This is a genomic window from Streptomyces sp. NPDC026394, from assembly GCF_055567735.1.
This window is the reverse complement of the sequence record NZ_JBVHPX010000001.1, coordinates 1-48,555: the sequence shown is the minus strand read 5'-3', so window position 1 is coordinate 48,555 and position 48,555 is coordinate 1. Positions and strand designations below refer to the sequence as shown.

At 72.1% G+C, this 48,555-nt stretch carries 50 protein-coding genes; 24 read left to right on the top strand and 26 right to left on the bottom strand.

Annotation, left to right across the window (positions count from 1 at the left end; genetic code table 11):
- Window positions 1-148 precede the first annotated feature (148 nt).
- The gene (locus ACZ4QV_RS00250; RefSeq protein ID WP_361583023.1) at window positions 149-1,972 is read right to left on the bottom strand and encodes a phosphoenolpyruvate carboxykinase (GTP); all 1,824 of its coding nucleotides are present in this window, start codon (window positions 1,970-1,972) and stop codon (window positions 149-151) included.
- Between the two features lie 243 nt (window positions 1,973-2,215).
- On the opposite strand from ACZ4QV_RS00250, the gene trhA reads away from it, so the two are divergent.
- Window positions 2,216-2,944, top strand: coding sequence for a PAQR family membrane homeostasis protein TrhA (trhA, locus tag ACZ4QV_RS00245; protein WP_361160154.1), 729 nt, complete (start codon window positions 2,216-2,218; stop codon window positions 2,942-2,944).
- On the opposite strand, the gene ACZ4QV_RS00240 is transcribed toward trhA, so the two are convergent.
- Complete coding sequence (locus tag ACZ4QV_RS00240) at window positions 2,918-3,205, bottom strand: hypothetical protein (protein ID WP_361583017.1); 288 nt, start codon at window positions 3,203-3,205, stop codon at window positions 2,918-2,920. The two genes, trhA and ACZ4QV_RS00240, sit on opposite strands and share 27 nt — an antisense overlap.
- 145 nt (window positions 3,206-3,350) lie before the next feature.
- Here ACZ4QV_RS00240 and ACZ4QV_RS00235 point away from each other — a divergent pair, with 145 nt between their 5' ends.
- Window positions 3,351-3,983, top strand: coding sequence for a TetR/AcrR family transcriptional regulator (locus ACZ4QV_RS00235; protein WP_361583014.1), 633 nt, complete (start codon window positions 3,351-3,353; stop codon window positions 3,981-3,983).
- A 130-nt stretch (window positions 3,984-4,113) separates the two neighbouring features.
- Here ACZ4QV_RS00235 and ACZ4QV_RS00230 read toward each other — a convergent pair whose 3' ends face one another.
- From ACZ4QV_RS00230 to ACZ4QV_RS00220, 3 genes are all read right to left on the bottom strand, one after another.
- Window positions 4,114-4,593, bottom strand: a complete 480-nt coding sequence (locus ACZ4QV_RS00230) for a MerR family transcriptional regulator (protein ID WP_361160160.1) — start codon at window positions 4,591-4,593, stop codon at window positions 4,114-4,116.
- Between the two features lie 127 nt (window positions 4,594-4,720).
- Complete coding sequence (locus ACZ4QV_RS00225; protein WP_361160162.1) at window positions 4,721-5,755, bottom strand: MDR family NADP-dependent oxidoreductase; 1,035 nt, start codon at window positions 5,753-5,755, stop codon at window positions 4,721-4,723.
- 109 nt (window positions 5,756-5,864) lie between these two features.
- Window positions 5,865-7,904, bottom strand: a complete 2,040-nt coding sequence (locus ACZ4QV_RS00220) for a thioredoxin domain-containing protein (RefSeq protein ID WP_361160165.1) — start codon at window positions 7,902-7,904, stop codon at window positions 5,865-5,867.
- A 138-nt stretch (window positions 7,905-8,042) separates the two neighbouring features.
- On the opposite strand from ACZ4QV_RS00220, the gene ACZ4QV_RS00215 reads away from it, so the two are divergent.
- Window positions 8,043-8,609: a Uma2 family endonuclease gene (locus ACZ4QV_RS00215; protein ID WP_361638083.1), complete on the top strand. Its 567-nt coding sequence runs from the start codon at window positions 8,043-8,045 to the stop codon at window positions 8,607-8,609.
- A gap of 152 nt (window positions 8,610-8,761) precedes the next feature.
- Here the strand turns inward: ACZ4QV_RS00215 and ACZ4QV_RS00210 are convergent, their stop codons facing one another.
- Window positions 8,762-8,920: a helix-turn-helix transcriptional regulator gene (locus ACZ4QV_RS00210; RefSeq protein ID WP_361638085.1), complete on the bottom strand. Its 159-nt coding sequence runs from the start codon at window positions 8,918-8,920 to the stop codon at window positions 8,762-8,764.
- A gap of 590 nt (window positions 8,921-9,510) precedes the next feature.
- On the opposite strand from ACZ4QV_RS00210, the gene ACZ4QV_RS00205 reads away from it, so the two are divergent.
- Window positions 9,511-12,798, top strand: a complete 3,288-nt coding sequence (locus tag ACZ4QV_RS00205) for a tetratricopeptide repeat protein (RefSeq protein WP_361638087.1) — start codon at window positions 9,511-9,513, stop codon at window positions 12,796-12,798.
- A 165-nt stretch (window positions 12,799-12,963) separates the two neighbouring features.
- On the opposite strand, the gene ACZ4QV_RS00200 is transcribed toward ACZ4QV_RS00205, so the two are convergent.
- Together ACZ4QV_RS00200 and mca are read right to left on the bottom strand one after the other, a co-directional pair.
- Entirely contained in the window at window positions 12,964-13,266 is a 303-nt protein-coding gene (locus ACZ4QV_RS00200) for a flagellar basal body-associated FliL family protein (protein WP_361160178.1), read from the bottom strand.
- Window positions 13,267-13,270: 4 nt separating this feature from the next.
- Entirely contained in the window at window positions 13,271-14,143 is an 873-nt protein-coding gene (gene mca / locus ACZ4QV_RS00195; protein WP_361160181.1) for a mycothiol conjugate amidase Mca, read from the bottom strand.
- Window positions 14,144-14,238: 95 nt separating this feature from the next.
- On the opposite strand from mca, the gene ACZ4QV_RS00190 reads away from it, so the two are divergent.
- Window positions 14,239-14,646: a DUF4307 domain-containing protein gene (locus tag ACZ4QV_RS00190; RefSeq protein ID WP_361160184.1), complete on the top strand. Its 408-nt coding sequence runs from the start codon at window positions 14,239-14,241 to the stop codon at window positions 14,644-14,646.
- Window positions 14,647-15,028: 382 nt separating this feature from the next.
- Window positions 15,029-15,526, top strand: a complete 498-nt coding sequence (greA, locus tag ACZ4QV_RS00185; protein ID WP_361160187.1) for a transcription elongation factor GreA — start codon at window positions 15,029-15,031, stop codon at window positions 15,524-15,526.
- Window positions 15,527-15,625: 99 nt separating this feature from the next.
- Here the strand turns inward: greA and ACZ4QV_RS00180 are convergent, their stop codons facing one another.
- The 3 genes from ACZ4QV_RS00180 to ilvA form a co-directional block, all read right to left on the bottom strand.
- The gene (locus ACZ4QV_RS00180) at window positions 15,626-16,426 is read right to left on the bottom strand and encodes an ABC transporter permease (RefSeq protein WP_361160190.1); all 801 of its coding nucleotides are present in this window, start codon (window positions 16,424-16,426) and stop codon (window positions 15,626-15,628) included.
- A complete protein-coding gene (locus ACZ4QV_RS00175; protein WP_361638089.1) occupies window positions 16,423-17,499 on the bottom strand; it encodes an ATP-binding cassette domain-containing protein in 1,077 nt (358 codons plus the stop codon). Before ACZ4QV_RS00175 ends, ACZ4QV_RS00180 begins: the two co-directional genes overlap by 4 nt.
- A gap of 289 nt (window positions 17,500-17,788) precedes the next feature.
- The gene (gene ilvA / locus ACZ4QV_RS00170) at window positions 17,789-19,006 is read right to left on the bottom strand and encodes a threonine ammonia-lyase (protein WP_361160196.1); all 1,218 of its coding nucleotides are present in this window, start codon (window positions 19,004-19,006) and stop codon (window positions 17,789-17,791) included.
- A 345-nt stretch (window positions 19,007-19,351) separates the two neighbouring features.
- Between ilvA and ACZ4QV_RS00165 the strand changes: the two genes are divergently transcribed.
- The 3 genes from ACZ4QV_RS00165 to ACZ4QV_RS00155 all read left to right on the top strand — a co-directional run bounded on the left by ACZ4QV_RS00165 (window position 19,352) and on the right by ACZ4QV_RS00155 (window position 20,886).
- The gene (locus tag ACZ4QV_RS00165; protein ID WP_031007890.1) at window positions 19,352-19,852 is read left to right on the top strand and encodes a MarR family winged helix-turn-helix transcriptional regulator; all 501 of its coding nucleotides are present in this window, start codon (window positions 19,352-19,354) and stop codon (window positions 19,850-19,852) included.
- 147 nt (window positions 19,853-19,999) lie between these two features.
- Entirely contained in the window at window positions 20,000-20,638 is a 639-nt protein-coding gene (locus tag ACZ4QV_RS00160) for a sigma factor-like helix-turn-helix DNA-binding protein (protein ID WP_361160200.1), read from the top strand.
- The gene (locus ACZ4QV_RS00155) at window positions 20,635-20,886 is read left to right on the top strand and encodes a hypothetical protein (RefSeq protein ID WP_361160203.1); all 252 of its coding nucleotides are present in this window, start codon (window positions 20,635-20,637) and stop codon (window positions 20,884-20,886) included. Before ACZ4QV_RS00160 ends, ACZ4QV_RS00155 begins: the two co-directional genes overlap by 4 nt.
- A gap of 251 nt (window positions 20,887-21,137) precedes the next feature.
- On the opposite strand, the gene ACZ4QV_RS00150 is transcribed toward ACZ4QV_RS00155, so the two are convergent.
- Window positions 21,138-22,298, bottom strand: coding sequence for a cystathionine gamma-synthase (locus tag ACZ4QV_RS00150; RefSeq protein WP_361160206.1), 1,161 nt, complete (start codon window positions 22,296-22,298; stop codon window positions 21,138-21,140).
- Between the two features lie 195 nt (window positions 22,299-22,493).
- On the opposite strand from ACZ4QV_RS00150, the gene ACZ4QV_RS00145 reads away from it, so the two are divergent.
- Together ACZ4QV_RS00145 and msrA are read left to right on the top strand one after the other, a co-directional pair.
- Window positions 22,494-23,600, top strand: a complete 1,107-nt coding sequence (locus tag ACZ4QV_RS00145) for a hypothetical protein (protein ID WP_361160209.1) — start codon at window positions 22,494-22,496, stop codon at window positions 23,598-23,600.
- A gap of 139 nt (window positions 23,601-23,739) precedes the next feature.
- Window positions 23,740-24,405: a peptide-methionine (S)-S-oxide reductase MsrA gene (gene msrA / locus ACZ4QV_RS00140; protein ID WP_361160212.1), complete on the top strand. Its 666-nt coding sequence runs from the start codon at window positions 23,740-23,742 to the stop codon at window positions 24,403-24,405.
- Between the two features lie 169 nt (window positions 24,406-24,574).
- Here the strand turns inward: msrA and ACZ4QV_RS00135 are convergent, their stop codons facing one another.
- Entirely contained in the window at window positions 24,575-25,744 is a 1,170-nt protein-coding gene (locus ACZ4QV_RS00135; protein WP_467762419.1) for a TerD family protein, read from the bottom strand.
- Between the two features lie 386 nt (window positions 25,745-26,130).
- On the opposite strand from ACZ4QV_RS00135, the gene ACZ4QV_RS00130 reads away from it, so the two are divergent.
- Window positions 26,131-26,547 (top strand): hypothetical protein, encoded by a 417-nt coding sequence (locus tag ACZ4QV_RS00130; RefSeq protein WP_361160218.1) that lies wholly within the window; start codon window positions 26,131-26,133, stop codon window positions 26,545-26,547.
- Here the strand turns inward: ACZ4QV_RS00130 and ACZ4QV_RS00125 are convergent.
- Complete coding sequence (locus ACZ4QV_RS00125; RefSeq protein WP_361638097.1) at window positions 26,541-26,897, bottom strand: DUF1330 domain-containing protein; 357 nt, start codon at window positions 26,895-26,897, stop codon at window positions 26,541-26,543. The genes ACZ4QV_RS00130 and ACZ4QV_RS00125 overlap by 7 nt on opposite strands.
- Before the next feature lie 232 nt (window positions 26,898-27,129).
- Entirely contained in the window at window positions 27,130-28,047 is a 918-nt protein-coding gene (locus ACZ4QV_RS00120) for an NAD(P)-dependent oxidoreductase (protein WP_361582988.1), read from the bottom strand.
- A 59-nt stretch (window positions 28,048-28,106) separates the two neighbouring features.
- Here ACZ4QV_RS00120 and ACZ4QV_RS00115 point away from each other — a divergent pair, with 59 nt between their 5' ends.
- Entirely contained in the window at window positions 28,107-28,517 is a 411-nt protein-coding gene (locus ACZ4QV_RS00115; RefSeq protein ID WP_361160227.1) for a MerR family transcriptional regulator, read from the top strand.
- Window positions 28,518-28,563: 46 nt separating this feature from the next.
- On the opposite strand, the gene ACZ4QV_RS00110 is transcribed toward ACZ4QV_RS00115, so the two are convergent.
- The 3 genes from ACZ4QV_RS00110 to ACZ4QV_RS00100 all read right to left on the bottom strand — a co-directional run bounded on the left by ACZ4QV_RS00110 (window position 28,564) and on the right by ACZ4QV_RS00100 (window position 31,828).
- Window positions 28,564-29,892, bottom strand: coding sequence for a DUF2786 domain-containing protein (locus ACZ4QV_RS00110; protein WP_467762418.1), 1,329 nt, complete (start codon window positions 29,890-29,892; stop codon window positions 28,564-28,566).
- A gap of 73 nt (window positions 29,893-29,965) precedes the next feature.
- A complete protein-coding gene (locus ACZ4QV_RS00105) occupies window positions 29,966-31,210 on the bottom strand; it encodes a L,D-transpeptidase (RefSeq protein ID WP_361160233.1) in 1,245 nt (414 codons plus the stop codon).
- 225 nt (window positions 31,211-31,435) lie between these two features.
- On the bottom strand, window positions 31,436-31,828 hold the full coding sequence (locus ACZ4QV_RS00100) for a hypothetical protein (RefSeq protein WP_361618228.1): 393 nt from the start codon (window positions 31,826-31,828) through the stop codon (window positions 31,436-31,438).
- A 115-nt stretch (window positions 31,829-31,943) separates the two neighbouring features.
- Between ACZ4QV_RS00100 and ACZ4QV_RS00095 the strand changes: the two genes are divergently transcribed.
- Window positions 31,944-32,279: a hypothetical protein gene (locus tag ACZ4QV_RS00095; RefSeq protein ID WP_361160237.1), complete on the top strand. Its 336-nt coding sequence runs from the start codon at window positions 31,944-31,946 to the stop codon at window positions 32,277-32,279.
- A 146-nt stretch (window positions 32,280-32,425) separates the two neighbouring features.
- On the opposite strand, the gene hutH is transcribed toward ACZ4QV_RS00095, so the two are convergent.
- From hutH to ACZ4QV_RS00070, 5 genes are all read right to left on the bottom strand, one after another.
- A complete protein-coding gene (gene hutH, locus ACZ4QV_RS00090) occupies window positions 32,426-33,970 on the bottom strand; it encodes a histidine ammonia-lyase (RefSeq protein WP_361160240.1) in 1,545 nt (514 codons plus the stop codon).
- A 149-nt stretch (window positions 33,971-34,119) separates the two neighbouring features.
- The gene (locus ACZ4QV_RS00085) at window positions 34,120-35,274 is read right to left on the bottom strand and encodes a GGDEF domain-containing protein (protein ID WP_361160243.1); all 1,155 of its coding nucleotides are present in this window, start codon (window positions 35,272-35,274) and stop codon (window positions 34,120-34,122) included.
- 107 nt (window positions 35,275-35,381) lie between these two features.
- Window positions 35,382-36,176, bottom strand: coding sequence for an enoyl-CoA hydratase/isomerase family protein (locus ACZ4QV_RS00080; RefSeq protein ID WP_361160246.1), 795 nt, complete (start codon window positions 36,174-36,176; stop codon window positions 35,382-35,384).
- Window positions 36,177-36,264: 88 nt separating this feature from the next.
- On the bottom strand, window positions 36,265-37,476 hold the full coding sequence (locus tag ACZ4QV_RS00075) for an adenylate/guanylate cyclase domain-containing protein (RefSeq protein ID WP_361160248.1): 1,212 nt from the start codon (window positions 37,474-37,476) through the stop codon (window positions 36,265-36,267).
- 424 nt (window positions 37,477-37,900) lie between these two features.
- Window positions 37,901-38,833 (bottom strand): biotin--[acetyl-CoA-carboxylase] ligase, encoded by a 933-nt coding sequence (locus ACZ4QV_RS00070; RefSeq protein WP_361618230.1) that lies wholly within the window; start codon window positions 38,831-38,833, stop codon window positions 37,901-37,903.
- A 141-nt stretch (window positions 38,834-38,974) separates the two neighbouring features.
- Here ACZ4QV_RS00070 and ACZ4QV_RS00065 point away from each other — a divergent pair, with 141 nt between their 5' ends.
- From ACZ4QV_RS00065 to ACZ4QV_RS00035, 7 genes are all read left to right on the top strand, one after another.
- The gene (locus ACZ4QV_RS00065; protein ID WP_361160254.1) at window positions 38,975-40,564 is read left to right on the top strand and encodes an acyl-CoA carboxylase subunit beta; all 1,590 of its coding nucleotides are present in this window, start codon (window positions 38,975-38,977) and stop codon (window positions 40,562-40,564) included.
- 73 nt (window positions 40,565-40,637) lie between these two features.
- Window positions 40,638-40,853 (top strand): acyl-CoA carboxylase subunit epsilon, encoded by a 216-nt coding sequence (locus ACZ4QV_RS00060; protein WP_361160257.1) that lies wholly within the window; start codon window positions 40,638-40,640, stop codon window positions 40,851-40,853.
- Window positions 40,854-40,976: 123 nt separating this feature from the next.
- Window positions 40,977-41,108 carry a morphogenic membrane protein MmpB gene (mmpB, locus tag ACZ4QV_RS00055; RefSeq protein WP_003981923.1) on the top strand — a complete coding sequence of 44 codons (132 nt, stop codon included), beginning with the start codon at window positions 40,977-40,979 and terminating at the stop codon, window positions 41,106-41,108.
- A gap of 298 nt (window positions 41,109-41,406) precedes the next feature.
- A complete protein-coding gene (locus tag ACZ4QV_RS00050) occupies window positions 41,407-42,876 on the top strand; it encodes a peptidoglycan D,D-transpeptidase FtsI family protein (RefSeq protein ID WP_361160260.1) in 1,470 nt (489 codons plus the stop codon).
- A gap of 66 nt (window positions 42,877-42,942) precedes the next feature.
- On the top strand, window positions 42,943-43,563 hold the full coding sequence (locus ACZ4QV_RS00045) for a Maf family protein (protein ID WP_361582977.1): 621 nt from the start codon (window positions 42,943-42,945) through the stop codon (window positions 43,561-43,563).
- Window positions 43,564-43,624: 61 nt separating this feature from the next.
- Window positions 43,625-44,362, top strand: coding sequence for a TetR/AcrR family transcriptional regulator (locus ACZ4QV_RS00040; RefSeq protein ID WP_361160266.1), 738 nt, complete (start codon window positions 43,625-43,627; stop codon window positions 44,360-44,362).
- An 11-nt stretch (window positions 44,363-44,373) separates the two neighbouring features.
- Window positions 44,374-44,661 (top strand): antibiotic biosynthesis monooxygenase, encoded by a 288-nt coding sequence (locus tag ACZ4QV_RS00035; protein ID WP_361160269.1) that lies wholly within the window; start codon window positions 44,374-44,376, stop codon window positions 44,659-44,661.
- A 49-nt stretch (window positions 44,662-44,710) separates the two neighbouring features.
- Here ACZ4QV_RS00035 and ACZ4QV_RS00030 read toward each other — a convergent pair whose 3' ends face one another.
- The gene (locus ACZ4QV_RS00030; RefSeq protein ID WP_361160271.1) at window positions 44,711-44,920 is read right to left on the bottom strand and encodes a DUF2180 family protein; all 210 of its coding nucleotides are present in this window, start codon (window positions 44,918-44,920) and stop codon (window positions 44,711-44,713) included.
- Window positions 44,921-45,215: 295 nt separating this feature from the next.
- The gene (locus tag ACZ4QV_RS00025; RefSeq protein WP_361160274.1) at window positions 45,216-46,070 is read right to left on the bottom strand and encodes a helix-turn-helix domain-containing protein; all 855 of its coding nucleotides are present in this window, start codon (window positions 46,068-46,070) and stop codon (window positions 45,216-45,218) included.
- A gap of 296 nt (window positions 46,071-46,366) precedes the next feature.
- On the opposite strand from ACZ4QV_RS00025, the gene ACZ4QV_RS00020 reads away from it, so the two are divergent.
- Window positions 46,367-47,095, top strand: a complete 729-nt coding sequence (locus ACZ4QV_RS00020; RefSeq protein WP_361638107.1) for an IclR family transcriptional regulator — start codon at window positions 46,367-46,369, stop codon at window positions 47,093-47,095.
- A gap of 49 nt (window positions 47,096-47,144) precedes the next feature.
- Complete coding sequence (locus tag ACZ4QV_RS00015) at window positions 47,145-47,507, top strand: MOSC domain-containing protein (protein ID WP_467762544.1); 363 nt, start codon at window positions 47,145-47,147, stop codon at window positions 47,505-47,507.
- Here ACZ4QV_RS00015 and ACZ4QV_RS00010 read toward each other — a convergent pair.
- Window positions 47,479-47,988: a hypothetical protein gene (locus ACZ4QV_RS00010; RefSeq protein ID WP_467762417.1), complete on the bottom strand. Its 510-nt coding sequence runs from the start codon at window positions 47,986-47,988 to the stop codon at window positions 47,479-47,481. The two genes, ACZ4QV_RS00015 and ACZ4QV_RS00010, sit on opposite strands and share 29 nt — an antisense overlap.
- 474 nt (window positions 47,989-48,462) lie before the next feature.
- Here ACZ4QV_RS00010 and ACZ4QV_RS00005 point away from each other — a divergent pair.
- Window positions 48,463-48,555: biotin carboxylase N-terminal domain-containing protein (locus tag ACZ4QV_RS00005; RefSeq protein ID WP_351219746.1), on the top strand; the 93-nt coding region annotated here is incomplete at its 3' end.

The window sequence follows — 48,555 nt, the reverse complement described above, 5'->3', positions numbered from 1 at the left end:
CTCTCCCCCCCCCCCCAACCGCCCCCACCCCCCCGGGGGGGGGGGGGGGCGCCCCCCCCCCCCCCGCCGCGGGGGGGGGGGCGTGGCGCCCCCCCCCCCCCCCCCCCCCTCGACCGTGGGGCCCGGTCCGTACCGGGCCGTTCCCGTACTAGCCCAGTCGGCGTACGAGCGCGTGGTACTCGTCCCACAGCTCCTTCGGCGTGTGGTCGCCGAAGGTGTTCAGGTGGTCGGGGATGAGTGCCGCCTCCTCGCGCCACACGTCCTTGTCGACGGAGAGCAGGAAGTCCAGTCCGGCGTCGTCCAGGCCGAGGCCGTCGGTGTCCAGCGACTCCTTCGTCGGCAGCACACCGATGGGCGTCTCGACGCCCTCGGCCTTGCCGTCCAGGCGCTCGACGATCCACTTGAGCACCCGGCTGTTCTCGCCGAAGCCCGGCCACACGAAGCGGCCCGACTCGTCCTTGCGGAACCAGTTGACGTAGTAGATCTTCGGCAGCTTGGCCTGGTCCTTGTCGGCGCCGACCTTGATCCAGTGGCCCATGTAGTCGCCCATGTTGTAGCCGCAGAACGGCAGCATGGCGAACGGGTCGCGGCGCAGCTCGCCGACCTTGCCCTCGGCGGCGGCGGTCTTCTCGCTCGCCACGTTCGCGCCGAGGAAGACACCGTGCTGCCAGGTCAGCGACTCGGTCACCAGCGGTACGGCGCTGGCGCGGCGGCCGCCGAAGAGGATCGCCGAGATCGGCACGCCCTTGGGGTCCTCCCACTCGGGCGCGATGATCGGGCACTGGCCGGCCGGAACGGTGAAGCGGGCGTTGGGGTGGGCCGCCGGGGTGCCGGACTCCGGCGTCCAGTCGTTGCCCTTCCAGTCGGTCAGGTGGGCGGGCAGCTCCTCGGTCATGCCCTCCCACCACACGTCGCCGTCGTCGGTCAGTGCGACGTTGGTGAAGACCGAGTTGCCCCACATGGTCTTCATGGCGTTGGCGTTGGTGTGCTCACCGGTGCCGGGCGCGACGCCGAAGAAGCCGGCCTCGGGGTTGATCGCGTACAGCCGGCCGTCCTCACCGAACCGCATCCAGGCGATGTCGTCGCCGATGGTCTCGACCGTCCAGCCGGAGATCGTGGGCTCCAGCATCGCGAGGTTGGTCTTGCCGCAGGCGCTCGGGAAGGCCGCGGCGACGTACTTGGCCTCACCCTGCGGCGGGGTGAGCTTGAGGATGAGCATGTGCTCGGCCAGCCAGCCCTCGTCGCGCGCCATGACGGAGGCGATGCGCAGCGCGTAACACTTCTTGCCCAGCAGGGCGTTGCCGCCGTAGCCGGAGCCGAACGACCAGATCTCGCGGTCCTCGGGGAAGTGCGAGATGTACTTCGTGGAGTTGCACGGCCACGGCACGTCGGCCTCGCCTTCGGCGAGCGGGGCGCCGAGGGTGTGCACGGCCTTGACGAAGAAGCCGTCCTCGCCCAGCTCGTCCAGGACGGCCTGGCCCATCCGGGTCATGGTGCGCATCGAGACGGCGACGTACGCCGAGTCGGTGATCTCCACGCCGAGCGCGGAGAGCGGCGAGCCGAGCGGGCCCATGCAGAACGGGACGACGTACATCGTCCGGCCGCGCATCGCGCCACGGAAGACGCCCTGCTCACCGGTGAAGATGTCGCGCATCTCCGCCGGGGCCTTCCAGTGGTTGGTCGGACCGGCGTCCTCCTCCTTCTCGGAGCAGATGAAGGTGCGGTCCTCGACCCGGGCGACGTCCGAGGGGTCGGAAGCGGCGTAGTAGGAGTTGGGGCGCTTGACCGGGTCCAGCTTCGTGAAGGTGCCCTTCGCGACGAGCTCCTCGCACAGGCGCTCGTACTCCGCCTCCGAGCCGTCGCACCACACGACGCGGTCCGGCTCGGTGACGGCTGCGATCTCGTCGACCCAGGAGATCAGTTCCTGGTGGTTGGTCGGTACGGGGGAGGGAGCCGCGTTGTCGCGCGCCACGATCGCTCCTAGATGAGGGTTTTGGACGGACCACTGTCCGCGTACACGCCGGCAGAGCCCGCTTCTGAAGATGCCTGCCCCTTGGGGGCTGCGACCCGGATGCTTCGCGACCGCTCATCCGGTGCCGACCGCACTCATTTGATCATCCGATCCTCATGGGCATCTGTCCAGAGGGGGTTCTCGTGACCGTCACCACTTCCGGACCGATCTGTAACCTACGGTTGCGTAGGTAGCATTGCGGCCATGACTTCCGCGCCCGACGCCGCCGAAAGCCGCTCTTCCTCCGTCACCAGCGCGGCCGCCGACGCAGTATCCGCGGTCGCCGCGAAGGCCGCGCCGCTCAAGCCCAAGCTGCGGGGCTGGCTGCACGCGGGGATGTTTCCCGCCGCCCTCGTCTCCGGTGTGGTGCTCACGGCCCTGGCCGACAGCACCCGCGGCCGGATCGCCTGCGCCGTCTACACCCTCTCCGCGTGCCTGCTCTTCGGGATCAGCGCCCTGTACCACCGTGGAAATTGGGGTCCGCGCACCGAAGCCGTGCTACGGCGACTGGATCACGCCAATATTTTCCTGATCATCGCGGGCACCTACACCCCGCTGACCATGCTGCTCGTCCCCGGCGGCCGGGGCCAGGCGCTCCTGTGGGCCGTCTGGGCGGCCGCCCTCGCCGGCATCGCCTTCCGCGTCTTCTGGGTGGGCGCGCCGCGCTGGCTCTACACCCCCTGCTACATCGCGATGGGCTGGGCGGCCGTCTTCTTCCTGCCCGACTTCCTGCACAAGGGCGGCGTCGCCGTCCTCGTCCTCGTCATCGTCGGCGGCGTCCTCTACAGCGCGGGCGGCATCATCTACGGCATCAAGCGCCCCAACCCCTCACCGCGGTGGTTCGGTTTCCACGAGGTCTTCCACTCCCTCACGCTGGCGGCGTTCGCGGTGCACTACGTCGGCATCTCACTGGTGGCCTATTCGCACGCCTGAGGTGCCCGGCGCGGCACCCGCGCCACCGGGAACACCGGGAACACCCGCACCGCCGTCCTTCGCGCCGGCCTCCCCGCTCCGCCGGCGCGCGCCCCCCGCGCCCGTACGTGGCCGCGGCCTCGACGCCGCGGCCACCTGCCACGTCAGGGCCGCCACTCCGGCCAGCACCAGAGCGACCACCGCGGTCGTGCCGCCGACGAGGAACCCTCCGACGCACAGCGCTGCCGCGAACACGGCGAACACATCAATCGCAGTACGCATACCCGCCACACCCCCTCCAAGCATCACTGACGGTGACCTTGCCCTCGCTGAAGCGTTACACACACCACTGACAGACAAGGGCATATCAAGGAACACCGACGACCGACACCCTCCTGCGTGCGGAAGCGGCCCGCACCGCCGGACAATGGCGCTCATGGCCTCCGCACAGAAGACCGCCGCTCAGCCCGGCACTCCCAAGATCGGGCTGCGGGAACGGAAGAAGATCCAGACCCGGCAGGCGATCCGCCGGGCCGCCTACCGGCTCTTCGCGGAGCAGGGGTACGAGGCGGCCTCCGTCGACCGGATCGCCGAGGCCGCCGACGTCTCCCCCAGCACGGTCTTCCGCTACTTCCCCACCCGGGAGGACATCGTCCTCACCGACGAGTACCCCCCGCTCCTGGAGGCGGAGCTGCGGGCCAGGCCCGCCGACGAGCCGATGGCCGAGTCGATGCGGCACGTGGCCGTCGAGGCACTGCGGCGGCTCCCGGCCGAGGAGCACGCCGAACTGGTCCAGCGCGCCCGGCTCATCCGCGAGGTGCCCGCGATCCGCGGCCGTACGGCGGAGAACGCCGTACGGGACAGCGCCATGATCAGCGCGGTACTGGCGGAGCGGACCGGTCGCTCCGCCGACGACCTGGAGGTCCGGGTGATCTCCACGGCGATTCTGGCCGGGCTCCAGGAGGCGCTGCTGCTCTGGGTGGCGGACGGGCAGCAGGACGATCTCGGCACCCTCATCGGCCGGTCGATGGACGTACTCGGCCGGGGCCTCACGTTGTGAACACGCGCCCCGCCCGCCCCTCGACGGAAAGACACACCCCGGTCTCCGCCCGCCCCCGGACGGCACCACGCACCCCGGCCTCCGCCCACCCCCGACAGAAGCGCCCGCCCCAGCCTCCGTCCGGCCCGCCTCACTCCCGTAAGGCTCTCCCGTACGGCGCCACCCGCCCCGGCTCCCTGGCCGGCTCCCCCAGCCGCCGGGCCAGCCGCCCGCGCAACCGCGTCAGCCGCTCGATCCGGGCGTCCAGGTCGGCCAGCCGACGGCGGGCCACCTCCGTCGCCGTACGGCAGTGCTGCTCCGGCCCGGGATCCGCCGCGCCGCCCGCCGCGCTTCCCCCGTCACCGTCCCGTGCACCCTCCTGTACGAAGAACAGCTCCGGAATGCCGTCGGGCGGCAACGCGTCGAGGAGCGGCGCGAAGGACTGGATGTCGCCCACCGTCAGCCCGGCGTCGAGCAGTTCCCGCACCGTGCGGAGCTTGCGTACGTCCTCCGGCTCGTACACCCGGTGCCCCGACGGCGTACGCCGGGCGATCACCAGCCCGTGCTCCTCGTAGTAGCGCAGTGCCCTGGCCGTCATGCCCGCCGCGGCCGCGGCGTCCCCGATGCGCATCCGGTCCTCCCCCGCCGGGGCCCGGTCGGTGTGCCCCGCTGCGTACGTCGACTCACTCAGACCGTACGTCGTCGGCCGGGAGCACACCGACGGGCCCGCGCCACGGGAAGACCGCTCGCGGCTCCCCTCACAACTCCACGAGCACCGCCCCCAGGTGCCGCCCCTCGATCAGCTCCCGCAGGGCTCGCGGCGCCTCCTGGATGCCCTGCAACCGCGCGTGCGGGAAGGTGAGGGTGCCGTCCCGGAGGCCGCGCCCGAACTGCTCGTTCCACTCGCCGATCAGGTCGGGGTGGTCGTAGAGCGCGACGCCGCGCAGGGTGATGCCGCGCGCCACCAGGGACAGCGTGTCGACCTCGGTGGTGGACGTGCCGGAACCGGAGAGCTGGTTGGAGAGCGCGCCGACGAGCGCGATACGGGCACCGCGGTTGGCGAGCGCGATGGCGGCCTGCAACTGCTCGCCGCCCACGTTGTCGAAGACCGCGTCGACGCCCTCCGGAGCGGCCTTGCGCAACTGCTCCTCGAACGGCCCGGCGCCGCGGATCACCGCCGCGTCGTACCCCAGCTCGTCGACCAGGTGGTCGGCCTTGCGCTGCGATCCCGTACTGCCGATGACCCGCCCGGCGCCGCGCAGCCGGGCGATCTGGCCGGCCAGCGACCCGACCCCGCCGGCCGCGCCGGACACGAACACCGTGTCCCCCGGCCGCACCTCGGCGCCCCGGACGACACCCATGTAGGCGGTCGGGCCCTGCGACAGGTAGGCGGCCGGGTCGGGCATCAGGTCACGGTCCCTGCGGTGCACCTCGGCGGCGTCCACCAGGGCGTACTCCCGCCAGCCGAAGTTGTGCTCCACCAGGTCACCGGGGGCGAAGTCGGTGCCGGGCGCGTCCACCACCTCGCCGACGGCCGCCCCGTACAGCGCCTCGCCCGGCACGAAGGACGGCATCGGGACCGTGGTGTCCTCGTCCATGAGCGTCCGCATGACGGCGGCGACGGCCATGGTGGTGTTGCGTACGAGCACCTGCCCGGACTTCGGCTCGGGCACCGGCACCTCGACGACCTCGAACAGGTCGTCGGTGAGCGGGCCCCGCGGGCGGCCGGTGAGGCGGACTTCGTGGTGGGTGGCGGGCAGGCCGCCACCGGTGCGGTTCGTGCGGTTCGTCATGCCGTCACGCTAAAAGTTGACGCCCGCGTGAAGTTCAAGCCCGCTTTGCGGCCTAGGACTTCGGACGGAGCGGGGCGGGACCAGGGGACCGGCCCCTGCCCGCCCTCCCTCACCCGCCGCTGAGCTTCTCCCCCAGCTCCTCGGGGTCGGTCGTCGGGCGCTCGCACGTGAAGTGGCGGCAGACGTACGCGGCGGCCCGGCCGTCGGCCAGCGGACGGTCCTTCAGCAGCGGCACCTCCTCCGACCCCGGCTCCCCGAGGGCGACCACCGCGCCGGGCGCGGTGCCCAGCAGGGCGGCGCGGTGCAGCGCACGGGTGGCCGGGTCGCCGTCCGGACCGACCACCGCGACCTCGCGCGGCCCGTCCAGCGCGGCCTCGGCGACGGCCAGCCCCCACCCGATGAAGCGCGGTGCCCGGCCGCTCAGCGCCTTGACGACGCCGAGGGCGCGCTCGGCGGCGTCCCGGTGCGGTGCGCTGCCGGTCAGCGCCGCGTACGCCAGGAGCGCGCCGGCGGCCGCGGTCCATCCGGAGGGCGTGGCGTTGTCCGTGGGGTCCTGCGGGCGGCGGATCAACTGCTCGGCGTCGTCGGCGGTGTCGTAGAGCGTGCCGTTCTCGGCGGTGAAGTGCACGAGCACGGTGTCCAGGAAGAGGCCGGCGAACTCCACCCAGACGCCCTCCCCGGTGACCGAGGAGAGCGCGACGAAGCCCTCGGCGACGTCCGCGTAGTCCTCCAGGACACCGGCGTTGGCGCCCGCGACGCCGTCCCGCGAGGTGCGGTGCAGCCGCGCCTGCCAGTCCATGTGGACGCGGACGAGCAGGTCGGCGGCGTCCGTGGCGGCCTGCACCAGGTCCGGGCGGTCGAAGTAGGCGCCGGTCTCGGCGAGGGCAGCGACGGCCAGGCCGTTCCAGGCGGCGACGACCTTGTCGTCCCGCCCGGGGCGCGGCCGGGCGTCCCGGGCCGCGCGCAGCCGCTCCTTGATGCCCGCGATCCTCGCCGCGTCCACCAGGTCGTCGGTGTCGGGCAGTTGCAGGACGGAGGCGCCCTCCTCGAAGGTTCCCTCCTGCGTCACACCGAAGTAGTGCGCGGCGATCCCGGCGTCCTTCTCCCCCAGGACGTCGCGCAACTGCTCCGGCGTCCACACGTAGTACGCGCCTTCGACGTGCCGGCCGCTGCCGTCGTCGGAGTCGGCGTCCAGCGCGGAGGCGAACCCGCCCTGCTCCGTACGGAGTTCCCGCACCATGAACTCGGCGGTCTCGACGGCGACACGGCGGGCCAGGTCCGACCCGGTGGCGCGCCACAGGTGCGCGTACGTACGGCACAGCAGCGCGTTGTCGTACAGCATCTTCTCGAAGTGCGGCACGGTCCAGGTCTCGTCCACCGCGTAGCGCGCGAAGCCGCCGCCGAGCTGGTCGTAGATCCCGCCGCGGGCCATCGCCTCCGCCGTCGCCTGCACCATCTGCAAGGCTGCCTCGGACCGCGTACGGGCGTGGTGGCGCAGCAGGAATTCCAGCGCCATGGACGGCGGGAACTTGGGCGCGCCGCCGAAACCGCCGTGCACGGCGTCGAAGTCGCGGGTCAGCGTGAGCAGCGCGGAGGCCAGGTCCTCCGGGCCCGGCGGCACCGGCTCCCCCTTGGCCAGCGACGCGGAGAGCGACCGGGCGGACAGGTCGGCGACGATCCGCCCGGCGACCTCGCCCACCTCGTCCCGGCGGTCCGTCCAGGCGCTCCGCACACCCTGGAGAACCTGCGTGAAGGAGGGCATACCGTGGCGCGGCGCGGGCGGAAAATACGTACCGAAGTAGAACGGCTCACCCTCGGGCGTCAGGAAGACGGTCATCGGCCAGCCGCCCTGCCCGGTGGCGGCCTGCACGGCCTCCATGTAGACGGCGTCCACATCGGGCCGCTCCTCGCGGTCCACCTTCACCGGTACGAAGTGCTCGTTGACCACGGCGGCGACCGCCGCGTCCTCGAAACTCTCGTGCGCCATCACGTGGCACCAGTGGCACGCGGAGTAGCCGACCGACAGCAGCACGGGCACATCACGCCGCTTCGCTTCCTCGAAAGCCTCCGGCGTCCAGGGCCACCAGTCGACCGGATTGTCCGCGTGCTGAAGCAGATAAGGCGAGGTCACGCCAGCCAACCGGTTCATGCGGACCAGCCTCTCACAGCGCCCGCCCCATCTGGCGGAGCCGGAAGCACGGCCGTCGGCGACGGTATCCACGGCAAGCGGAACAGTAGGCTGAACCCAGCAGCGCGTGAACTGTCGAGGCTCCTCGAAGGAGGCACCATGACCGCCGAGATGGTGGTGCCCACGTGGATGCACACCCAGATCAGCGCGGAGCAGTACGACTCGTGGTCCGAGGAACAGTGTGCGGGCATCGAGATCGTGGACGGAATGGTCGTCGTGAGCCCGAGCGCCTCCAAGCGCCCTAACAGGCTGGCCCGGCTCCTGGCCAATGCCCTGGACGCCGCCGCGGGCTCCGAGTGGAACGCCGACACGGACTTCGATGTCCGCTTGCAGGACGTTCCCCTCACCAACCGCCGTCCGGACGTCATCGTCTGCCGGGCGGAGACCATCGACCTCACGCCCACCCGCCCCGAACACGTACTCCTGGTGGTCGAGGTCGTGTCGCCCGGTTCGGAGACCACGGACCTGATCGTGAAGGTGGACCAGTACGCCAAGGCCGGCATCCCCTTCTACTGGCGTGTCGAACAGGCCGCCACCGGTGTCCCCATCACCTACACCTACGTTCTCGGCCCCGCCACCAAGGTTTACAGGGACGGTGAGATGTTCACTGGCGCGATCGAGACTGCCGTTCCCTTCTCCGTGGCCATTGACCTGGGATCCGCCTGAAGCGCTGGAAACCCTTCCCTCATGCCTGGACGCGGGGTCAGCGAGTGCGCCGGCGCCAGTGACACGACGCCGCATCCGGCTGCCCCGGACGGGCGTGTCGCGCAAGGCTTTCATGGCGGCTCCCACGAGGCCGGGACGGCGTGCTCACCGGCTCAGGCGATCACCGCGATGTCCCCGTCGTCGAAGTAGATGGCCTGGTGCAGCCGGCCGCCGAGCGCGACGGCGAAGCGGGCGAGGACGTCCTGGCCGGAGATGTGTCCGCGCTCGATCTGTGACACCCGCCCCTTGGTGACGCCCGTACGGTCGGCCACCTCCTGCTGGTCAGCCCACGGGCCCGCCGCAGTTCCGCCAGTCGGCGCCCCGTCGTCTCCGCCAGCGGCTCCTCTTTGCCCGCCCGCACGGCGTCCTCGCCACCGGCGCGGATGTCCTGCCAACGCGTGTATCCACTCACGGTCGTCCGCCTTCTTCCTGAGCCCGGTCGCTCACGTAGGTCTTGCAGCGCTGCTCGGCCAGGGGGATCGCTTCGTCGTACCACTCGGACCATCGGCCCGACTTGTCGCCCGTGATCAGCAGGAGGTTGCTGCGCCACGAATCGAGGTGAAGACGAGGAAGACCTCCCACCCGCACTCGCTGAACACGTATAGCTGTCCCTATACCTCTGCGCCACTGGCCTGCCCACGCAGACGAAATGCCCCGCGGTGGATAGCCCAGGGCCCGCGCGGGGAGTTATCCACAGGCCTGCCGGATTTCGCGCGGAAGCGGAACACTGTGGGTACGGAAACCGATCACCGCGGGCCGGGGCGGGTGTGCTGCACCGGCTGTCGGGGAGCGGTGGGAGGCCGGGGGTGGCCGGGAGCACCGGGACCTGCCGGGACGCTGGGAACTGCAGGAGGGGGAAGGCATGGCGGGCTCACCGGCTGTGCTGCGCGACCGTCACCGGGCGGAAGCGGACGGGCTGTTGGCGCGGGCCGTCGAGGAGGAGGTCCGGCGTTCGGGCGGGACGCTGGACCGGGGCGTGCTGCTGGCCCGGGCGCGTGCGGTGCTGGACGACATGGCCGGTGCGGCGTCCGAGGAGTACGGCGCGTACGTACACGCGCTGGACGAGTCCGCGGCCGGGCAGCGCCCGCTGTCCGAGCGGCTGTCGCGCAAGGAGCTGAGCACCCCCGCGGTGGCCACGGCGGTCGCGGCGGTCGCCGCCTTCGGCACGGACCTCGCGTTCGGGACGGGTCCTGGTACGGCCCTCGGCGTCGGTGTCTCGGTGGCGGCGGCGGGCGCCGCGGCGACGGTCGTGAAGCTGACGGCGGGGCACTGGCCGGCGGCCCACCGGCAGGCGGGGATGCGCGGCCAGCCGGGCGGGCCCGAGCAACTGCGGTTGCAGTGGCTGACCGCGCTGGAGGTGCGCGGTATCCGGCCGTTCCTGGACCAGCAGCGGATGCTGACGGCGGCGACGCGCGGCAGCTCCTCCGGCACGCCCGCCGCCTCCCGCGGCAGCCGGGTGCCGCAGTTGCGCGGCGCGGACCGCAGCGCGGCGGCCCGCCAGCGGTCCGTGCTGGAGCAGTCGTTCGCGCACTTGCCGCAGCCGGAGCAGTTGTTCGCGGGGCGGCGGGCGCATCTGGCGCAGATCGCGCAGTGGGTGCACGCGGCCCGGGCGAGCACGGAGACCCGGCCGACGGTCGTGGTGCTGCACGGCGAGCCCGGCTCGGGACGTACGGCACTGGCGGTGCGGGCCGCACACCAGCTTCGGGACCAGTTCCGCGGCGCGTGCGTGGTGGATCTGCGCGGGGACACCCCGGGCGAGACGCCGCTGCCGACACGGGACGCGCTGCTGCACCTGCTCAACCGGCTCGGCGCGCCGCGCGAGCAGCTTCTCTTCCGTGAGCGGCCCTCCCAGGAGCAGCACGTCAAGCGGCTCACGGAGCTGTACCACAAGCATCTGACGGGCCTGCCCGTCACGGTCCTGCTGGACGACGCCTCTGACCCGGAGCAGGTGCGCCTGCTGGTGCCGGACCGCTCCGACAGCCTGGTGCTGGTGACGACCCGCGAGCCGATGGACCTGCCCGGCGATCTCCAGGCGTGGGTGCACCAGCTACCGGTGGGCGCGCTGGACTCGGCGGGCACCGAGGAGCTGCTGCGGGCCGCGGCCGACGAGTCCGAGGGCGAGACCGGACCGTACGACCACCAGTCCGTGGAGCGGATCGCGCAGCTTTGCGCGGGGCTGCCGCTGGCGCTGCGGGTGGCCGGTTCGTCGCTGGGGCCCAGGTCGCCCGCCACGCTGGCGGCGGACCTGGCGGAGAGCGCCGCGCGGTGCCCGGCCGCCGGGCCCGGGGTGTCCCCGGCCGAGGCGGCGCTGTGGCTGCGCTACGGCGACCAGTCGGAGACGGCCCGCCGGCTGCTGCGCCGGCTGGCGCTGGTGGGGCGCGCCAGTCTGGGGGCGGCCGCCGCGGCGGCACTGCTGGGCGTGGACGTGCCGGAGGCCGAGCGGCAACTGTCGGCCCTGGCCGCCACGGGCCTGATCGAGCACGTGCGCGGCGACCGCTACCGCCTGCACGCCCTCGTCCACCACTTCGCGCACGCCCGCCTGGTGGACGAGGAGGACCCGGCCGGGCGCAGTACGGCCCAGGAGCGGCTGATCCGCAGCTACGCGGAGCTGGCGGACTCGGTGATCCGCCTGGTGGACGGCCGGACGTCCACCCGCGCCGACCGCTTCGGCTCGCACGGCTTCACTTCGCTGGACGCCGCGCTCCAGTGGCTGGACGACGAGACCAGCTTCATCACCGCCGCGCTGCGCCACGCCGACCAGGACGTGGACCAGGCGACCGTCTCGCACCTGCTGGGCGCACTGGCCGACTACTGCCTGCTGCGCGGTGACCTGTACCGCCTCGGCGAGCTGAGCGAGCTGACCAAGGCCGCCAACCGGGGGCTGCTCGTACGGTCCGTGCAGTGGCGCACCGGCATCGCGGCCCGGCAGCTCGGTGAGCTGGACAAGGCCCGTACGACCCTGACCTCGGTGGTCGACCTGTATTTCGAGGCGCAGCACCCGGTCGGCGCCGCGCGCGCCCTGCGTGACCTGGGGATCACGCTCCAGCAGCAGGGCAATCTGACGGAGGCCGCGGCCAAGCTGCGCGAGGCCATGGAGATGCAGTCCGGCCCGGACGTGCGCGGCGACCGGGCATGGACGCTGCACGCGCTGGCGGCCGTGGAACGGGACCGCGCGCAGGTGGCGGAGGCGCTGGCGCTGCTGCGCGAGTCCCTGGAGCTGCACCGGGAGAGCGAGAGCCTGCACGGCCAGGCGTGGGCGCACTTCCAGCTCGGCCAGGTGTATCTGCGGATGGGCGAGGTCCCGGAGGGGGAGCGCGAGTTCCACGCGGCGATGGAGCTGTACGGCCGTACGCACGACGACCGCGGCGAGGCGTGGGCGATGACCCAGCTCGCGCGGGCCCGGCTGGTGGACGCCGACCCGGACCCGGCGGTGGACCGGCTGCGCCAGGCCCTGCCCCTGCACCGCCGCTACGAGGACGCCCGCGGCGAGGCGTGGACGCTGTACTACCTGGGCCAGGCGTTGGAGGAGCAGGGCGACCTGGACGCGGCGCTGCGGCACCTGGAGCGGTCCCGGACGATGTTCAGCCGGATGCAGGACGGCTACGGCCTCGCCTGCGCCCGGCACCACTCGGGGCGCGTCACCCGGGACCTGCGGGCCGCGCAGACCGGCTCGCTGCGCAACAGCGGTTTCGCACGGCAGCTCCTCCAGGACGCCCGCAAGGACTTCCAGCGGATCGGCGTCCCGCACGGGGAGGCGTGGTCCTGCCTGGAGTTGGTGATCATCGACGCGGGCAACGGGCGGGCGGCGCAGGCGCTGGAGCTGGCCGACGAGGCGGCGCGGACGTTCGCCGGTTACGGGGACCGGCGCGGCGAGGACTGGGCCCGTTTCCTGCGCTGCACGCTGCTGCCGTTCGCCTCACCGGGCGGCTCGGTGGTCGGCGCGGCGGTCGCGCAGGAGGAGCTGGCCCGGCTGGCGCAGGAAGGGCACCCGACCCGGGACTCGAAGCTGGAGGACTGCGCGGAGACGTTCGCGCTGCTGCTGGAGCGCGGCGTCGAGCCGGAAACGGGGTGGGAGGCATGGCGGCTCGGCATGGTTCCGAACCGCCACGCGCGCGAGGTCATGGGGGTGACCGTTCCCTCGGCGCAGTGAACAGGTGACCGGAGGCGTTCCCTCGGCGCGGTGACCGGAGGCGTCACCTCGGCACGGTGACGGGGGCGCCTTCGCTCGCGGAGACGGAGGAGGCGCCCCCGCTCGCGATGACGCCGGACGGGCCGGCGGACGATGTCCCGCCCCGCCCGGCGTCCGGGGACGTGCTCAGCCCGCCTCGGGCCGTGCCTTCCCCGAGGGCTGCCCCTTCACCTGGCTCTTCTTCGCCTGGCTGTTCGCGGTGCCCTTGGCCGGGGCCTCCGTGCCGGAGGCGCCGGGCGCCTCCGGGGTCTCCTCGAAGTCGACCTTCTTCATCCGCTTGTTCATGGACTTCATCAGCAGCCATACGGCGCCGCCGATGACCGCGAACACGATGAAGCCGAGGACGCCCGGGGTCACCTTGTCCTTGTCGAAGCTGTCGGCAAGGGTGACGAAGTGCGTCACGGCGAGGGTGCTAGTCGCGCTCATCATGGAGTCAATTGTTGCGGATGCCCGCGAAGAGGTCGTCCTCGGGGAGGGACGTGTCGACGAGCGACTTGGCGAGCTCGTACTCCTCCGTGGGCCAGACCTCCTTCTGGATGTCCATCGGCACCCGGAACCAGCCGCCGTCGGGGTCGATCTGCGTCGCGTGCGCGATCAGCGCCTTGTCGCGGATCTCGAAGAAGTCGGCGCAGGGCACGTACGTGGTCAGCGTGCGCTCGCGGCGCTCGAACTCCTTCCAGCGCTCCAGCCACTCCCCGTACGGGGAGTCCAGGCCGCGCTCCAGCAGCGCCTCGTGCAGCGCGACGGTGCGCGGCCGGTTGAAGCCCTGGTTGTAGTAGAGCTTCTGCGGCTGCCAGGGCTCGCCGGCCTCCGGGTACTTCTCCGGGTCGCCGGCCGCCTCGAAGGCCACCATCGTGATCTTGTGGGTCATGATGTGGTCGGGGTGCGGGTAGCCGCCGTTCTCGTCGTAGGTCGTGATGACCTGCGGCTTGAACTCGCGGATCAGCTTCACCAGCGGTTCGGCCGCCGCCTCCACGTCCTGGAGGGCGAAGCAGCCGTCGGGCAGCGGCGGCAGCGGGTCGCCCTCGGGCAGCCCGGAGTCGACGAATCCCAGCCACTCCTGCTTGACGCCCAGGATCTCCCGGGCCTCGTCCATCTCCTTCTTGCGCACCTCGTGGATGTGCTCCTCGATGTACGGGTCGCCCTGGAGCTTGGGGTTGAGGATGGAGCCGCGCTCCCCGCCCGTGCAGGTGGCGACCAGCACGTCCACCCCCTCGGACACGTACTTGGCCATGGTGGCCGCGCCCTTGCTCGACTCGTCGTCGGGATGGGCGTGGACTGCCATCAGTCGCAGCTGCTCAGTCAAGACTCGATCCTCAGTGAAAGGCCGGAGAAGATGTTTCCTATAGTGACCGAAGCGCGGGGCGATTAATTCCGAAGCCCCCGGCAGGAGGAGCGATCATGAGCGCGGTGCGCGAAGGGCTGCCCGACGGACGCTACGGCCGCTCCGCCGACCAGCGCGCCGACCGCAAGCTGAAGATCGTCGGTGCCGTGCTGGGCGTGGCGCTGCTCGGTGTGGTCGGCTGGTCCGGTTTCTCCTACATCTCCGGGCAGGACCTCAGCGGCCGGGTGATCACCTGGGACCGTGTCTCGGACAGCGCCGTCAAGGTGCATCTGGAGGTCGTCAAGGGCAAGGACGACACCGGTACGTGCACACTGCGCTCGCAGGCCGACAGCGGCGCCGAGGTGGGGCGCAAGGACGTCACCGTCGACGCTCCGAAGGAGCAGGTGGACGTCGAGGTCACGATCCGTACGACGGCGCGGGCGACCAACGCCGTCCTGGTCGGCTGCACGTCCTCCGGCGGCTGACCCGGCGCTCGCCCCGCGGCCCTCGACCCGACGCCCGGCCCCGGCGCACCCCGACGGCCGCCCCGCCCGACACCCGGCCCCGGCGCACCCCGACGGCCGCCCCGCCCTCCGCCCGGCACCCGGCTCCAGCGCCTCCGGCGGCCGCCCCGCAAGCCCCCCGGCGGCAGGCCCGCACCGCGCACCGCCCGGTGTGTCGCCGGGCCCGTCCGGGCCGGCGCGCTGACCGGGCACGATCCGGCCGGATGACGTTCCCGGCGAAATTCCCCTTCCCCGTTTTGTGCCGGAATTGTTAGGCTCGTGGTTTCGCCCACCCGTGGAGGCGCAGCCTGCGGCCTTCCTGGTAGGGCGTTTGATTTATCCCCAGCACCGACGAGGAGCACCTGTGACCCAGACCAGCGACAACGTCACCTGGCTGACCCAGGAGGCGTATGACCAGCTCAAGGCCGAGCTGGAGCACCTGTCTGGTCCCGCACGCGCCGAGATCACCGAGAAGATCGCGGCGGCCCGCGAGGAAGGTGACCTGAAGGAGAACGCCGGGTACCACGCGGCCAAGGAAGAGCAGGGCAAGCAGGACCTTCGGATGCGCCAGCTCAAGCAGTTGCTGGAGACGGCGAAGGTCGGCGAGGCGCCCGCCGCCACTGGTGTCGTGGCCCCCGGCACGGTCGTCACCATCGCGTTCGACGGAGACCCGGACGACACCCTGACGTTCCTGCTGGCCTCGCGGGAGTACGCGAGCTCGGAGATCGAGACCTACTCCCCGCAGTCCCCGCTGGGCTCCGGAGTGAACGGCAAGAAGATCGGCGAGACCGCCGAGTACGAGCTCCCCAACGGCAAGAAGGCCTCGGTGAAGATCCTCGAAGCCAAGCCGTACACGGGCTGAGCACCGGGCGGCACCCGCCCGTGGCCTGACGACGACCGGCCCGGAGCCCCAGCGGCTCCGGGCCGGTCGTTTCCGTGTGCCCCCGGTCCCGGCCTCCGGTCAGCCGGCCGCCTTGCGGTACTTGCGGACCGCGAGCGTGCGGAAGAAGACGAGGATCAGCACCGACCACAGCACCGAGGCGATGACCGGGTGCTGCATGGGCCAGGCGTCCGGGGTCCTGAAGCCGGGCGGCAGGTTGCCGAACAGCTCACGGGCGGCCTGGACCGTGGTGCTGAACGGGTTCCACTCCGCGATGTGCCGGAAGACCGTCGGCAGCTTGTTGGAGTCCACGAAGGCGTTGGAGATGAACGTCAGCGGGAACAGCCAGATCAGCCCGCCCGAGGTGGCGGCCTCCGGCGTCCGTACGGTCAGGCCGATCAGCGCGCCGATCCAGGAGAACGCGTAGCCGAGCAGGAGCAGCAGGGCGAATCCGGCCACGACCTTGCCGATGTGCTCATGTGTGCGCCAGCCGAGGAGGAGCGCGACGAGGGCCAGCACGATCAGGGTGAGCGTCGTCTGGACGAGGTCGGCGAGGGTACGGCCGGTGAGGACGGCGCCGCGCGCCATGGGCAGCGAGCGGAACCGGTCGATCAGGCCCTTGTGCATGTCGTCGGCGATGCCCGCGCCCGCACCGGCGGTGGCGAAGGTGACGGTCTGCGCGAAGATGCCCGCCATCAGGAACTCGCGGTAGGTCTGCTGCGAGAGCGAGCCGCCGACCTGGATCGAGCCGCCGAACACGTACGTGAAGAGGACCACGAACATGATCGGCTGCACCAGGCCGAACAGGACCACCTCGGGAATCCGCTTCATGCGGATCAGGTTCCGCCGGGCGAGGACCAGGGAGTCGGTCGCGCTGCTCATGACGTCTGCTCCTTTCCGGCGGCGGGCCGCCGTGCCGCGGGCGCGTCACCGACCGCGGTGGCCCCGCCCTCGCCTGCCCCGTTGCCGCCGTCCCCGGCCTCGCCGCCCCCGTTCTCGCCGTTGCCCTCCGCCACCTCGGCGGCGTGGCCGGTCAGCGAGATGAACACGTCGTCCAGGGTCGGCCGGCGCAGCCCGATGTCGTCGATCTCGACACCGCGTGCGTCGAGTTCGCGGATGACCTCGGCGAGCAGCTTGGCGCCGCCCGTCACCGGCACCGTGATCTTTCGCGTGTGCTGCTCGATCTTGCTCGCGCCCTTGCCGAAGCCGCGCAGCACCGCGTCGGCCGTGCCGATGTGCTCGGCGGCGTGCACGACGACCTCCACCCGCTCGCCGCCCGTACGCGCCTTGAGCTCGTCGGAGGTGCCGCGGGCGATGACCCTGCCGTGGTCGACCACGCAGATGTCGTGCGCGAGGTGGTCGGCCTCTTCCAGGTACTGGGTCGTGAGGAGCAAGGTCGTGCCGCCGGCGACCAGTTCCTGGATGACTTCCCAGAGCTGCTGGCGGTTGCGCGGGTCCAGGCCGGTGGTGGGCTCGTCCATGAACATCACGGGCGGGCTGACGACCAGCGCGGCCGCCAGGTCGAGCCGGCGCCGCATGCCGCCGGAGTAGGTCTTGGCCGGACGGTCGCCGGCGTCGGTGAGGTGGAAGCGCTCCAGGAGCTCGGTGGCCCTGGCCTTCGCCGCGCGCCCGCCCATCTGGTAGAGCCGGCCGACCATGGTCAGGTTCTCACGGCCCGTCAGATACTCGTCGACGGCGGCGAACTGGCCGGACACGCCGATGGAGCGGCGTACTTCGTCGGGGTGCTTGAGGACGTCGATACCGGCGACGACCGCGGTGCCGCGGTCCGGCTGGAGGAGGGTGGTCAGAACCCGTACGGCGGTGGTCTTGCCCGCACCGTTCGGGCCGAGCAGTCCGAGGACGGTTCCTTCGGGGACGTCGAGGTCGACGCCGTCCAGAGCCCTCACCTTGCCGAAGGTCTTCACCAGCCCCTCGGCGTAAATGGCGCCTGGCATTGGGTACTCCCAAGGTATGGGGTTAACTCCAGGAAGAATCTTACTTTCACCGGATATGAGCCGCTCTACGGGCATATACCCGGCACCGAGGGGGCCCCGAAACACGGCGCAGCTCCCCCGTGGACCCGGACCATAGCGCACTCGCGATACATCGCGACATACGTTGGACGGCGTGTGCGGCCGCGCGGCCGGTCAGCTCAGCCGCGCGCCACGGCACACATCCGCCCATGGCGCACCTCACGCACGTCCGCCCGCGGCGCACGTCGTGCACGTCCGCCCGCGGCGCACCTCACCCCATGACGGTGTAACCCGCCGCCTCCAGGGCCGAACTGACCTCCGTGCAGTGCTCCGGACCCTTGGTCTCCAGATGCAGCTCCACCTCCGCTTCCGTGAGCCCGAGCCGCGGATCGGTCCGCACATGGCTCACGTCCAGGACGTTCGCGTCGACCTCCGACAGCACCGCGAGCAGCGTCGCCAGCGCCCCCGGCCGGTCCGTCAGCCGCAGGCGCAGCGACAGGTAACGCCCCGCCGCGGCCATGCCGTGCCGCAGGATGCGCTGCATCAGCAGCGGGTCGACATTTCCCCCGGACAGCACCGCGACCACCGGGCCTTCGAAGGACTCGGGCCTCGACAGCAGCGCCGCCACCGGACTCGCCCCCGCCGGCTCCACGACCAGCTTGGCCCGCTCCAGGCAGAGCAGCAGAGCGCTGGAGAGCTCGTCCTCGGACACGGTACGGACCTCGTCGACGAGATCGCCGACGATTTTGAACGGCACGTCGCCGGGGCGCCCGACCTTGATACCGTCCGCCATCGTCACCGGCGCCTCGATCGAGACCGGCCGCCCGGCCGCCAGCGAGGGCGGATAGGCGGCCGCGCCCGCCGCCTGCACCCCGACGATCCGCACGTCCGGCCGCAGCGCCTTGACCGCCAGGGCGATGCCCGCGACGAGCCCGCCGCCGCCGATGCCCACGACGATCGTGCGCACCTCCGGGCACTGTTCGAGGATCTCCAGGCCGACCGTGCCCTGGCCCGCGATGATGTCCCGGTGGTCGAAGGGGTGGATGAAGACCGCGCCCGTCGCGTCGGCGTACTCCCGCGCCGCCGCCAGCGTCTCGTCCACGACCTGGCCGTGCAGCCGCACCTCGGCGCCGTACTCACGGGTCGCGGCGACCTTCGGCAGCGGCGCGCCGACCGGCATGAACACCGTCGAGCGCACCCCGAGCAGCGAGGCCGCCAGCGCCACGCCCTGCGCGTGGTTGCCGGCGCTGGCGGCGACCACACCGGCCGCCCGCTCCCGCGGGGAGAGCGCCGCGATCCGCACGTACGCGCCACGTATTTTGAAGGAGCCGGTGCGTTGCAGGTTCTCGCACTTCAGATGCACCGGGGCCCCCACCAGACCGGACAGGTGCCGGCTCCCCTCCAAGGCGGTGGACCGCGAGACGCCGGACAAGATCTTCTGCGCCTCCCGTACGTCCTCGACGGTGAGCGCGGCGGAGGCGGCGGCCACCGGGCCCGCGCCCGGACCGGAAACGGAGGCGGAACCGGAATTCGACGCCGGTTCCGCACCGGTACCGGACGCCTCCGCACGCGCCGGGACCGATGCCGGACCGGGTCGCTGACCGGTGGCAGAAGCGGAAGCGGAATCCGAAGGGGAACCGGAGGCAGGAGCGTGCTCGTGCGGCGTGTGATCGGCCATGAAACCCAGTCTTACAGTTCGGTCCGCGGCGGATGCCCGGGGCCGCCGGACCGGTGCCACGTAGGCACGTCTTTGGACAGCGCCGGTACGGTCCGCGCCGGGGCCGCGTACTCTGTCCCCCAATCCGTACGCATCCCATGAAGCGAGCTCCCGGCCATGCCCACCTCTTCGGACATGACGACCCACACCGACCCCGCTCTTCTCGACGCGCTGCAACACCAAGTCGCCGTTTTCGCCCGCCGCGCCGAACAGAGCCGGCTCGGCGGCGTCGGCCAGGCGCGCAATTCCATGGACCGTGCCGCCTATCTGCTCCTCAACCGCCTGGACAAAGAGGGCCCGATGGGTGTCAAGGCGCTGGCCGCCGGCATGGGCATCGACTCCTCGACCGTCACCCGGCAGGTCGCCCCGCTGGTCGACTCCGGCCTGGTCAACCGCGCCTCGCACCCCGAGGACGGCCGTGCGGTCGTGCTCCAGCTCTCCGAGCGCGGCCGGTCCCGGCTGGAAGAGGTACGGGCCTCCCGCCGCGCCCTGATGGCGCTGGTCACGGAGGAGTGGACGGAGGAGGAGCGGGACTCCTTCTGCAGCCTGCTGACGCGCTTCAACGCCTCCCTGTCCACGGTCACCGCGACGCTGCCGCCGGTGCCGTCCAGCTCCTGAGCGGCCGGACCCCGTCCCGTCGGTTCCTCGGCGGCCGGCGGCCCGGCCGCCGCGCGGCAGCGGCGTAGCGGCAGCCGGCCATGCTCGCCCCCCGGTTTTTCCCCGCCGCCTCTTGACCGCGTGCCGGGCCTGCCGTGCCATGGAGCTGTGCGAGAGCGGCGGGCAGCCCAGGAACGCCGTCGTGCCCGGGAGTTCGAGGCGTTCGTCGCGGGCGCGGCCGGCCGTCTGCTGCGCGCCGCCACGCTGCTGACCGCCGAGCCGGAGGACCGGCGCGCGCCCGCCGCCGAGCGCCTGCTGATCCTGGCGCTGGCCCGTACGTACGCCGCCTGGGACCGGCTGCGCGGCGAGGACCCGTACGACCGCACGCGTCAGGAGATGGCCGCCTGCTTCGCGCACTCCGCCTGGCGGGAACGGCTCCCCCGCGCCCTGGCCCACGGCAGACGACCACCGCCCGGCGGCCTTCTGGGGCGACTGTCCCCGCAGGAGCGGCTGGTGCTCGTCCTGCGCCTCTACGAGGGCGTCGCCGAGGAGCAGACCGCCGCGCAGTTGGGTCTGCCCGCCGAACGCGTCCACACGCTGTGCCTGCGGGCCGTGGGGCACATGCGCAGCCGTCCTCCTGCCGGGCGCGGGGAGCCGCCGGTACGGGTCGGCGCACCGGCGGCGGAACCCTCCGGCGTGCCGGCACCGAGGCCCGCCGACGCGCCGGGCGCACCACCCGCACCACCCGCGCCGCCCGCCCCGGAGCCACTTCCACCGGCCCCGCACCCGGAAGCCGCCGCGCCATGAGCCTTCCGGACCGCAAGGAGGCCGAGGTACGGCGGATGCTGGACGGACCGCATCCGCCGGTCCCGCCCGACCTGGCGCTGCGCGCCGCCGCCAGCGGCCGGCGGCTGCTGGTCCACCGGCGGCTGGCGCGCCGGCTGCTGTGGCTGCTGACCGTTGCGGCGCTGGCGGCGCTCCTGGCCTGGGCGGCCGTCGACCAGCCGTGGCTGCCGCCGCCGGCGCACACCACCCCTCCGCTGGAAGGGTGGTGAGCGGAGGGCCGGGCGCCTCAGGCGCCGCTGTCCCAGCGCCTGACGGTGCCCCTCAAGGTCGGCGCCCGACAGTGCCACTCAAGCCCGGCACCGGAGGTTCGCCCCTCAAGGCCGGCGTCTGGAGTACGCCCCTCAAGCCCGGCACCAGGGCCGTTTCCCGGTTCGGCGCCAAGGCGTCTCCCGGTTCGGCGCCAGGGCCGTCTCCCGGTTCGGCGCCAGGGCCGTCTCCCGGCCCAGCGCCTGAGCGTTTCCTAGCCCAGCGCCTGGGTGAGGTCCGCGACCAGGTCGTCGACCGACTCGATGCCGACCGAGAGCCGCACGAGGTCGTTCGGGACCTCCAGCAGCGAACCCGCCGTCGAGGCGTGCGTCATCCGGCCCGGGTGCTCGATCAGCGACTCCACGCCGCCCAGCGACTCACCGAGGGTGAACAGCTTGGCACGGTTGCAGACCTCCACCGCGGCCTCCTCGCCGCCCGCGACACGGAACGAGACCATGCCGCCGAAGGAACGCATCTGCTTGGCGGCGACCTCGTGGCCGGGGTGGTCCTTCAGGCCCGGGTAGAGGACCTGCGACACCTTGTCGTGCGAGGCGAGCAGCTCGGCGATCCGGGTCGCGTTGGCGCTGTGCCGGTCCATCCGTACGGCCAGCGTCTTCAGACCGCGCATCACCAGCCACGCGTCGAACGGTCCGGCGACCGCGCCCATCGCGTTCTGGTGGTAGGCCAGCTCGTCGCCCAGCTCGGCGTCGTCGACCACGAGCGCGCCGCCGACCACGTCCGAGTGGCCGCCCATGTACTTGGTCGTGGAGTAGACCACCACGTCCGCGCCGAGGGCCAGCGGCTGCTGGAGGTAGGGGCTGGCGAAGGTGTTGTCCACGACCAGGCGGACCCCGGCGTCGCGCGCCACGGCCGCGAGCGCGGCGATGTCCGTGATGCCGAGGAGCGGGTTGCTGGGCGTCTCCACCCAGATCGCCTTGGTACGGGGGCGCAGCGCGTCCCGTACGGCCTGCGGGTCGGAGGTGTCGGCGACCGACCACTCCACACCCCACCGCTCGACGACCTTCGAAATGAGGCGGAACGTGCCGCCGTACGCGTCATTGGGGATGACCACGTGGTCGCCGGGGACCAGGAGGGTGCGCAGCAGGCAGTCCTCGGCCGCGAGCCCGGAGGCGAAGGCCAGGCCGCGGCGGCCGCCGTCGAGGGCGGCCAGGTTCTCCTCCAGGGCGGTACGGGTCGGGTTCGCGCTGCGGCTGTACTCGTAGCCGCCGCGCAGCCCGCCCACGCCGTCCTGCTTGTAGGTGGACACCTGATAGATGGGCGGTACCACCGCGCCGGTCGCCTCGTCGGGCTCCTGACCTGCGTGAATGGCAAGGGTCTCGAAATTCTGGGGGCGCTGCTCGCGCTGATCGCTCATGTCTGCCGAGGGTAGTCGTCCACACCCGCGAACTTTTCGGAACTTTCTGCTTCGCTGGATAGTGGATACATACAAGACACATACGCGCTCCACCCCGCTCCATCCTTGCCGCGACACCACCAAGCCACACTCCCCGCCCTCGTCTCCACCCTCACCCCCATCCGCACCCCAAGACCGGAATCCGAGACTGACCACATGGACGTTCTGCTGGTTCTCTTCGCCGCTGCCGCGCTCGGCGGTCTTGTCCTGCTGCCCTGGCTGCGGCGCCGGCAGGCCGCGCAGCAGGCCCAGCAGGGGCTGGCGGTGGCCGCCGACCCCATGGCGGGCTACGGATTCGTGCCGGCCCAGGAGCTCGACGTACGGCTGCCGGGCCCCGACCAGGAGTTGGAGGACACCCTCGACGAGATCCGGCGCGGCCACGACTGGCGTCCGGCCGCCCAACTGCTGAGCGCCACCGGCGAGGACTGGGAGCGCCGCTGGCAGCGGGTGCAGACGCTCGCCGGAGCCGCGGCGTTCGAGCTGGCGGAGCGGCCCGGGCAGGGCGGCATCTGGCTGCGTACGTGGCGCTCCGAGGCGCCCAAGGACCCGGGCGGCGCCCAGACCCACGCCCAGTTCCTCGTCATCCAGGCGCTGCGCGACCCCGGCTCGCAGGATTTCCGCATGATCCTGGAGGAGGCCCGGACGGTCTGCCACGAGGCGGCCCTGCTGGCCCCCGGCAGCCCCGTCCCGTACATCACCGAGCTGGCCGTCGCCCGCGGCCTCGGCGACCGCCGCGCGGACTACGACGCTCTGTGGTCGAAGGTCGCCCAGCGTGCCCCGCACCACATGGGCGCGCACCTCGCCGCCCTGCCCTACTGGTCGCAGAAGTGGCACGGCTCCAAGGAGGAGGCCGCCGCGTTCACCGAGAGCGCAGCCTCGGCCGCCCCCGCCAAGAGCCTGCTCCCCGCTCTCCCGCTCTTCGCCGTCTACGACCATCTGCCCGAGGCCAACATGGTCCGCGGCCTCTTCCAGAGCGCCGTAGTTGAACGCGCGATCGAAGGCGCGCACTTCGCCTTGCGCGAGGCCCCGGCGGACCACCCCATGGCCCCGCACGTCCGGCACCTGCTCATCTGGTTCCTCGTGCACGCCGAGCGCTACGCGGAAGCCGTGGAACAGCTCCGTCTGGTCGACGGCCATGTCGGCGCCGTCCCGTGGTCGTACGGCAGCAGCCCCGCGGCCGAGTACGCCGCGTACCGCGCCCTGGCCGTGGCCGGCTGGGAGCGCGGCGGCGGCACGTCGTCCGACTTCCGCCCGCACCCGTGACCACCGGCCGACCCGGCGACGCCTCCGACCCCGCTTCCGGCCCCGCCCCCGTCCCCGCCCCCGGAATGCGGTTCCCGCGCCCGGCGTTGTCCCGGCAGCCGGTCACCGTCCTCTTCCCTCACCCCCGGAGCGAGACGCCATGCTCTTCAACCGCTTCAAGAACGCCCTGCCCTCCCCGGAGGAGGCCCTGAAGGGCCGCCCCGAACGCGACTTCACCGTCCCCGACCGGCACACGGTCCTCGGCACCCCGCTCCTCGGCCCCTACCCCGAGCACCTGCGGACCGCCGACTTCGGCCTGGGCTGCTTCTGGGGCGCCGAGCGCAAGTTCTGGCAGACCGAGGGCGTCTGGACGACGCTGGCCGGCTACCAGGGCGGCCACACCCCGAACCCCACCTACGAAGAGGTGTGCAGCGGCCTGACGGGCCACACCGAAGCGGTCCGCGTCGTCTACGACCCCGCCAAGGTCTCCTACGCCGCCCTCCTGAAGCTCTTCTGGGAGTCCCACGACCCCACCCAGGGCTTCCGCCAGGGCAACGACACCGGCACCCAGTACCGCTCCGCGATCTACACCCACTCCCCCGCCGACCACCAGGCAGCCGAAGCCTCCCGCACCGCCTACCAGTCCGTCCTCCACGCCGCCGGCCACGGCGACATCACCACCGAGATCCTCCCGGCCACCGACCGCCCCTTCTACCCGGCCGAGGGCTACCACCAGCAGTACCTGGACAAGAATCCGGCGGGATACTGCGGGATCGGGGGGACGGGGGTGAGCTGCCCGGTGGGGGTGGCCAAGGCGGAAGACTGAGCCCCTCACGGCAATCCGGCTGCGGACGCCTGGTACGTGCAACCGGAGAACGCCGGAGTGCTGGTCTTCACGAAGGACGGCTGTCTCTCGCTGCTGGAGATTTACTCTGCGTCCAGTGAGCCGATCACTACATGGCCAGAGTCCAGCTTCGTCGAACGCCGCTCAACAACTACCTGGTCTTGAATTCGACCTTTCCAGTACTCATCCGGAAGTTCCCGCTGGAGTACAGCACCGGCCGGGCCTCGACGTGGTTTCCGCTGTACTTCTCCACGTGCCGGATCTGCACACCGCTGGGGACGGTGAAGTCAAGCAGGGCGATAGCCACCCAATAGGACAGGTTGCGATTGTTGAAGAGTGGCACCGTCACGGTGGATCCTCGCCCATCAGTGACGACCGCGCGGGCACCGTAGGACTTGAATGAACCCGTGCCGTTCTCTACGGCGCTGTAGGCGCACAAGAGGACGTACCCCTGCAGGTCAGGGCGACGGATCGTGACCGTCTCACGACCGGGCACTCGGGAATCGCCGTCCAGGGCCATGTAGGGCGCTACGGAGAGCGATCCGAGTTGGCGGTAGTAGACCACGTCATCGGTCTTGTTCGGGCGCTTCCCTTGCGGCGTGACAAGACTTCCGGGGACGAAAAAGGCGTACAGGTCGAGATCAGCTCCTGCTCTCCGTCGAGCAGCGCTGCCACCGTTCCATTCAAGGGTGGCGGTGACGACGAGGCCCGGGTCGTCCTTGCTCATGTCGATGGTGGCTCGACCGGCCTTGGAGAGGGCGACTTTGCCCAGCGGGACCACAGGCCGGGGCGTCACTGGGGCAGGTGGGGACGGGGCCTGGGACGGCGCGGGGTCGTCGACGACAATCCCGACGTCCGCAGCCAGCCCCGCCAATCCTGTGTCCCAACCCTGGCCTACTGCCCGCGCCTTCCATCCGTCGCCTCGTCTGTACAGTTCCACCAGGACGGCCACTGTCTCCGAATTCTTCAGAGGGGGTGGCACGAAACTGATCTTTGCACCCTCGCTGTGGATGACGACCTGCGGAGTGTTACTCGTATCGAAGTGGGCGACGGGGAGCTCCGGATCGATGCTGGCGACAACTGCTATGCGTTCCACCGTGGACGGGACCGCCGCCAGGTTCGCGACGATGGTCTGGCCTTTCACGGCGACGCCGTCTTGTGACAGATGGTGGTAAAACACGAGGTCGTCATCGCTTCGCACCTTGCCGTCCGGTCCAAGAAGGACGGCGGAGACATCGATGCCGGCGGACGATGTGAGGGAGACACGGCAGGTCCCGGTCGGCAGAGGTGCGTTGCCGCCCTTGGTGAGAGTGGTGGTCATGTGTGGCCTTTCACGATGGTGTGTGCATCGTGAGGGCCCAGACTGCTCTGTGTACGGCAAACACTGATGACGGGTACGTGACCGGGTTGTGAGCCGACCGCAGGACAAGGGGGGAGTGGCGCTTTGATCGCCTTTCCTTCTGGCGGGAGTACGGCGCAATCGGGGCGGACGGGAGTGAGCTGCCCGGTGAGGGGGGGGTGGCGCAGGCCGTGTGGGGTGAGTGAGGGGTTGATGGCTGTGCCGGGGACGGTGGGGCGGGCCGGGGCCGGTACTGCGTTCGGGTCCGGTGGACCAGTCGGATGCCCGTTGCGGAAGCCGCAGTCTCACTTTCAGACGAACAGCTCTTTCCGGGCGTCATCGCGCCCCTGAGCCGCCACCCTTTTCCCATGGCGACTTCGGGGGCACGGGGCGGGCATTTCGGTGGACTGAGGCAGTGGTGGGGCGTTCTGGCCGGCGTCTTGCTGATCGCGGCGTGGGCTCATGCCGCCGCGGGCCCGGCTGTGGTGATCACCTTGTCCGCAGCCGTGTTCCTGTGGAGCTTCTTCCAGGCGCCGGTGCCGTGCGGCGCCCCGGTGCGCGGACGCACGGACGGCTGCCGCAACAACGCCTATGGGCTACTGCTGGGGTGCCACATCCGCCAGCACCGCTGGCAGAAGCTGAAGATGCTGATCGTCCGGCGGCAGGTGCGCGCGTTCTGCGCGGGACTGTTCTCGGACGGCAAGGCCATCGTCATCACGCTGGCCGGGCTGGGGAGTTTCGTCTCCGGGCTCGTCGCCCTGGTCCCCGGGGTCGTCGTTCACTGAGGCGGCGTACGTGCTTCGGCCGCCTTCAGGGCTTCGGCGCGGGCGGTGGGGTCGTAGTCGGCGGGAAGGCCGGGGAAGAGGATGACGTCGCCCGCTATGTGGCGGGTGCGCAGGGGGAGGATTTCCTGGTAGGCGTCGGAGTCGTACCAGGCGCGGGCCTCGGCGAGCCCGGGGAACTCCAGCAGGACGAGGCTGCCCGGCCACTCCCCCTCCCGTACCTCCAGCTTGTCCCCGTGCGCGAGGAAGCGCCCGGAGTACGGCGCGAGCGTGGCCTGGACCAGCTCCAGGTACGCGTACACGTCGGGGTGGGGCTCGCGGTCGCGGAGGTGGGCGAAGGCGTAGGCGGGCACGGGTCCTCCGTAAGGCGCTTGTGGGGCTGGTTCGTTGTTCTCACTGTGGCGGCGGAGGACGGTCGGAGGCCATTACCCCGGGGGTAAGGCAGCGGCGGATGACGGAGTGGCGGCGGCCCGGGGGTGACGGTGGTGAGCGGGCTGGTGGGTCGGGAGGCCCGGAAGCTGGTGGGCGGGGCGGCGGAGGGCTTCCGGGCGCTCGCGGAGGGGGGAGTGGAGAGGTGCCGGGGGGTCAGTCGGGGCGGTGGGGCCGGGTCGGCTTCTTGAAGACTTCGTGCACGGCCAGGTAGTTCTTGCCGCCGTGGCCTTGGGCGATCGCCTGCTCGGCGATCGCCTTCATGAGCTGCGGCTGGTCGGTGTGAATGCCCTGTTCCCCGCAGGTGCGGGCGATGTGGTCGAGCGCGTGGAGGTTCATTTCCATGGTGCCCGCGTCGCCGGGGTAGTCGCCCTTGTCCAGGGCGGGGGCCTGGTCGGTGAGGGTTGCGTTCACCACTGTGGGCATGAACCAGTTGAGGGCGAGATCGGCGAACTCGACTGCCGGGACGTCCGCCGATCCGACCAGCGCCGTGGCGTGCAGGAAGCCGTTCATGGTCGCGTACATCAGGTCGAGCAGCGCGGTGTTGTACAGCACCGCCAGGCTGGGGTCGGGGCCGAGGTACCTGGGGTCGCCCATGCTCGCCAGCGTCGTCCGGTGCTCGTCGACGACATGCCGTGCACCGCTGTAGAGGAAGACGGACCCGGGATGCCCGACGAGCGGCGGTGGCACCATGATCGCGCCGTCCAGATAGGCGATGTCTCGCCCGGCCGCCCAACTGGACGCCGCACGGGCCTCGTTCGGCGTGCCGGAGTTGAGGTTCACCAGGGTGCGGCCCTTCAAGGCGTCGCCGGCGGAGTCGAGAACCGCGTACATGGACGCGTAGTCCTTGAGGCAGACGACCGTGACAGGGCTCTCGGAGATCGCTTCGGCGGCCGTCCCCGCGCGGCGGGCGCCCTTGGCGACGAGGGTGTCGGCTCTCTCCGGGGTGCGGTTCCAGACGGTCGTGGGGTGGCCGTTGCGCAGGAGCGTTTCGGCGAGCGCGAGGCCCATGGGGCCGAGGCCGATGACGGTAACGGGGTCGTGCTGAACGGGTCCTGATCGGTTGTCGGTCATGCGCAATAGACTGCTGTCTCACATCGGTGTGAGAGTCAACTGGACGTGGTGGTCGTCACATGCGTATGGGGGAGTTCTCCCGGCGGACCGGGGTCAGCCAACGCCTGCTGCGCTACTACGAGGAACAGGGGCTGCTCAAGCCGTCGCGCCGGGTGAGCGGATACCGCGAATTCACGGAAGCGGACATCGCCACCGTCCGGGGCATCCGCATGCTGCTCGGCGCCGGTCTCCGCACCGCCACGATCGCCGAACTGCTGCCCTGCATGGTCGACGACGGGCAGACCCTGGCGCCGGCCTGTTCCGGCATGCTGCCCGACCTGCAACGGGAACGGGAACGCATCGACGAGGCCGTGGCCGGCCTGCTGGCCGCACGGGAGACGCTGGACGCCGTCATCGCCGCCACGCCGACGGGCGGAGGGGAGGATCCGGAAGCCTGTTACGCGGCCGGCGCCGCGCAGCGGTCCGGATGACGCAGGGGGCGAGGGGGACGGGGAAGGTTCGGGGCCGCCGCCGGGGTCAGGGCTTTCGGTGGCCCAGGCGGGCGCGGTCGGCTGCCGCGGCGCCCTGTTCCCAGCCGTCGGCGTCGCGTACGCCCCGCATCCGGACGGCGGCGGTGTCGGGGAACAGTTCGCCGGTGGTCTCCGCCACGGCGACCTCGCGGGCGGCCAGGACCGGCAGGAGGTCCGGGGTGCCGGCCACGGCCTCGGTGGTCGCCTCCTGCGTGGCCGCGGTCAGACGGGTGCGGATGCGGTCGGCGTAGGCGACGAGGAAGGTCTGGCGGAAGTCGCGGGTGCGGCGGGAGCGGCCGCGGCTGTGGTGGGCGTCGCCCGCGCGGTGCATGGCGGTGGTGGCCTGGAGAAGCAGTGACGTGTAGAGGAGTTCGGCGGCCTCCAGGTCGGCTTCGAAGCCGATGAGGGTGGAGAAGGCCACGTCGCCGGACCAGACGGCCTGGCAGCGGTTGGCGGCGGCGACGGCGTCGAGCAGCAGGGCCTTCGCCTGCTCGTACGGGCCTTCGATGCCGATGCGGATGGCGGAGGGGGCGGTGCGGATGGCCGAGGGGCCGGCGCCCCGGCCGCCGCCGGTGCCGGGGCCCGCGTCGGCGCCGACACCCGCACCCGCACCGCCATCGCCACCGGCGAGGTCGAGCAGCGCCTCGTCGATGCTGTGCCGCGCCATCAGCTCCTGGACCTTGGCCGACAGCGCCTCCGCCTCCTCCGGGTAGTCCGTGGCCTCGGCCTTGGCCAGCAGCCCGCGGATACGGCCGAGGTGCCGCGACTCGGCGGGGGCACCCCCGCGTACGGGCCGAGCGGTCGGCAGAGGCGTGATGCGGGGCAGGCGCGCCAGGACGCGCAGCGCTGCCAGTACGTCGTACGTCGTCTCGAAGCGTGAGCTGCGGCGGCGGTGCGCCAGCTCCTGCAGGTAGCGGGAGTCCGACTGCCACCAGGTCTCGGCTTCGAGGTCGCGTAGCTGGGCCGCCCAGCGGGAGCCGCGGGCGCGTTCCGCCGCCCGGCCCGCGCGCTGCGCCTCGGCCGCCATCGCGTCCACGACGACGGCGGTACGCGGGCCGCCGCCCGTCTCACGCCGTACGATCCGCTCCAGGTCGGCGGGCTGCCAGCCGCCCTGCCAGCAACGCCGTACGGCGTCCTCCGCCGCGGCCAGCAGCGCGGCGCTGACGGCTTCCGGGCCCGCGGGCGCCGCCGCCAGCATCGAGGCGCCGGCCTCCAGGGCGTCCTCGGCGGATGTCCCGTCCTCGGCGTACCGGACGGTGCCGAGTACGGTGCCGACCAGGTCACCGGCCGCCGCCCGGCCGCCCTGCCGCCGCTGTCCGTCGTCGCGCTTGCTCACGTGGTCACGATACGGAGGGCGGGCCCCCGCCTGCGCACCGGCGGGGGCCCGCCCTCCGTGGGACGACCGTGCGCTACTTCACGGCGCTGCCCGCCACCCACTCGTTCCAGTCCATGTTCCAGCCGTTGAGGCCGTTGTCCGGCTTGATGGTCCGGTCCGGGGAGTTGACCATGTGGACGACATCGCCGACCAGCGAGTTCTGGTAGAACCAGGCGCCGTCCGTGCTGGGGTCGCCGGCGCCCTTCACGTCCTCCAGGCCGATGCAGCCGTGGCTGGTGTTGGCGTTGCCGAAGATGCCCTTGCCCCAGTAGTTGCCGTGCAGGAACGTGCCGGAGCTGGACAGCCGCATGGCGTGCGGGACGTCGGGGATGTCGTACTCGCCCTTGCCGTCGTTGTTGGTGAAGCCGACGGTGGAGCCGTCCATCCGGGTCTGCTGGTACTTCTCCGAGACGACCATCTTCCCGTTGTACGTCGGGTGGTCCTTGCTGCCCGCCGAGATCGGGATGGTCTTGATCGTCTTGCCGTCGCGGACCACGGTCATCCGGTGGGTCTTGGCGTCGACCGTGCTGATCTGCGAGCGGCCGATCCGGAAGTCGACCTTCTTGTTCTGGACGCCCTTGACGCCGGGCGCCGCCTCGACGCCGTCGAGCTTCAGGTCCACGCTGACCTTGGAATTCGGCTTCCAGTAGTCCTTGGGGCGGAAGTCCAGGCGCTGGTCACCGAACCAGTGGCCGACGATCTCCTGGTTGCTGCTGGACGCCACCTTGATCGCGGACTGGACGTCCTTCTTGTTCTTCACGGGCTTGTCGAAGTTGACCGACACCGGCATCCCGACGCCGACGGTCGAGCCGTCCTCCGGCGTGTAGTTGCCTATGAAGCTGTTCTTCGGGGAGACCGTGGTGAAGGTCGAATGCTCCACCGCCTTGCGGCCGTCGCCGTCGGCGGCGTGCGCGGTGATCGTGTACTTGGTCGAGCGCTCCAGCTGCTTCTTCGGCTGCCAGGAGCTGCCGTCGGCGGCGAGCGTGCCCTCGACCGGCTTCTTGTTCTCACCGGCGGTCATCGTGACGTCGGTGAGCTTGCCGCCGTCGACGGTGACCTTGGCGGCACTGTTGATGCCCGCGTCGGTGGAGCCGTTCTTCGGTTCGATCTTGATCTTGGCTTCCGAGGCGTCCTTGGCCGCCGCCTCGTCGACCTTCTTCGTGTTGTCCTGGCCGCCCCCGTCACCGCCGTCACCGCCACCGCACGCCCCGAGTGTCAGCACACCCCCGAGCAGCGCGGCAGTGGCTATCAGGCCCTTGCGACGCTTGCTGTCCGTCATCACACGATTCTCCATTGCCTTGCTGCCGAACCCGAAACCCCCGAGCCGGGCGTCGCGCCGCAGACCGCCGGCCGACACCATCAGGAACGCCTGTTCCGTTTCGTCCGTTCCATGCCTGCGGCGGCTGTGGGAAATGCCACGCGACCCCCGTACGGCGACGGCCGTCGTACGGAGATCGCGTGGCGGCCGTACGGAGATCGCGTGGCGTCGGCCGCGGACGGCTCCTCAGAAGCGGACGCGCACCCCGTCCGCCGACGTCTCGTCCGCCCCGGCCGTCCCGGGCTCCTCGTCCTCCGGGAAGTCGTCGTCCTCGGCGTCGTGCCCGAGGACCCACTCCGCGTCGGCGTCGTAGTCGATCTCCTCGCTGCTCCAGGACGCCTGCGTCAGCTCCACTCCGGGGACGCCCTCGACCAGGTCGAAGGGGTCCACGAGGTACGCCAGCGCCTCCGCCGGATCGGTCTGGACCGTTTCCCGCGCATGGCCACGCTCCTCCGCGGGTAGAGAAGGGTCACCGTTGATGTGGTCGAGTGCCGCGCCGGTCAGCCGGTCCGAGTCGGCGACCTCCATGACGAGTTCGACATGGAGCCGGACAAACCGTGATGTCTCGTCGTTGCTCATGTCAGGGAGCGTAAGCACCACCGGCTCCTGACTTCCCCACGACCCGCGGCTGTCACTAACATCTGTTGTCAACGGTCAATTTGCCGAGCCCACAAGGGGGATCGTTTCCGTGCCCGTGACCGCACGTCGACCACTGCTGACCGCCGCAGCCGCGGGATCGGTACTGCTCGCCCTGTGGTTCGTACCGTCCGCGAACGCCACCGTCGAACACGGCGAACGGACGCCGCACGACACCCCCCGGTCGGCCCAGCAGGCCCCGAGGACGCAGTCGCACGCCGCCGCGCAGACCGGCACGGACCAGCAGGGTTCCGCTGCCGCGCGGGGGGCGCTGCTCGCCGACACCGGCGCGTTCGACACCACGCCGTACGTCGTCGGAGGGGCCGCCTTCCTCGGCATCGGCGCCGGGCTGGTCGGCTTCTCCGTCCGCCGCACCCGCGGCGACGCGGCCTGACCGACCCGACCTGGCCCCGACCTGGCAAAGAAGCGCGGAGAACCGCGCGGATCTCCGGACGGCGGCCCGACGGAGCGCAAGCACGTACCGGGCGGAGCGAGCCACGCCCGCCCCGCCCGGTCACCGGCTCGCCACCGCCCCGTCCGTCAGGCCAGCTCGCCCGTGACCTGCTCGACCGCCGCGACCAGCCGGCCGTCGCGGACGAAGTCGTACGCCGCCTCCAGGTCCGGCGCGAGGAAACGGTCCTCCCCCGGGCCCTGGACCCCCGCGGCCCGTACGGCGTCCAGCACCGCGCGGGTGGCCGGCGCCGGGGTCAGGCCCGCGCGCATCTCCACCGCCCGGGTCGCCGCGTACAGCTCGACGGCGAGCACCCGGGTCAGGTTGTCCACGGCGGTCCGCAGCTTGCGCGCCGCCGACCAGCCCATCGAGACGTGGTCCTCCTGCATCGCGGAAGACGGGATGGAGTCCACCGAGGCGGGCGCCGCCAGCCGCTTCAGCTCGCTGACCAGCGCCGCCTGCGTGTACTGGGCGATCATCAGGCCCGAGTCGACACCCGGGTCACCGGCCAGGAAGGCGGGCAGGCCGTGCGAGCGGTTCTTGTCCAGCAGGCGGTCCGTACGGCGCTCCGCGATGGAGCCGAGGTCGGCCGCGGCGACGGCGAGGAAGTCCAGTACGTACGCGACCGGCGCGCCGTGGAAGTTGCCGTTCGACTCGACCCGGCCGTCCTCCAGCACCACCGGATTGTCGACGGCGGCGGCCAGCTCACGGCTCGCGACCAGGCGGGCGTGGTCCAGCGTGTCCCGGCCCGCGCCCGCGACCTGCGGGGCGCAGCGGACGGAGTAGGCGTCCTGGACGCGCGGCGCGTCGTCCTGGTGGTGGCCGGTGAGTCCCGAACCGGCCAGGACCTTGAGCATGTTGGCGGCCGAGGCGGCCTGCCCGGGGTGCGGACGGATGGCGTGCAGCTCGGGCGCGAGCACCTTGTCCGTGCCGAGCAGCGCCTCCAGGGAGAGCGCCGCGGTGATGTCCGCGGTGGTGAAGAGGCGGGCCAGGTCGGCGCAGGCCATGACCAGCATGCCGAGCATGCCGTCGGTGCCGTTCAGGAGGGCCAGCCCCTCCTTCTCGCGCAGTTCGACCGGCGCGATGCCGTGCTCGGCGAGCAGCTCGCCGGCCGGGCGTACGACGCCGTCGGGGCCCTCCGCCTCACCCTCGCCCATGAGCGTCAGCGCGCAGTGCGACAGCGGCGCGAGGTCGCCGGAGCAGCCGAGCGAACCGTACTCGTGGACGACCGGGGTGATCCCGGCGTTGAGGATCTCCGCCATCGTGCCGACGACGAGCGGCCGGACGCCGGTACGGCCGGAGGCCAGCGTCTTCAGGCGCAGGAACATCAGCGCGCGCACCACCTCGCGCTCCACCCGCGGGCCCATGCCGGCGGCGTGCGAGCGCACGATGTTGCGCTGGAGCTGGGCCCGCAGCTCCGGGCTGATGTGGCGTACGGCCAGGGCGCCGAAGCCCGTGGAGACGCCGTACACCGGGTCCGGCTTGGCGGCGAGGTCGTCGATGACCGCGCGGGCGGCGGCGACGGCCGCCATGGCCTCCTCGGACAGCTCGATACGGGCGGCGCCGCGGGCGACGGCGATGACGTCCTGTGCGGTCGTGCCGGACGTCCCCAGCACCACAGTGTGCATATCCATATTCAGGCACCCTAGAGACTGAATCCCTGGATGTCACCACTGGATCTCCACCTCGGTGGCCGTCGTGCGGTACGGCGCGCCGGACACCGTACGCGCGGGCCGCGCCTCGTACGCGGGCGGGCCGGACGCCGCGGGCGGGCCGGGCCCGGTCACCGCCGGAAGCGGCGGCGTTCCGTCGACGAGGTGCGTTTCGGGGCGTCGGCCAGGCGGATCACCGGGTCGTCCGTACCGCCGTCCCGGCCCGCCACCACCGGTCCGCGTGAGCCGGAGCCCTTCGCGCGGTACTGGGCCGCGTCCGCCAGCCGGAACAGCCGACGGGCCGAGCGCACCGGGCCGATCGGATCGCCGGTCGACGCGACGCCGACCGCCACCCCCTCGCCGAGTTCCAGCTCCGCCGCCCGGTCGCACAGCTCGGCGGCCACCTTGGCCACCTCGTCGGCCGACGGGCCCACCGTGAGGAGGCAGAACTCGTCGCCGCCGAGCCGGGCGGCGAGGGCGCCCGGCAGTATGGCGCCACACAGCGACAGCACCGAACCGAAACGTTCCAGCAGCCGGTCACCGACGGCGTGCCCGCACGAGTCGTTCACCCGCTTCAGCCCGTTCAGATCGCACACCACCAGGCTCACCACCGCGCCGTCCCGCCGGTGCCGCTCCAGGGCCTCGTCGAGCCGCATGTCCACCGCGCGCCGGTTGGCGAGGCCGGTCAGCGCGTCCGTGAACGCCAGCCGGCGCGCCTCCGCCAGCCGCTCGGTCTGCGCGATCCCGGCCGCCGCCACCGCGGCCAGTACGGTGGCGAAGTCCGCGTCCGCGCGCGTGAAGACCGGCTCCCCGGCCGAGCGGGCCACGTACAGCTCGCCCCACGCCCGCCCGTGCAGCACGATCGGCGCGACCACGCAGCAGCCACGGCCCCGGCGGCGCAGCGCGGCCACCCGCTGGTGGTTGTACCGGCCGTCCTGCGGCCCCTCCCCGGCGGTCTCCACCCAGGCGTTGGGCTGGCCGCCGCCGGCCCACTGCTCGTGCAGGAATCCGACGATCTCCGGGAACTCGTGCACCGGGTAGGACTCGTCCTCGGGGTACGGCACCTCCCCGTCGGCCAGCTCGCCGACGTTGACCAGCACCTTCAGCCGGCCCAGCTCACGTTCCCAGGCCGAGACCGCCGCGAACGAGCCCCCCAGGGCCGCCCGCACCCCGTCCGCGGCGGCCCGCGCCGAAGCGCGCGGGGTGTGCGCCGCCGCCATCGCCTGCGCGAGTGCCACCACGGCCCGGAGCCTGTCATCGCCGTCGTCCGTCACCGGACCTCGCATTCCGTCACCGTGAGCACTACGTGTCACTACAGCGTAGGAATGTTCCACAGCGTTCGCCCTTTCCGACCGGTACCGACCTGTTCCGACCGGGCGGGGCCGGGTACCCCTTACTCCCCCGGCCACTCCGGGCTGCGCTTCTCGACGAAGGCGGCCACGCCCTCCGCCCGGTCCGCCGAGAAGGCGACGCTGCGCCAGGCGCCGTCCTCGAGGTCGAGGCCGGTGCGCAGGTCGAGGCCGTGGCCCAGGCGCAGCGCGCGCTTGGCGGCGCGGAGGCCGACCGGGGAGTTGCGGGCGATGCGTCCGGCGAGGTCCAGGGCTTCCGGCGTGTCCCGGGCCTCGTCCACCAGATGGTCGACCAGCCCCAGCTCCCGCGCCTCCGCCGCCTCCACCCGCCGCCCCGTGAAGATCAGCTCGGCCGCGCGGGCCGCGCCGACCCGCCGCGGCAGCAGCTGCGTACCGCCGCCCCCGGGGATGACGCCGACCGACACCTCGGGCAGCCCGACCACCGCCGTGCGGTCCGCCACGATCAGGTCGCAGGACAGCGCCAGCTCGAAGCCGCCGCCGAGCGCGAAGCCGTGCACGGCCGCGACGGTGGGCATCGGCAGCTCCAGGACACCGGTGTAGGCGGCCCGGGTGCGCGGGCGCTGCCGCATCAGGTCGGCGTCGCTGAAGGAGTTGCGTTCCTTCAGGTCGGCGCCCACGCAGAAGGCCCGCTCGTGGGTGGAGGTGAGGACGGTGACGCGGACGTCCCGGTCGGCGGCGAGCGCGGCGCAGGCGGCGCTGATGCCGTCCGCCATGGCCGTGGACACGGCGTTCATCGCCTTGGGCCGGTCGAGCCGCAGTTCGGCCACGTGCCCGTGCCGGTGTACGCCGACGAAGTCCCCGAAGCGTTGCGCGTCCATGCAGCACCCTCCCTGGTCAACGATCGTTCCGTCACTCTAGTCAGGGGCGCAACAGGCACTCGGGCAGCGGGCGGTGACGTACGGAGGTTCAGCCGCGGCGGCTGAGGAGCCAGGGCTCGACGACGCCCAGCCCCCGCACCGGCCGCTGCCACATCGGCTGGAGCGCGAAGCGGTACTCGGGCAGCGGCCCGGCCCCGTCCTCGGCCGCCGCGGCGGCGGCCTTCGCGTCGGCCTCGGAGACGGGCGCCTCTCCCGTGCGTCCCAGCTCCTCCGCGAACGCCTCGTCCACCAGCACCGTGTCCTTCGGCGCTATCGACGTGAGGCGGCTGGCCAGGTTCACGGTCGTACCGAAGACGTCGCCCATCCGCGTCGTGACCGTGCCGAACGCGATGCCGACGCGCAGCTCCGGCATGGTCTCGTCGTTGGCCATGGTCTCGATGAGGCGGAGCCCGATCTCGGCCGCCGTGCCCGCGTCGTCGGCGGCGAACAGGACCTCGTCGCCGAGCGTCTTGATGAGCCGGCCGCCGTGCGCGGCGACCAGGTCGGCGGCGGTGGTCTCGAACGCCTCGACCAGCTCGCCCAGTTCCTCCTCCTCCAGGCGGCGGGTCAGGCGGGTGAAGCCGACGAGGTCGGCGAAGCCCACCGCGAGGCGCCGGTCGACCATCTCCGCGTCGTCCTGGGCCTGCACGACGCGGCCGGTCGCGGCGGCGAGCTGGCGGCGCCAGACGTAGACGAGGAACTCCTCCAGTTCGGGCAGGAGCAGTTCGACGAGAGGGTAGGTGATCTCCGTACGGGTCAGGCCGGAGTCCTGCGGCTCGGTCAGCCCTTCCAGGAAGGAGTCGATCTGCCAGTCGGCGAGGCGGGCCGTGGTCTGCCCGGTCGAGCGCGCCACCTGCACCGCCATCGCCTCGCTGAGCAGCCCGGCCTCCACCAGGCCCGCCAGCCGGCGCAGCGCCAGCACGTCGGCCTCGGTGAGCGCCTTGACCTGGCCGATGTCCGCGAAGCCCATGGCGCGCCAGAAGCGGGACGCCAGTTCCATGGAGACGCCGGCGCTGCGGGCCGCCTGGAAGGGGGTGTAACGGCGGTCGGAGCCGAGGATCAGTTGTTCCAGGCGGATGGCGATGGTGTCGTCGTCGGGACCGTCACCCGCGCTGTCGGCGCGCGCCGCGCCGTCGCCCGTACTGTCGGCGCCCGCCGTGCCGTCCGCAGGCGCCGAGTCCCCCTCACGTGGAGCGGCCCCCGTCTCACGAGGGGCGATGTCCGCTTCGCGCGGGCCGGCGCCCGAGTCGTCGGCGGTCACCGCTCGCTCCCTGTCCGTTCCCTGCGCACTGCCCTTCCGATCACTTCTCGCTCGTTCGCCCGCTCCACGGCGGACGGCCTCAACGATACGGCAGGTGTGCTCTGGCTCACTCTCACACCTCGTCGCTATCGCCCCGATCGGCACATAAGTGCGATTGCTCCCGAGGTTTCTTGACCAGGATCTGATCATTTTTGATCGCGATGCGGACGGGAAGCGGATCGGCCGCGCGTTCGGAGCCCTTGGCCCGGCCACCGTACGAAAGTCCCCGGCATTCCGCCCCGCCGGTTGGACGGCAGTTGGACGGAGACCGAGCGGGCCACGACACGAGCCGAAGGGCCGGTCAAGGCCGGGCCACGACACGAGCCGGGGCAGCATCCGGCCAGGGCGGCGCCACCCCGCTCAGCGCCGCCCCGCCGTCCGCCCCCTACTCCTGCGCCGCCGGCCGTAGGTGCACGATGTCCCCCGCGGCGACCGGCTGCTGCATGCCCTCCTCCGTGGCGAGCACCAGCCGCCCGTCACCGTCGATGGCCACCGCCTCACCGAGCAGGGCCCGGTCGCCGGGCAGTTCGGCGCGCACCGAGCGGCCGAGCGTGGCGCATCCGGCCGCGTACGCGTCCTGGAGGCGGCAGGCCGCCGCGTCGCCGTCCGCCGCGGTCCACTGCCCGTACCAGTCCTCGACCGACCGCAGTACGGCCCGCAGCACCGGGTCCCGGTCGGTCACCTTGGCGCCGGCGAGCGCGAGCGAGCCGGCACCGGGTACGGGCAGCTCCTCGGCGCGCAGCGTGACGTTGAGGCCGATGCCGATGACCACGCCGTCGCCGGCGCGTTCCGCGAGGATGCCGCCGGCCTTGCGCTCCTCGTCACCGACGGTCACCAGCAGGTCGTTGGGCCACTTCAGGGCGGTGTCCACGGCCGTGACGCGGGCCACCGCGCTGGCGGTCGCCACCCCGGCGAGCAGCGGCAGCCAGCCCCAGCGCTCCGGAGGGACCCGCGGGGTGAGGTAGAAGGAGAAGAAGAGGCCGGAGCGCGGCGGCGCCGACCACCTGCGGTCCAGTCGGCCGCGCGCGGCCGACTGCTCCTCGGCGACGAGGACGGCCCCCTCGGCCAGTCCTCCGGCGGCGCGCGCGGCGAGGTCGGTGTTGGTCGAGCCGGTCGCCGGCACGACGTCGAGGCCGGTCCAGAGCGCGCCGGGACGCAGCAGGGCGCGCCGTAGCGCCGTCCCGTTCAGCGGCGGCCGGTCCAGGTCGGACCAGCGCCCGCCGGAGCCCGCCTCCGGGCCCGAGCCGGTGCGCGCCGCGTCGCCGTCGCCGCCGCCCGAGCGGCCTTTGTCCTGGTTTTCCGGTGGTTGAGACGTCATGGCCCCAGCCTAGGTGTGGTCAACGACGCAGTGCCCCTGAGCAGTCCCGCCGATACGCTACGAAGCGGTAGCCCATCCCGTTCAACCCCCGTACCACCCTCGTACGAGCACCAGTCCAGGACGAGCAGGAGCCGCATCCCGATGTCCGAGCCGGAAGCACACATCACCACGACCGCGGGCAAACTGGCCGATCTCCAGCGCAGGATCGAGGAGGCCACCCACGCCGGGTCCGCGCGGGCCGTGGAAAAGCAGCACGCGAAGGGCAAGCTGACGGCGCGTGAGCGCGTGGAGCTGCTCCTCGACGAGGGCTCGTTCGTCGAGCTGGACGAGTTCGCGCGGCACCGTTCGACCAACTTCGGGCTGGAGAAGAACCGGCCGTACGGCGACGGCGTGGTGACCGGTTACGGCACCGTCGACGGGCGCACGGTCTGCGTGTACTCGCAGGACTTCACCATCTTCGGCGGTTCGCTGGGCGAGGTCTACGGCGAGAAGATCGTCAAGGTGATGGACTTCGCCCTGAAGAACGGCTGCCCGGTCGTCGGCATCAACGACGGCGGCGGCGCCCGTATCCAGGAGGGGGTCGCGGCCCTCGGCCTGTTCGCGGAGATCTTCCGCCGCAATGTGCACGCCTCCGGCGTGATCCCGCAGATCTCGCTGATCGTCGGCCCGTGCGCGGGCGGCGCGGTCTACTCCCCCGCCATCACCGACTTCACGGTCATGGTCGACCAGACCTCGCACATGTTCATCACCGGCCCCGACGTCATCAAGACCGTCACCGGCGAGGACGTGGGCTTCGAGGAGCTGGGCGGCGCGCGGACACACAACAGCACCTCGGGCGTCGCGCACCACATGGCGGGCGACGAGAAGGACGCCATCGAGTACGTCAAGGCGCTGCTGTCCTACCTGCCGTCCAACAACCTCTCCGAGCCGCCCGCCTTCCCCGAGGAGGCGGACCTGGAGACCTCGGAGTACGACCGCGAGCTGGACACGCTGATCCCGGACTCGGCGAACCAGCCGTACGACATGCACACCGCCATCGAGCACGTCCTCGACGACGGCGAGTTCCTGGAGACGCAGGCGCTCTTCGCGCCGAACATGGTCACCGGCTTCGGCCGGGTGGAGGGCCACGCGGTCGGCATCGTCGCCAACCAGCCGATGCAGTTCGCGGGCACGCTGGACATCGACGCGAGCGAGAAGGCCGCGCGGTTCGTGCGCACCTGTGACGCGTTCAACGTGCCGGTGCTGACGTTCGTGGACGTACCGGGCTTCCTGCCGGGTACGGACCAGGAATGGGACGGCATCATCCGGCGCGGCGCCAAGCTGATCTACGCCTACGCGGAGGCGACGGTCCCGCTGATCACCGTGATCACCCGCAAGGCGTTCGGCGGCGCGTACGACGTCATGGGCTCCAAGCACCTGGGCGCGGACCTGAACCTGGCCTGGCCGACGGCGCAGATCGCGGTCATGGGCGCGCAGGGCGCGGTCAACATCCTGCACCGCCGCACGCTCGCCGCGATCGAGGACCAGGACGCGCAGGACGCCCGCCGCCAGGAGCTGATCCAGGAGTACGAGGACGCGCTGCTCAACCCGTACGTGGCGGCCGAGCGCGGCTACGTCGACGCGGTGATCATGCCCTCGGAGACCCGTCGGCACATCGTCCGCGGACTGCGCACGCTGCGCAACAAGCGCGAGTCGCTGCCCCCGAAGAAGCACGGCAACATCCCGCTGTAGGGCCGCCGGTGCCCGTCGGCGGCCCTGACCGCCGTTCGCCGCAATTCCGCCAGAGCCAGGAGGTCGGTTGACCATGATCAAGGTCGTCCGGGGCAACCCCACACCCGAGGAGCTGGCCGCCGCACTGGCGGTGGTTCGCACCCGCGCGGCGGCGGCCGCTGCCGCCGCCTCCGCCGCGCCCGGCACGGAACGTACGGACGAATGGGCCGACCCGGCATCCACGGTCCCGCACCGCAGGCTGCCGCACCCGGGCCCGCGGGCCTGGCGTACGAGCTACTGGCCGCGCTGACGTCCGTGGCCCGGCCCCGCCGCCGGCCCCTCCTCCACTGGTCCCTCCGCTAGTCCTTCCGCCCGACGGCGCTTGAGTACGCGTACTCAGGCGCCGTCGGCGTTCCCGGCGGAGGATCGAAGGATGCTGTGGTCCGATCCGCCCGACGAGCCTCCCGAGGAGTTGCGCCAGGTGCAGGCGATGCTCCGCCGGATGGGCATCGTGCTGGCCGTCGCCGCGGTCGTGCTGATGGTGATGCTGGTCGGCGGGGCCTGAGAGGTCCGGGGGCCGGGCCGCGGGCGGTCTTCGCGACGCGACGTCGGGGGACGGTGTCGGGCCCGGCATGGGCGGGGCACGGCGTCGGCGCGCGGCCCGCGGTCACCGGCGGTCTCCACGGCGACAGGTCCGGGCACCCGTCTCGCACATTCGGACGAAGAGGACCAGCTCACACACCCCGCCTGCAACCGCCACCCCCAGTTGGGACATCCTTTACCCCTGAAGGCCGCAATCCGGGCGCCCTTACGGCCTTGGTCCCGCGCGGCACCGCGCCGTACGGCATGGGGAGTGGAGAGCGATGAACAGGCCGCTGAGACACATAGCCGTCTTCTGCGGAGTGCTGGTGCTGGCGCTGCTGGTGCGTGTCACCTGGGTCCAGTTCGTCCAGGCGGATTCGCTGGCGAACGACGACAACAACCGCCGGGTGAAGATCGAGGCGTTCTCCTATCCGCGCGGCAACATCATCGTCGGCGGCAAGCCGATCACCGGCTCGGTCGAGACGACCGGCGACTTCAAGTACAAGCGGGTCTACAAGGAGGGCCCGATGTACGCGCCCATCACCGGCTACGCCTCGCAGTCGCAGGGCAGCACGTTCCTGGAGGGCGTCTACAAGGACATCCTCAGCGGCAAGGACGACAAGCTCTTCCTCAAGCGCGCCAAGGACATCCTGACCGGGGAGAAGCCGCGCGGCGGCGACGTGCTGACGACCATCAGCGAGAAGGCGCAGCGGGCCGCGTACAAGAGCCTGACCGACCTCAAGGCCAAGGGCGCCGTGGTCGCCCTCGAACCGGGCACCGGCAAGATCCTCGCCATGGCGAGCACGCCGTCGTACGACCCGTCCGTCTTCGCGGGCAGCTCCTTCAAGGAGGGCGACCGGTACACCGCCCTCATCAAGGACAAGTCCAAGCCGATGAACAACCGGGCGTCCCTGGAGATCTACCCGCCCGGCTCCACGTTCAAGATCCTCACCGCGGCCGCGGCCCTGGAGCACGGCGTGGTCCCGGACATCGACACCCCGGTGCAGGCCCCGGTGCCGTACACCCTGCCCAACACGGCCACCAAGGTCGGCAACGACATCGCCTCCGCGCCGTGCGCGAACGCGTCCCTCAAGGTCGGTATGCAGTGGTCCTGCAACAACACCTACCTGGAGGCGGCGAACCGGCTCGGCAAGGACAAGATGCGGGAGACGGCGGAGAAGTTCGGCTTCAACCAGAAGCTCTTCACCCCGGTCCGTACGGCCACCAGCGGCTACCCCGAGAAGCTGGACAAGCCGCAGACCGCGCTGACCGGCATGGGCCAGGGCAGCCTGACCAGCACCCCGCTGCAGATGGCCATGGTCGTCGCCGGGCTCGCCAACAACGGCAAGGTCATGCAGCCGTACCTGGTCGAGGAGACCCGCGGCCCCGACCTGTCGACGATCGAGAAGTTCGAGCCCAAGGAGCTGAACCAGGCCGTCTCCGAGGACACCGCCAAGAAGGTGCAGCAGATGATGGAGAACACCGCGGAGAACGGCACGGCGAAGAAGGCGCTGATCGACGGCGTCAAGGTCGGCGCCAAGACCGGTACCGCCCAGCACGGCGCGGACGTCCGCGACGAACGCCCGTACGCCTGGTTCGTCTCGTACGCCAAGCAGGGCAACGGCTCGCCGGTCGCCGTCGCGGTCTTCGTCGACCCCTCGGACATGGACATCCCGCGCAAGGAGATCGCCGGTGGCAAGCTGGGCGGTCCGATCGCCAAGAAGGTGATGGAGGCCGTGCTCGGCAAGTGAGCGGCGGCAGGTACGGAGCGGGGCGGGCGCCGAACGGTGCCCGCCCCGCTCCGTACGATGGCGGGCATGACCGTTCAGCCCGGCCCTGCCGCCCGCCGTCTCGTCCTCGCCTCCCAGTCCCCCGCCCGTCTCGGCCTGCTGCGCCAGGCCGGGCTCGCGCCAGAGGTCGTCGTCAGCGGCGTGGACGAGGACGCGATCACCGCGGACACCCCCGCCGAGCTGGCCCGGGTGCTCGCCGAGGCGAAGGCCGCCGCGGTGGCCGCGCGGCCCGAGACCGCCGGCGCCCTCGTCATCGGCTGCGACTCGGTGCTGGAGCTGGACGGCCGGGCGCTCGGCAAGCCCGCCGACGCGGAGGACGCGACCGCCCGCTGGAAGTCGATGCGTGGCCGCTCCGGGGTCCTGCGGACCGGCCACTGCGTGATCGACACGGCGGCCGGGGACCGTCAGGTGTCGGCCACCGCGTCCACCACCGTCCACTTCGGCGAGCCGAGCGACGCGGAGATCGCCGCGTACGTGGCCTCCGGCGAACCCCTGTACGTGGCGGGCGCCTTCACGCTCGACGGCCGGTCGGCGCCGTTCATCGACGGCATCGACGGTGACCCCGGCAACGTCATCGGCCTGTCCCTGCCGCTGCTGCGGCGCCTGCTGGCCGATCTGGATGTCGCGATCACCGATCTCTGGGCGTAAGGGCCCGCAGGGGCGGCCGCGGCCATTGCCGCGGCGTCGCAGGCGCACGTAACATACATACATGGACGTACGTAAGGGTGGAGCGGGGGCGGCGGACGGCCGGGAGCCCGCCGGACCGGCCTCGGCCAGGCCCTCCACCGGCCCGGCCGGCAAGCCGCCCCGCACCACCCAGGCCGACCGCAGGGCGCGCACCCGTGCCGCGCTCCTGGAATCGGCCGCCCGGGGACTGTCCCGCTACGGCTACGGCAACCTCCGGCTCGAACAGGTCGCCCAGGACGCCGGGTACACCCGCGGCGCGCTCTACCACCAGTTCACGGGCAAGCAGGACCTGGCGCTGGCGGTGACCGAGTGGGTCCTGGACACCTGGTGGCAGGAGGTCGGCCGGCTCGTCGAGCAGGAACGGGACCCGGTCGCGGCGCTGCTCACCCTGGCGCGCGGGCACGCCGTGTACTGCCGCCGGGACATTGCCCGGGTGGCGATGGCACTGCGGCTGGAGTTCGCCGGGCAGGACCACCCGGTGGGGCGCGCGGTCGAGAAGGGCTACCGGGCGCTCGTCGAGCGCTGCACCGGCCTGGTCACCGCCGCCCGCGAGGCGGGCTCGCTGCCGGACGGCCCGCCGCCCCGCACCCTCGCGCTGGCCTTCGTCGGCGCGGTCGAGGGCACGTCGATCGCCCTGTCCGGCCGGGCCCCGTACGACGAGTCGCTGGTGGCCGGGGCCGCGGCCGGCGCGCTCGGGCTCCCGTACGGGCCCGGCGACCGCGCGGGCGCGGCCCGCGCCCCTCGATCGGGGACAAGGTGAAGGAGAGCGTCATGAAGGTCGGCATGGTGGCACACCACTACCCGCACGCGGCGCACCGCGCGGAGTTCGTCACGCGCGTGCGCCGCGTCGCCGAGGAGTTCCGGCGCACCCCGGGGTGCCTGTCGGCGGACTGCTGGCTGGCCGCGGACGGGGACGCGGTGGTCTCGATCGTGGAGTGGGAGTCCGAGGAGGCGTCGGCCGCGTCCCTCGCCGCCGTGCAGGCGGCGCCCGGGATCGACCTCGCCTACGACGAGCGGGAGTCCCGGCCGCGCGAGATCGTACGGCTCGCGGCGCCCTGAGCGCCGGCCGGGCGGGTCACCGGCCCTCCCCGCCCGCGGCCGCCCGGCGTCAGGCCGCCGCTGTCGCGGCGTGCCGGCAGTGCGTGCACAGCAGGCGGCGGCCCGCCGAGTGGGCCGTGCTGCGGCCCAGGCCCGCCGTACGGTGGACCGTCCGCGGAACGGCGGCGGCGTGCGCGGCGCAGGCCGCCGCGCCGCAGTCCGCGCAGACGGCCAGCGCGGCGGTCTCGCTGCCGAGTTCCGCACAGTCGAAGCACTGCATTCAACAACTCCTGGTGAGCTTGGTTCCGTGATCGCCGGAAGGGCGACCGTTCTGACTGAACGGCATCCGGCCTCCGCGCATTCCGGGAATTCACGCGCGGTGACCACCGTCACGGTGCCGCGGAATTCGGCGGACGCCCAGGCCCCTTTTCTCCCGGGAACCGCATTCCTGGTAATGCCACGGCCACCCGGGAATCCGGACGGTCCGGCCGACCCGGCCCGCCCGACCCGCGACGCTCCGGCCCGCCCGAACCGCCCGAACCACCCAGCCCGCCCGGACCGCCCGGACCGCCCGGTCAGCCTTCCGCCACCAGCCGGCGCAGCTCCCGGTCGGCCGCCGAATCCGGCTCGGCCAGGTACACCACCACGGCCTGGTCCGGCTCGTCCGGCAGCCGCAGCGTCTCGAAGGACAGGTCCAGGGCACCCGCGCGCGGGTGGTGCAGCGGCTTGCTGCCGTACGTCTTGTCGCGGACGTTGTGGTCGGACCACAGGCGGCGGAAGTCCTCGCTGTGCTCGGTGAGTTCGGCGATCAGCGCGGCCAGCTTCGGGTCGTCCGGGTGCCGTCCGGTGTCCAGCCGCAGGAACGCCACCGTGTCGTCGGCCTTCTGCTGCCAGTGGACGTACCGCCGGCGCGCGGACCGGTCGAGGAACGTGAGGCGGGCGAGGTTGCGCTCCTCGGGCGGCAGGGCCGGGAAGTCGGCGATCAGGATGCGGGCCAGCTCGTTCCAGGCCAGCACCTCCTGCCGGCGGCCGACCACGTAGGCGGGCGAGTACGCGAACGTCCGTAGCAGCCGCAGCACGCCGGGCCGCACCTCCTGGCCCTGCCCGGCGGCCGGCTGCCGGGTGTCGTCGTGGCGGCCCTCCTCGCCCCGCACCAGCGCGTACAGGTGCGCCCGCTCGTGTGCGTCGAGCCGCAGGACGTGCGCGATGGCGTCCAGCACCTCGGCCGAGGCGTGGCCGCCGCGGCCCTGCTCCAGGCGTACGTAGTAGTCGACGCTGACCCCGGAGAGCTGGGCGAGTTCCTCGCGGCGCAGGCCCGGCACCCGGCGGCGCCCGCTGAAGCCGGTGCCCGGCCGCAGGCCCGCGTCCTCGGGGCGCACCCGGGCCCGCCGCGATCGGAGGAATTCCCGTAGTTCGGCCCGCCGGTCCATCGTTCTCACCTTCGATACCGCGGGCTGCGCACCCTTCGCCACGGAACCCGTACTTTCCTGCATCCCTGCTTCTTCGCCGCTTTCCCGCTCGCCCTGCCGCACCACCGCCCCACTTTCCGCATTCCTCATGGGGCTCATCGCTCATTCTCGCGCAATCGCTTTCCGGCCGCGGAGGAAGGGGAACCGCCCAGCGTACTTCCGTGCCCCCGGCAAAGCTGTGCGAGGCTGGTAAGCCCGTCCACACGCGCCACCCGCGCGCGCACCGCACCCCACGCCCGTCCCGGAGGGAGACCGCCATGCCGCAGTCCGTCGACCGTGCCCTGGACCTGCTCGACGCGGTCGCCGCGGCGGCGGAGCCGGTGACGGCGAAGGCGCTGGCCCGGCAACTGGACTGCGGACTGTCCACGGTCTACGACCTGCTCGGCTCACTGACCGAACGCGGCCACCTGGCCCGTACCGCCGCCGGCTACACCCTCGGTTACCGCGTCCCGGCCCTGCACCTGGCCTTCCAGCGGCAGTTGCGGATCGACGAGCGGGTGCACGAGGTGCTGCTGCGGCTGCGCCGCTCCTCCGGCGCCGATGTCTTCTTCAGCACGTACCGGGACGGCGAGATCGCCGTACTGGACGGCGCCGCCGGACCGGACTCGGCCTTCACGGTCGGCCAGGACACCGCCGCACACGCCACCGCACACGGCCGCGCCCTGCTCGCCTCCCTCCCCGCCGCCACCCGGCGCCAGTACCTGGCCACCGGCGGGATGCGGGCGCGGACCGCGCGCACCATCACCGCCCCCGAGCGACTGGAACGGGAACTGCGCCGGGTCCGCCGGAACGGGATCGCCGTGGAACGCGAGGAGGCCGCGTCCGGCATGGCCTGCGTCGCCGTACCCGTACCGCTACGCCCCGGCGGCCCCGGCACCCCCGCCACCCTGACCGCCGTCTCGGCCGCCCTCCCGGTGAAGGACTTCGCCCGCCTGCGCGCCCCACTGACCGAGGCACTGCGGCGGGAGGTGGCGGCGCTGGGGTGAGAGGCGGCACCAGCCCGGACCGGGCGACCGCCGACCGGGGGCCGAGGCGCTGGAGCTGCTGCGTGAGCGGCTGACGGAACAAGGTGCGGCGCCGCTGCCGGTGGACCGGTTCGGGCCCAACGTCGTGGTCGACGGTGGGGACGAGCCGCACACCGAGGGCCGGGCGCGCCGGCTCGCCCTGAATGGCGCCGAGTTGGGGTACGCCGAACCCGCCGTGCGGTGTGCCGACACCACCGTCGATCAGGGCTCCGGGGCCCGGAGCGGTCCGGAGCCGCTGCGGGCGCTGGGCGGGCACCGGCGCACGGCCTCGGGCGGCGTCGTGTTCGGCGCGAAGTTCACCGTGCTGCGGCCGGGCAAGGTGGCGGTCGGGGACGCGGTGGCCGTCAGTTCGTGGGGCGGGCCGGAGTGGTAGCCGGGGTGGCAGGGCTGCCGGGGGCGGTGTCCTCGTCGTTCGAGATGTCAGTCGGGACGGTGTAGGACGTGCCGTACGCCGTCAGTGTCAGGACCAGCAGCGCCAGGACGGCCATCAGCACCGCGAACGCCGTCCAGCCGACCAGCCCGACCGCGAAGGCGCCCAGGACGGCGTGGACCACGGCGCAGCCGACGAGGGCGATGCGCCCGAGTGTGCCGGGCGGGCGGTCGCGCAGGCCGATGCGGGCCAGGAGGACGGCGCAGCACACCAGGTGGAGCGCGAAGACCGCGCCGAGCACCCAGGCGCCGGTGGTCATCGCGCCGGGGTCGACGCCCGCCATGGACATCTGCTGCTTGTCCACCACGATGCTCAGGACCCAGTTCAGGAAGAGGACGCCGAGCGCCTCCAGGACGAGCACCACCGCCGCCACCCACGCCACCGGTCTGCGTGCCGCCACCCCGTCCACCCACTTCCCGGTCACGCGTTGCGCTGTTACCGCGAGTACGAAAGAACACCGGGCACGCTACTCCTGAGTACCCCCGGCTCTACAAGACCCCGGAGCCGGGTATGGGCTCGGAAGCGGAACGAACCGGAGGGGGGCGACGGCCGGTGTGGCCCTGGGGGGCGCGAGCGGGCGCGCCCGGGGCGGCGCGGGCCGGACCCGGACACACCAGCGGGCAAAGATTCTTTCGCCCATTCGTAGGGACTCCACAAAGAAACGGGGTTCCGGTGAACGGACGGGAAGCGAGACCTTGCCCACATCTTGATCACCCCACCGCCCCCGGAATACGGGCCTACCCTGGGATACCGGGGGACTTCGGTCCCGTATCCGCACCGGGCACACGCTCCGTGTGGGCAAGCTCACTACCGGGAACGGGTCGGCACGCGGTGTCGCCAGTCCCTAAACTCGCGACGTCCTAATTTGTTGCGGCGAAGCGCCAAGGAGGAACCGATCGTGCGCAAGGTGCTCATCGCCAACCGAGGCGAAATCGCTGTCCGCGTTGCCCGGGCGTGCCGGGACGCCGGAATCGGGAGTGTGGCCGTCTAC

What these genes read in the sequence shown, in the direction of transcription:
- ACZ4QV_RS00025 (WP_361160274.1), bottom strand. Translation starts at nt 46,070, where the DNA reads ATGGACCGGCGGGCCGAACTACGGGAATTCCTCCGATCGCGGCGGGCC.
- ACZ4QV_RS00215 (WP_361638083.1), top strand. Translation starts at nt 8,043, where the DNA reads ATGACCGCCGAGATGGTGGTGCCCACGTGGATGCACACCCAGATCAGC.
- ACZ4QV_RS00135 (WP_467762419.1), bottom strand. Translation starts at nt 25,744, where the DNA reads ATGACCACCACTCTCACCAAGGGCGGCAACGCACCTCTGCCGACCGGG.
- ACZ4QV_RS00225 (WP_361160162.1), bottom strand. Translation starts at nt 5,755, where the DNA reads ATGACGAACCGCACGAACCGCACCGGTGGCGGCCTGCCCGCCACCCAC.
- ACZ4QV_RS00180 (WP_361160190.1), bottom strand. Translation starts at nt 16,426, where the DNA reads ATGAGCAGCGCGACCGACTCCCTGGTCCTCGCCCGGCGGAACCTGATC.
- mmpB (WP_003981923.1), top strand. Translation starts at nt 40,977, where the DNA reads ATGCTGTGGTCCGATCCGCCCGACGAGCCTCCCGAGGAGTTGCGCCAG.
- ACZ4QV_RS00045 (WP_361582977.1), top strand. Translation starts at nt 42,943, where the DNA reads ATGACCGTTCAGCCCGGCCCTGCCGCCCGCCGTCTCGTCCTCGCCTCC.
- ACZ4QV_RS00165 (WP_031007890.1), top strand. Translation starts at nt 19,352, where the DNA reads ATGCCCACCTCTTCGGACATGACGACCCACACCGACCCCGCTCTTCTC.
- trhA (WP_361160154.1), top strand. Translation starts at nt 2,216, where the DNA reads ATGACTTCCGCGCCCGACGCCGCCGAAAGCCGCTCTTCCTCCGTCACC.
- ACZ4QV_RS00200 (WP_361160178.1), bottom strand. Translation starts at nt 13,266, where the DNA reads ATGATGAGCGCGACTAGCACCCTCGCCGTGACGCACTTCGTCACCCTT.
- ACZ4QV_RS00080 (WP_361160246.1), bottom strand. Translation starts at nt 36,176, where the DNA reads ATGGACGCGCAACGCTTCGGGGACTTCGTCGGCGTACACCGGCACGGG.
- ACZ4QV_RS00030 (WP_361160271.1), bottom strand. Translation starts at nt 44,920, where the DNA reads ATGCAGTGCTTCGACTGTGCGGAACTCGGCAGCGAGACCGCCGCGCTG.
- ACZ4QV_RS00145 (WP_361160209.1), top strand. Translation starts at nt 22,494, where the DNA reads ATGGACGTTCTGCTGGTTCTCTTCGCCGCTGCCGCGCTCGGCGGTCTT.
- ACZ4QV_RS00035 (WP_361160269.1), top strand. Translation starts at nt 44,374, where the DNA reads ATGAAGGTCGGCATGGTGGCACACCACTACCCGCACGCGGCGCACCGC.
- ACZ4QV_RS00120 (WP_361582988.1), bottom strand. Translation starts at nt 28,047, where the DNA reads ATGACCGACAACCGATCAGGACCCGTTCAGCACGACCCCGTTACCGTC.
- hutH (WP_361160240.1), bottom strand. Translation starts at nt 33,970, where the DNA reads ATGGATATGCACACTGTGGTGCTGGGGACGTCCGGCACGACCGCACAG.
- ACZ4QV_RS00020 (WP_361638107.1), top strand. Translation starts at nt 46,367, where the DNA reads ATGCCGCAGTCCGTCGACCGTGCCCTGGACCTGCTCGACGCGGTCGCC.
- ACZ4QV_RS00060 (WP_361160257.1), top strand. Translation starts at nt 40,638, where the DNA reads ATGATCAAGGTCGTCCGGGGCAACCCCACACCCGAGGAGCTGGCCGCC.
- ACZ4QV_RS00115 (WP_361160227.1), top strand. Translation starts at nt 28,107, where the DNA reads ATGCGTATGGGGGAGTTCTCCCGGCGGACCGGGGTCAGCCAACGCCTG.
- ACZ4QV_RS00105 (WP_361160233.1), bottom strand. Translation starts at nt 31,210, where the DNA reads ATGACGGACAGCAAGCGTCGCAAGGGCCTGATAGCCACTGCCGCGCTG.
- ACZ4QV_RS00070 (WP_361618230.1), bottom strand. Translation starts at nt 38,833, where the DNA reads ATGACGTCTCAACCACCGGAAAACCAGGACAAAGGCCGCTCGGGCGGC.
- msrA (WP_361160212.1), top strand. Translation starts at nt 23,740, where the DNA reads ATGCTCTTCAACCGCTTCAAGAACGCCCTGCCCTCCCCGGAGGAGGCC.
- ACZ4QV_RS00130 (WP_361160218.1), top strand. Translation starts at nt 26,131, where the DNA reads ATGGCGACTTCGGGGGCACGGGGCGGGCATTTCGGTGGACTGAGGCAG.
- ACZ4QV_RS00085 (WP_361160243.1), bottom strand. Translation starts at nt 35,274, where the DNA reads ATGCGAGGTCCGGTGACGGACGACGGCGATGACAGGCTCCGGGCCGTG.
- ACZ4QV_RS00240 (WP_361583017.1), bottom strand. Translation starts at nt 3,205, where the DNA reads ATGCGTACTGCGATTGATGTGTTCGCCGTGTTCGCGGCAGCGCTGTGC.
- ACZ4QV_RS00100 (WP_361618228.1), bottom strand. Translation starts at nt 31,828, where the DNA reads ATGAGCAACGACGAGACATCACGGTTTGTCCGGCTCCATGTCGAACTC.
- ACZ4QV_RS00175 (WP_361638089.1), bottom strand. Translation starts at nt 17,499, where the DNA reads ATGCCAGGCGCCATTTACGCCGAGGGGCTGGTGAAGACCTTCGGCAAG.
- ACZ4QV_RS00220 (WP_361160165.1), bottom strand. Translation starts at nt 7,904, where the DNA reads ATGAACCGGTTGGCTGGCGTGACCTCGCCTTATCTGCTTCAGCACGCG.
- ACZ4QV_RS00205 (WP_361638087.1), top strand. Translation starts at nt 9,511, where the DNA reads ATGGCGGGCTCACCGGCTGTGCTGCGCGACCGTCACCGGGCGGAAGCG.
- ACZ4QV_RS00235 (WP_361583014.1), top strand. Translation starts at nt 3,351, where the DNA reads ATGGCGCTCATGGCCTCCGCACAGAAGACCGCCGCTCAGCCCGGCACT.
- ACZ4QV_RS00065 (WP_361160254.1), top strand. Translation starts at nt 38,975, where the DNA reads ATGTCCGAGCCGGAAGCACACATCACCACGACCGCGGGCAAACTGGCC.
- ACZ4QV_RS00190 (WP_361160184.1), top strand. Translation starts at nt 14,239, where the DNA reads ATGAGCGCGGTGCGCGAAGGGCTGCCCGACGGACGCTACGGCCGCTCC.
- ACZ4QV_RS00150 (WP_361160206.1), bottom strand. Translation starts at nt 22,298, where the DNA reads ATGAGCGATCAGCGCGAGCAGCGCCCCCAGAATTTCGAGACCCTTGCC.
- ACZ4QV_RS00230 (WP_361160160.1), bottom strand. Translation starts at nt 4,593, where the DNA reads ATGCGCATCGGGGACGCCGCGGCCGCGGCGGGCATGACGGCCAGGGCA.
- ACZ4QV_RS00155 (WP_361160203.1), top strand. Translation starts at nt 20,635, where the DNA reads ATGAGCCTTCCGGACCGCAAGGAGGCCGAGGTACGGCGGATGCTGGAC.
- ACZ4QV_RS00040 (WP_361160266.1), top strand. Translation starts at nt 43,625, where the DNA reads ATGGACGTACGTAAGGGTGGAGCGGGGGCGGCGGACGGCCGGGAGCCC.
- ACZ4QV_RS00050 (WP_361160260.1), top strand. Translation starts at nt 41,407, where the DNA reads ATGAACAGGCCGCTGAGACACATAGCCGTCTTCTGCGGAGTGCTGGTG.